This is a genomic window from Tsukamurella ocularis (assembly GCF_965138335.1).
Lineage (GTDB): Bacteria > Actinomycetota > Actinomycetes > Mycobacteriales > Mycobacteriaceae > Tsukamurella > Tsukamurella ocularis_A.
The window spans coordinates 24,096-65,761 of sequence record NZ_CBCSDV010000025.1 but is presented as its reverse complement, the minus strand read 5'-3'; the positions used below and the strand labels follow the sequence as shown (position 1 = coordinate 65,761).

Annotated in this window: 37 protein-coding genes, 1 other RNA gene and 3 pseudogenes; 19 read left to right on the top strand and 22 right to left on the bottom strand. The window is 72.0% G+C overall.

What is annotated here, in order from left to right; translation table 11 throughout:
• The 4 genes and pseudogenes from ACNAYW_RS19425 to lipB all read left to right on the top strand — a co-directional run.
• Window positions 1-96: pseudogene (locus ACNAYW_RS19425) on the top strand (E3 binding domain-containing protein); the annotation flags it as partial.
• A gap of 29 nt (window positions 97-125) precedes the next feature.
• Window positions 126-949, top strand: an 824-nt coding sequence (gene sucB / locus ACNAYW_RS19420) for a 2-oxoglutarate dehydrogenase, E2 component, dihydrolipoamide succinyltransferase (protein ID WP_415851288.1), incomplete at its 5' end; no start/stop codon positions are given.
• 22 nt (window positions 950-971) lie between these two features.
• Entirely contained in the window at window positions 972-1,880 is a 909-nt protein-coding gene (locus ACNAYW_RS19415; protein ID WP_415851287.1) for a TIGR01777 family oxidoreductase, read from the top strand.
• Between the two features lie 10 nt (window positions 1,881-1,890).
• The gene (gene lipB, locus ACNAYW_RS19410) at window positions 1,891-2,592 is read left to right on the top strand and encodes a lipoyl(octanoyl) transferase LipB (protein ID WP_415851286.1); all 702 of its coding nucleotides are present in this window, start codon (window positions 1,891-1,893) and stop codon (window positions 2,590-2,592) included.
• Here the strand turns inward: lipB and ACNAYW_RS19405 are convergent.
• Window positions 2,583-2,966, bottom strand: coding sequence for a winged helix-turn-helix transcriptional regulator (locus ACNAYW_RS19405; RefSeq protein WP_415851285.1), 384 nt, complete (start codon window positions 2,964-2,966; stop codon window positions 2,583-2,585). The two genes, lipB and ACNAYW_RS19405, sit on opposite strands and share 10 nt — an antisense overlap.
• A gap of 144 nt (window positions 2,967-3,110) precedes the next feature.
• Here ACNAYW_RS19405 and ACNAYW_RS19400 point away from each other — a divergent pair, with 144 nt between their 5' ends.
• On the top strand, window positions 3,111-6,155 hold the full coding sequence (locus tag ACNAYW_RS19400; RefSeq protein WP_415851284.1) for an MMPL family transporter: 3,045 nt from the start codon (window positions 3,111-3,113) through the stop codon (window positions 6,153-6,155).
• On the opposite strand, the gene ACNAYW_RS19395 is transcribed toward ACNAYW_RS19400, so the two are convergent.
• The gene (locus ACNAYW_RS19395; protein WP_415851283.1) at window positions 6,112-7,356 is read right to left on the bottom strand and encodes an MFS transporter; all 1,245 of its coding nucleotides are present in this window, start codon (window positions 7,354-7,356) and stop codon (window positions 6,112-6,114) included. The genes ACNAYW_RS19400 and ACNAYW_RS19395 overlap by 44 nt on opposite strands.
• Window positions 7,357-7,453: 97 nt before the next feature.
• Here ACNAYW_RS19395 and lipA point away from each other — a divergent pair, with 97 nt between their 5' ends.
• Together lipA and ACNAYW_RS19385 are read left to right on the top strand one after the other, a co-directional pair.
• Window positions 7,454-8,482 carry a lipoyl synthase gene (gene lipA / locus ACNAYW_RS19390; RefSeq protein WP_415851282.1) on the top strand — a complete coding sequence of 343 codons (1,029 nt, stop codon included), beginning with the start codon at window positions 7,454-7,456 and terminating at the stop codon, window positions 8,480-8,482.
• 18 nt (window positions 8,483-8,500) lie between these two features.
• Window positions 8,501-9,262, top strand: coding sequence for a DUF4191 domain-containing protein (locus ACNAYW_RS19385; RefSeq protein ID WP_415851281.1), 762 nt, complete (start codon window positions 8,501-8,503; stop codon window positions 9,260-9,262).
• A gap of 67 nt (window positions 9,263-9,329) precedes the next feature.
• On the opposite strand, the gene ACNAYW_RS19380 is transcribed toward ACNAYW_RS19385, so the two are convergent.
• The gene (locus ACNAYW_RS19380) at window positions 9,330-9,812 is read right to left on the bottom strand and encodes an RDD family protein (protein ID WP_415851280.1); all 483 of its coding nucleotides are present in this window, start codon (window positions 9,810-9,812) and stop codon (window positions 9,330-9,332) included.
• Between the two features lie 187 nt (window positions 9,813-9,999).
• Here ACNAYW_RS19380 and glnA point away from each other — a divergent pair, with 187 nt between their 5' ends.
• Window positions 10,000-11,433, top strand: a complete 1,434-nt coding sequence (glnA, locus tag ACNAYW_RS19375) for a type I glutamate--ammonia ligase (protein WP_415851279.1) — start codon at window positions 10,000-10,002, stop codon at window positions 11,431-11,433.
• A gap of 56 nt (window positions 11,434-11,489) precedes the next feature.
• Here glnA and ACNAYW_RS19370 read toward each other — a convergent pair whose 3' ends face one another.
• Window positions 11,490-12,062 carry a P-loop nucleotide/nucleoside kinase family protein gene (locus ACNAYW_RS19370; RefSeq protein WP_415851278.1) on the bottom strand — a complete coding sequence of 191 codons (573 nt, stop codon included), beginning with the start codon at window positions 12,060-12,062 and terminating at the stop codon, window positions 11,490-11,492.
• A gap of 39 nt (window positions 12,063-12,101) precedes the next feature.
• Here ACNAYW_RS19370 and ACNAYW_RS19365 point away from each other — a divergent pair, with 39 nt between their 5' ends.
• A complete protein-coding gene (locus tag ACNAYW_RS19365) occupies window positions 12,102-12,293 on the top strand; it encodes a hypothetical protein (RefSeq protein ID WP_415851277.1) in 192 nt (63 codons plus the stop codon).
• On the opposite strand, the gene ACNAYW_RS19360 is transcribed toward ACNAYW_RS19365, so the two are convergent.
• The gene (locus ACNAYW_RS19360) at window positions 12,290-13,603 is read right to left on the bottom strand and encodes a polysaccharide pyruvyl transferase family protein (RefSeq protein WP_415851276.1); all 1,314 of its coding nucleotides are present in this window, start codon (window positions 13,601-13,603) and stop codon (window positions 12,290-12,292) included. The two genes, ACNAYW_RS19365 and ACNAYW_RS19360, sit on opposite strands and share 4 nt — an antisense overlap.
• A 91-nt stretch (window positions 13,604-13,694) precedes the next feature.
• Between ACNAYW_RS19360 and ACNAYW_RS19355 the strand changes: the two genes are divergently transcribed.
• Window positions 13,695-14,243 (top strand): FKBP-type peptidyl-prolyl cis-trans isomerase, encoded by a 549-nt coding sequence (locus tag ACNAYW_RS19355; protein WP_415851275.1) that lies wholly within the window; start codon window positions 13,695-13,697, stop codon window positions 14,241-14,243.
• A gap of 4 nt (window positions 14,244-14,247) precedes the next feature.
• Window positions 14,248-14,901 carry a class I SAM-dependent methyltransferase gene (locus tag ACNAYW_RS19350; RefSeq protein WP_415851274.1) on the top strand — a complete coding sequence of 218 codons (654 nt, stop codon included), beginning with the start codon at window positions 14,248-14,250 and terminating at the stop codon, window positions 14,899-14,901.
• Between the two features lie 49 nt (window positions 14,902-14,950).
• Here ACNAYW_RS19350 and ACNAYW_RS19345 read toward each other — a convergent pair whose 3' ends face one another.
• Genes ACNAYW_RS19345 through ACNAYW_RS19335 form a run of 3 tightly spaced genes read right to left on the bottom strand, consistent with a single transcriptional unit; the run spans window position 14,951 to window position 20,296 of the window.
• Window positions 14,951-15,889, bottom strand: a complete 939-nt coding sequence (locus ACNAYW_RS19345; protein ID WP_415851273.1) for an endonuclease/exonuclease/phosphatase family protein — start codon at window positions 15,887-15,889, stop codon at window positions 14,951-14,953.
• A gap of 24 nt (window positions 15,890-15,913) precedes the next feature.
• Entirely contained in the window at window positions 15,914-18,943 is a 3,030-nt protein-coding gene (locus ACNAYW_RS19340) for a bifunctional [glutamine synthetase] adenylyltransferase/[glutamine synthetase]-adenylyl-L-tyrosine phosphorylase (protein WP_415851272.1), read from the bottom strand.
• 12 nt (window positions 18,944-18,955) lie between these two features.
• Window positions 18,956-20,296 (bottom strand): glutamine synthetase family protein, encoded by a 1,341-nt coding sequence (locus ACNAYW_RS19335; protein ID WP_415851271.1) that lies wholly within the window; start codon window positions 20,294-20,296, stop codon window positions 18,956-18,958.
• Window positions 20,297-20,425: 129 nt separating this feature from the next.
• Between ACNAYW_RS19335 and ACNAYW_RS19330 the strand changes: the two genes are divergently transcribed.
• The gene (locus tag ACNAYW_RS19330; RefSeq protein ID WP_415851270.1) at window positions 20,426-20,995 is read left to right on the top strand and encodes an FKBP-type peptidyl-prolyl cis-trans isomerase; all 570 of its coding nucleotides are present in this window, start codon (window positions 20,426-20,428) and stop codon (window positions 20,993-20,995) included.
• Here ACNAYW_RS19330 and ACNAYW_RS19325 read toward each other — a convergent pair whose 3' ends face one another.
• Window positions 20,996-22,606, bottom strand: a complete 1,611-nt coding sequence (locus ACNAYW_RS19325; protein ID WP_415851269.1) for an alpha/beta hydrolase — start codon at window positions 22,604-22,606, stop codon at window positions 20,996-20,998.
• A 54-nt stretch (window positions 22,607-22,660) separates the two neighbouring features.
• Here ACNAYW_RS19325 and ACNAYW_RS19320 point away from each other — a divergent pair, with 54 nt between their 5' ends.
• The 4 genes from ACNAYW_RS19320 (at window position 22,661) to ACNAYW_RS19305 (ending at window position 27,835) form a co-directional block, all read left to right on the top strand.
• Window positions 22,661-24,406 carry an NAD+ synthase gene (locus ACNAYW_RS19320; RefSeq protein WP_415851268.1) on the top strand — a complete coding sequence of 582 codons (1,746 nt, stop codon included), beginning with the start codon at window positions 22,661-22,663 and terminating at the stop codon, window positions 24,404-24,406.
• A 65-nt stretch (window positions 24,407-24,471) separates the two neighbouring features.
• Window positions 24,472-25,332 carry a 3-methyl-2-oxobutanoate hydroxymethyltransferase gene (panB, locus tag ACNAYW_RS19315; protein WP_415851267.1) on the top strand — a complete coding sequence of 287 codons (861 nt, stop codon included), beginning with the start codon at window positions 24,472-24,474 and terminating at the stop codon, window positions 25,330-25,332.
• Window positions 25,332-26,336 carry a prolyl aminopeptidase gene (gene pip / locus ACNAYW_RS19310; RefSeq protein WP_415851266.1) on the top strand — a complete coding sequence of 335 codons (1,005 nt, stop codon included), beginning with the start codon at window positions 25,332-25,334 and terminating at the stop codon, window positions 26,334-26,336. Before panB ends, pip begins: the two co-directional genes overlap by 1 nt.
• 2 nt (window positions 26,337-26,338) lie before the next feature.
• Complete coding sequence (locus ACNAYW_RS19305; RefSeq protein ID WP_415851265.1) at window positions 26,339-27,835, top strand: CYTH and CHAD domain-containing protein; 1,497 nt, start codon at window positions 26,339-26,341, stop codon at window positions 27,833-27,835.
• Between the two features lie 20 nt (window positions 27,836-27,855).
• Here ACNAYW_RS19305 and ACNAYW_RS19300 read toward each other — a convergent pair whose 3' ends face one another.
• The 10 genes and pseudogenes from ACNAYW_RS19300 to ACNAYW_RS19255 all read right to left on the bottom strand — a co-directional run bounded on the left by ACNAYW_RS19300 (window position 27,856) and on the right by ACNAYW_RS19255 (window position 36,169).
• A complete protein-coding gene (locus tag ACNAYW_RS19300) occupies window positions 27,856-28,587 on the bottom strand; it encodes a cutinase family protein (protein WP_415851264.1) in 732 nt (243 codons plus the stop codon).
• A 4-nt stretch (window positions 28,588-28,591) separates the two neighbouring features.
• Window positions 28,592-30,013, bottom strand: coding sequence for an RNB domain-containing ribonuclease (locus tag ACNAYW_RS19295; RefSeq protein WP_415851263.1), 1,422 nt, complete (start codon window positions 30,011-30,013; stop codon window positions 28,592-28,594).
• 2 nt (window positions 30,014-30,015) lie between these two features.
• The gene (locus ACNAYW_RS19290) at window positions 30,016-30,798 is read right to left on the bottom strand and encodes an acyl-[acyl-carrier-protein] thioesterase (RefSeq protein WP_415851262.1); all 783 of its coding nucleotides are present in this window, start codon (window positions 30,796-30,798) and stop codon (window positions 30,016-30,018) included.
• A 10-nt stretch (window positions 30,799-30,808) separates the two neighbouring features.
• Window positions 30,809-31,648: an ABC transporter permease gene (locus tag ACNAYW_RS19285; RefSeq protein WP_415851261.1), complete on the bottom strand. Its 840-nt coding sequence runs from the start codon at window positions 31,646-31,648 to the stop codon at window positions 30,809-30,811.
• Window positions 31,645-32,631 (bottom strand): ATP-binding cassette domain-containing protein, encoded by a 987-nt coding sequence (locus ACNAYW_RS19280; RefSeq protein WP_415851260.1) that lies wholly within the window; start codon window positions 32,629-32,631, stop codon window positions 31,645-31,647. The genes ACNAYW_RS19285 and ACNAYW_RS19280 overlap by 4 nt, the downstream gene beginning before the upstream one ends.
• 34 nt (window positions 32,632-32,665) lie before the next feature.
• The gene (locus tag ACNAYW_RS19275) at window positions 32,666-33,139 is read right to left on the bottom strand and encodes a DUF6194 family protein (protein ID WP_415851259.1); all 474 of its coding nucleotides are present in this window, start codon (window positions 33,137-33,139) and stop codon (window positions 32,666-32,668) included.
• Between the two features lie 33 nt (window positions 33,140-33,172).
• Window positions 33,173-33,579, bottom strand: an RNA gene (gene rnpB, locus ACNAYW_RS19270) — RNase P RNA component class A.
• Between the two features lie 61 nt (window positions 33,580-33,640).
• Window positions 33,641-34,267 (bottom strand): annotated as a pseudogene (locus ACNAYW_RS19265) (histidine phosphatase family protein); the annotation flags it as partial.
• Between the two features lie 17 nt (window positions 34,268-34,284).
• Complete coding sequence (locus ACNAYW_RS19260; protein ID WP_415851258.1) at window positions 34,285-35,043, bottom strand: zinc ribbon domain-containing protein; 759 nt, start codon at window positions 35,041-35,043, stop codon at window positions 34,285-34,287.
• A gap of 10 nt (window positions 35,044-35,053) precedes the next feature.
• The gene (locus ACNAYW_RS19255) at window positions 35,054-36,169 is read right to left on the bottom strand and encodes a Nif3-like dinuclear metal center hexameric protein (protein WP_415851257.1); all 1,116 of its coding nucleotides are present in this window, start codon (window positions 36,167-36,169) and stop codon (window positions 35,054-35,056) included.
• A 174-nt stretch (window positions 36,170-36,343) separates the two neighbouring features.
• On the opposite strand from ACNAYW_RS19255, the gene ACNAYW_RS19250 reads away from it, so the two are divergent.
• Entirely contained in the window at window positions 36,344-36,814 is a 471-nt protein-coding gene (locus ACNAYW_RS19250; RefSeq protein WP_415851256.1) for a low molecular weight protein-tyrosine-phosphatase, read from the top strand.
• Window positions 36,815-36,824: 10 nt separating this feature from the next.
• On the top strand, window positions 36,825-37,667 hold the full coding sequence (locus ACNAYW_RS19245; protein WP_415851255.1) for an SURF1 family cytochrome oxidase biogenesis protein: 843 nt from the start codon (window positions 36,825-36,827) through the stop codon (window positions 37,665-37,667).
• On the opposite strand, the gene ACNAYW_RS19240 is transcribed toward ACNAYW_RS19245, so the two are convergent.
• Together ACNAYW_RS19240 and ACNAYW_RS19235 are read right to left on the bottom strand one after the other, a co-directional pair.
• Entirely contained in the window at window positions 37,606-38,547 is a 942-nt protein-coding gene (locus tag ACNAYW_RS19240) for a cobalamin biosynthesis protein (protein WP_415851254.1), read from the bottom strand. The genes ACNAYW_RS19245 and ACNAYW_RS19240 overlap by 62 nt on opposite strands.
• Window positions 38,544-38,981 carry a MarR family winged helix-turn-helix transcriptional regulator gene (locus ACNAYW_RS19235; RefSeq protein WP_415851253.1) on the bottom strand — a complete coding sequence of 146 codons (438 nt, stop codon included), beginning with the start codon at window positions 38,979-38,981 and terminating at the stop codon, window positions 38,544-38,546. The genes ACNAYW_RS19240 and ACNAYW_RS19235 overlap by 4 nt, the downstream gene beginning before the upstream one ends.
• 132 nt (window positions 38,982-39,113) lie before the next feature.
• On the opposite strand from ACNAYW_RS19235, the gene ACNAYW_RS19230 reads away from it, so the two are divergent.
• A complete protein-coding gene (locus ACNAYW_RS19230; protein WP_415851252.1) occupies window positions 39,114-41,210 on the top strand; it encodes an MMPL family transporter in 2,097 nt (698 codons plus the stop codon).
• 42 nt (window positions 41,211-41,252) lie between these two features.
• On the opposite strand, the pseudogene ACNAYW_RS19225 reads toward ACNAYW_RS19230, so the two are convergent.
• A pseudogene (locus ACNAYW_RS19225) lies at window positions 41,253-41,640 on the bottom strand (VOC family protein); the annotation flags it as partial.
• Between the last annotated feature and the right edge of the window lie 26 nt (window positions 41,641-41,666).

The window sequence follows — 41,666 nt, the reverse complement described above, 5'->3', positions numbered from 1 at the left end:
TTCGACCCCGTACGTGACCCCGCTGGTGCGCAAGCTGGCCGCCGAGAACAACGTGGACCTGAATGCGGTCAAGGGCACCGGCGTCGGTGGCCGCATNGGCAAGCAGGACGTGCTCGCCGCGCTCNTGGCCGCCAAGGCCGCCGCCGCCGCTCCTGCCGCCGCCCCCGCGGCTGCCGCGCCGGCGGCCCCGTCGGCCCCGAAGGGCGCCCGTCCCGAGCTGGCGGCGCTCCGCGGCACCTCGCAGAAGACCAACCGCATCCGCCAGATCACCGCGAAGGTCACCCGGGAGTCGCTGCAGGGTTCGGCGCAGCTCACCCAGGTCTTCGAGGTCGACTTCAGCAAGATCGTGGCGCTGCGTGCGCAGGCGAAGGCGTCCTTCAAGGCCAACGAGGGCGTCAACCTCACCTACCTGCCCTTCATCGCGAAGGCGGTCATCGAGGCGCTCAAGGTGCACCCGAACGTCAACGCCTCGATCAGCGACGACTTCAAGGAGATCACCTACCACGGCGGCGTGAACCTGGGCATCGCGGTCGACACCCCGCAGGGCCTGCTCTCGCCGGTGATCAAGAACGCCGATGACCTGTCGCTGGCCGGCCTGGCCCGCGCGATCGTCGACCTCGCGGAGCGGACGCGCAACAGCGGCCTCAAGCCCGACGAGCTGTCCGGCGGTACCTTCACCATCACCAACATCGGCAGCGAGGGCGCGCTCTTCGACACCCCGATCCTGGTCCCGCCGCAGGCGGCGATGCTGGGCACGGGCGCGATCGTCAAGCGCCCGGTCGTGGTCAAGGACGCCGCGGGCACCGAGTCCATCGGCATCCACCCGATGGCCTTCCTCCCGCTGACCTACGACCACCGCCTCATCGACGGTGCCGACGCGGGCCGCTTCCTCACGACGGTCAAGCACCGTCTCGAGGAGGGCGCGTTCGAGGCGGATCTGGGCCTGTAGCCCGAAGAAACCACCCGATCCCATGGAACGACGGGTCGCCCTCGCCGGATCGTCGGGGCTCATCGGCACTGCGGTGTCACGAGCGCTGACGCGGCGGGGCGACACCGTCGTTCCGCTCGTTCGGGGCGACACCGCGCGCGGACTCCCCTGGGATCCCGCGCGCGGCGAGGTCCCCGATCTCGCCGGGTTCGACGCGGTGATCGTGCTCAACGGCTCCCCCATCGCGGGGCGCCGCTGGACCGGCGCCGTCAAACAGGACCTGCGCGACTCCCGCATCGAGGCCGCCGCCGCCCTCGCCGACGCGGCCGCCCGCGGCGGCGTGCCGGTGTTCCTGGGCGCGAGCGCGATCGGCGTCTACGGCGACGCCGGCGAGACCGAGTGCCTCGACGGCCTGGACGGCACTCCGCCCGGGCCGGGCTTCCTCGCGAGCCTCTGCGTCGAGTGGGAGGCCGCCGCCGGTCCCGCCCGCGCCGCCGGGATCACCGTCGCCCACCTGCGGTTCGGGCACGTCCTCTCCGCGGCCGGCGGGCTGCTCCCGGTGCTGCGCCGGGTGTACCGACTCGGGCTGGGCGGCCGGCTCGGCAGCGGCCACCAATGGATGTCGTGGATCTCGCGCGACGACGCCGCCCGTGCCGTGCTGCACGTGCTCGACGGTGCCCTCGCCGGCACGATCGCCGGACCGGTCAACATCGTCGCGCCGGCGCCCGTACGGCAGCAGGCCTTCAGCGAGGCGCTGGGCCGCGAGGTGCACCGCCCCGCACGGTGGGTGGTGCCGCGGATCGCACTGCGCGCCGCGGTCGGCGAGATCGCCGACGAGGGCCTGCTGACCTCGCAGCGCGCCGTGCCCCGCGTGCTGCACGACAGCGGATTCCGGTTCGCGCACACCACTCTTCCCGCGGCACTCGCCGCGGCCGTGACGGACGAGGCGTAGCGTCGAGGCCATGCCCGCACGCTCCGCCCGCGCCGATTCCGCCCCGATCGTGGTCGAGGACCTCGGCACCATCGGTTACCAGGAGGCCTTCGACCTCCAGCACGATCTCGCGAACCAGCGCGCCGACGGCGCCATCGGCGATCGCCTGCTCCTCCTCGAGCACCCGCCCACGTTCACCGCGGGCAAGCGCACGGAGCCGCAGGACCTGCCGACGGACGGCAGCGCCGTGATCGACGTCGACCGCGGGGGCAAGATCACCTGGCACGGTCCCGGGCAGCTCGTCGGCTATCCGATCGTCAAGCTCGGCTCGGCGATGGACGTGGTCGACTACGTGCGCCGGATCGAGCAGGCGCTCATCGAGGTCTGCCAGGGCCTCGGGCTCTCCGTCGGCCGGGTCGAGGGCCGCTCGGGGGTCTGGTTCCCCGCCGACGGTGCGCGCCCCGAGCGCAAGGTGGCCGCGATCGGCATCCGGGTGGCCCGCGGCGTCACCCTGCACGGCTTCGCGCTCAACTGCGACAACACGCTCGGCGGCTTCGACGCGATCATCCCCTGCGGCATCCCCGACGCCGGCGTCACGACGCTGAGCTCCGAGCTGGGCCGCGACGTCACCGTCGGCGAGGTGCGCGCCGCGGTCGTCGACGCCGTGCAGCGCGCGCTCGACGGCGACCTCCCCGTCACCGACGCGACCCTGCACACCGCCGATCAGGCCTGATCCGCCGGGCCGTCCCCGTCGCCGTCGCGGACGGCCTTCGCCCACGCCTGCGCCCACAGCTCCAGCGGGCCGAGAGCGATCAGTAGGGCCTTGCCCTGGTAGCTGAGGCGGTACGCCCCGTCGGACGTCTGCGTCACGATGTGCGCCGCCGTGAGCTCGGAGAGCCGCTGCGAGAGCGTGCTCGACGAGATGCCGTCGATCCCGGTGCGCAGGTCGGAGAACCGCGACCTTCCGAAGCGCAGCTCCCACACGATCCGCAGCGCCCACCGCCGGCCGAACAGGTCGAGCGCGGCCATCATCGGCCGTCCGGTGTCCGAACCGCGGACCGGCCGCCCGGGTAGCGGGCGGTCGACATCTCCATCACTGTGACCCATGCCACTCCCCCTGCCGCTCTGCGTCGGACCCCACACCGGGAGGCACTAGGCGCGCCTCGCCGATAGAGATACGGTTCACACCTATCAGTCCAGTTCGATTTTTGGACCACTGCCGGTCTCCTCCGGCGGACCGGAAGGTGACCCGTGATCGACGCCCATAGTAATTCCGCAGCGAAGCAGCCCTTCTTCGCGCGGCTCGGCCGGCTCTGCGTGCGCTACGCGGCCTGGATCCTGCTGTTCTGGGTCGGCCTGGCCGGCGTCCTCAACGTCGCGGTGCCGCAGCTCGAGGTCACCGTCCACAAGCACTCCGCACCGTTCATCCCCGGCGACCTCCCCGGCGTCGACGGGTTGCGCGCGATGGCGGAGGAGTTCGGCACCCCGTCGTCCACGGCGCAGGGCAACGTCATCGTCGCGGCCGAGGGGAGGATCGGCCCCGAGCAGGAGCAGTACTACCGCGCGCTCACCACCGCCCTCGAGGCCGATAAGGAGCACGTCGCCTACGTCATCGACACGTTCGGCAGGCCGGCCGCGCGCGAGGTCGGCCTGAGCCCCGACGGCAAGGCGATCAACCTGCTCGTCGCCGAGGTCGGCGACATCGGCTCCACCCGGGCGCAGTCGAGCACCGAGGCCATCCGGGAGACGATCCGGTCGATCCCCGCGCCGCCGGGCACCACCGTCGAGTTCACGGGCACCGCGCCCACGCTGTCCGACCTGTTCACCGCGATCGACGCGTCGCTCCTGGTGATCACCGCCGTCTCCGTGGTGCTCATCATGGCGCTCCTGCTCGTCACGTACCGCTCGATCGGCGCGGCCATGGTGCCGCTGCTGACCATCGGCCTCTCTCTCGCCGTGGCGCGGCCCATCGTCTCGCTGCTCGGCGAGCACGAGGTGATCCCCGTGTCCAACTTCTCCATCGCGATCATGACCGCGATGGTGCTGGGCGCGGCCACCGACTACGCGATCTTCGCCGTCGCCGGGTACCACGAGGCGCGTCGCGCCGGTGTGCCGTCCGACGGGGCCGCGGTCGCCGCATCGACGCGCGTCGGCCGCATCATCGTGGCGTCCGCCCTCACGATCGCCGTGGCGAGCGGCGCCATGATCTTCTGCAAGGTCGGCATCTTCGTCACCGCGGGCCTGCCCACCACGATCTCGATCATCGTGACGTGCCTGATCGCACTCACCCTGCCGCCGGCGCTGCTGCGCTACCTGGGCGCGCGGGGCTGGGTGGAGCCCCGGCCGGGCACGGAGAAGCGATGGCGCCGCACCGGCGCGCGGGTGATGCGCCGGGCGGTGCCGCTGTCGGCCGCCGCGCTGGTGGTGCTGCTCGCCGCCGCGGCGGTGCTGCCGAGCATGGTCATCGGGTTCGACGAGAACCGGATGCAGCTGCGGGCCACCGATTCCCGCAACGGCTACGAGACGGTGCAGGAGCACTGGGGAGTCAACGAGGCCGTGCCCGAGTTCCTGCTCATCCGCGCCGACCACGACATGCGCAACACGCACGACCTCGCGGCGCTCGAGTCCATCGCGATCGGGGTCTCGAACCTGCCGCAGGTGGCGTACGTCCGGTCGATCACCCGGCCCGACGGCAAGCCCATCCCCGAGTCGGCCGTCGGCTATCAGACGCAGCAGGTGGCGAACGGGCTCGGCGATGCGAACCGGCAGCTCAAGGAGGCATCGCCGCAGCTCAAGGCGCTCGCCTCCGGGGTGGACCAGCTCAACGCGGGCGCGGGCGAGGCGTCGCGCCGGGTGCCGGAGCTCGTCGCCGGCACCCAGCGGGTCACCGGGCTGGCGTCCGGCGTGCTCGACGCGCTGACCTCGGCCCAGCAGGCGCTCGCCACCGCGAGCGGCGGCACCGTCGACGTGAACGCCGCGACCGCCCTGCTCCGCAGCGCCGTCGCCACCCTGACCACCGCGGCCGACGCCGTCCGGACCGCGCAACGGCAGAACGCCGGGATCGGCGACGTGTTTGGCCCCCTGGTGGGCCCGGCCTCCCCCGCCTGCACCGCCGACGCGAACTGCATCGCGGCGCGTCGCGCCTTCGCCGAGCTCGACCGCGCCACCTCCGGGCGGGCGTCGACGGCGGTGCGGGCGGCCACCGTCGTGCTGCCCGCGGGCACGACGGACCGCGCGGCGACGGCCCTCGCCCAGGCCGACGACGCGCTGGCCCGGCTGCAGGGGCTCCTCAAGGGCCTCGGCGGCCTCAGCCCCGAGCAGGTCAAGGCGCAGCTCGCTGAGCTCAACGCCGGCGTCTCCCAGCTCTCCACCGGCCTCACCCAGCTCAGCACGGGCCTCGGACAGGTCAAGACGGGCACCGACCAGGTGGTGGAGATGACGGGCCGCCTCCAGGAGGGGCTGGGCACCGCCACGGACTACCTCACCGGGCTCAGTGCCGGCACCACCGACGGCCCCGGCCGCGGCTTCTACCTGCCCGCCCAGGGACTGCAGTCGGACCGCTTCGTCGACGGCTCCCGGGTGCTCATGTCGCCCGACGGCCGGTCCGCCCGCATGCTCGTGGTGTGGGGCATCAACCCGTACTCGGACGAGGCCCTCAACACGGCAGCGTCGATCCCCGACGCCGCGCGGGCCGCGGCGCAGGGGACCGTCCTCGAGTCCGCGACGATGGACGGCTTCGGCCTCGCCTCGATCTCGGCGCAGATGCGCGAGCAGGTGCTGCGCGACTTCCTGCTCTTCGGGCTGGTCGCGGTGATCGGCGTCTTCCTGGTCCTGTTGGTACTGCTCCGGGCGGTGATCGCTGCGGCGCTCATGGTCGCGACGGTGGTGCTGTCCTTCGCGGCCGCCGCGGGCGCGTCGGTGCTGCTCTGGCAGCACGGCCTGGGCATCCCGGTCGACTGGTCGGTGCTGCCGATCGCCTTCATGGCGCTGGTCGCGGTGGGCGCCGACTACAGCATGCTGTTCGCCGACCGCATCCGCGAGGAGGCCGCCGGGGATTCGACGGTGCGCGGGGTGCTCCGCGCGTTCGGCACCACGGGCAGCGTGATCACGACCGCCGGACTGGTCTTCGCGATCACCATGTTCGCGCTCATGAGCGGCAGCGTGATCAACCTGCTGCAGATCGGCTCGACCATCGGCATCGGCCTGCTGATCGACATCGTGGTGGTGCGCACCGTCTTCGTGCCCGCGGCGATCACCGCCCTCGGCGACCGGGTGTGGTGGCCCTCGAAGCCGTGACGGCCACGTCCCGGGTCCGCAGGGCCCGGGACGGCGCGGCGCCGAGGCGGACGGAGGCGAAGCACAGCAGTGATGCGGCCAGGGCGAACCCGGTGGCCGCGGCGGCGAACAACGGGCCGCCCACGGCGACCGCGCCCAGCACCGAGGTGCCCGCCGCGATACCGGCGTTGGTGCACGCGTTGTTCCAGCCGAGCACGGCGGCGCGGTTGTCGGGATCGACGGTGGACAGGTAGGTCTGCTGCGCGGAGAAGAACGCGCCGCCGCCCGCGCACCACACCGCGATCGCCGCGATGGCGATCGCCGGGATCGTCGCGGTCGTGGCGACCGCGACCCCCGCGGCCACGACGAGTGCCGCTCCCGCCGGCACCCACGCGGGGTGCGCGCCGCGGCGGGCCAGGCGGTCGACGAGCGCGCCCGTCGCCACCGATCCCGTCATCGAGCCGATGCCCACCACGAGCCCCACCAGGCCCAACGCGGTGAGGCCGTAGCCGAATCGCTGCGACAGCAGAACGCCGACGTAGGTGTAGGCGCCGAGCCGTCCGGCCTGGAGCAGGAGCGACGAGGCGAAGGCCAGCGCGATCCGGCGCTCGCGCCAGGGGGCGAACAGGCCGCCCCGGTCGGCCCGGGGCGCGGTCGGGCCCGCGGACGGCAGGCGCAGGGCCGTCACCGCGGCCACCACGAGCATCGGGACCCCGATCAGCAGGTACGGGGCGCGCCACCCCAGCCCGGTCGCGAGCAGCGCGCCCAGCGGCACGCCGAGGACCTGGCCGCCGGCGTACGCGGCCGCGCCCAGGGAGACGGCCCGCCCGCGCTGCGCCGGCGCGGCGTACTCGGCGAGGTACGCCCAGATCGACGGTGCGCCGAGTGCGGCACCGAGCCCCGACAGCGCCCGCGCCGCGACGAGCAGCCCCAACGACGGCGCGACGTAGCTCAGGACGTCGGCCACGGCGAAGACCGCCATTCCCGCGGCGATCGCGTGCCGTCGCGCGAGACGGTCGGAGAGCCGGCCAAACAGCGGCCCGGTCACGGCGTAGCAGAGGACGTAGGCGGTCACGACGTTGCCCGCGGCACCCGTCGACGCGTCGAAGGTGCGGGCGATGTCCGGCAGCAGCGGCGCGACCAGGTTCATCTCGGCGCCCATGAGGAAGAAGACCAGGTAGAGCACGCCGAAGGTGCCCCACGGGGTCCGCCCCTGCGTCATCGCCGTACCTCCTGCCGGAGCCAGGTTAGATGATCGAAGGACCGCGGTCGACCGGGCGTGACCCGCGCCACCGTCGAGCCGCGGGACCGGGCGTAGCATGGACCGAGTGAGTACCCCGGAGAACCCCCGCAAGCTACTCCGCCTCGAGGTCCGTAACGCACAGACCCCGATCGAGCGCAAGCCGAACTGGATCCGCACGCGCGCGAAGATGGGCCCTGAATTCACCGAACTCAAGGGCCTCGTCAAGCGTGAGGGCCTCCACACGGTGTGCGAGGAGGCGGGCTGCCCCAACATCTACGAATGCTGGGAGGACCGCGAGGCCACCTTCCTCATCGGCGGCGAGCAGTGCACCCGCCGCTGCGACTTCTGCCAGATCGACACGGGCAAGCCCGCGGAACTGGATCGGGACGAGCCGCGCCGCGTCGCCGAGTCGGTGCAGGCGATGGGCCTGCGCTACTCCACGATCACGGGCGTCGCCCGTGACGATCTCCCCGACGAGGGGGTCTGGCTGTACGCCGAGACCGTGCGCCAGATCCACAAGCTGAACCCGAACACGGGCGTCGAGAACCTGATCCCCGACTTCCACGCCAAGCCGGAGCTGCTCGCCGAGGTCTTCGAGTCGCGCCCCGAGGTGCTCGCCCACAACCTGGAGACGGTGCCGCGCATCTTCAAGCGCATCCGTCCCGCCTTCCGGTACGAGCGCTCGCTCGACGTGATCCGCCAGGCCCGCGCCTTCGGCCTGGTCACCAAGTCGAACCTGATCCTCGGCATGGGCGAGACCCCCGAGGAAGTCACCGAGGCGATGCGGGACCTGCACGACGCGGGCTGCGACATCATCACCATCACCCAGTACCTGCGCCCCTCGCCGCGGCACCACCCCGTCGAGCGGTGGGTCAAGCCCGAGGAGTTCGTCGAGCACACGCAGGCCGCCGAGGAGATGGGCTTCGCCGGCGTGATGGCCGGTCCGCTGGTGCGCTCGTCGTACCGCGCGGGCAAGCTCTACGCGAAGGCCATGGCGCACCACGGTCGCCCGATCCCGGAGAACATGGCGCACCTCACCACCGAGGGCGACGCCGCGCAGGAGGCGACATCGGTGCTGAGCCGCATGGCCGCCGCCGCGAAGTAGAACATTAAGCTGGGAGACATGGCACAGGACAAGGCAGCGGCCGACAAGCTCAAGGCGCAGAAGGCCGAGGCGAAGCGCGTACGGAAGGCCGCTTCGAAGGAACGCCGCAAGCAGATGTGGCAGGCGTTCCAGATGCAGCGCAAGGAAGACAAGGCGCTGGTACCGATCATGGTCGGCGTCTTCGTCGCGGCCGTGGTGCTCTCGCTGGTCATCGGCTACTTCGCCGGGACGTGGTGGATGTTCCTCATCCTCGGCGTGCTGTTGGGTGCGCTGGGCGCGTTCATCGTCTTCACCCGCCGGCTCGAGCGCAGCGTGTACACGAAGAACGAGGGCCAGGTCGGCGCCGCCGGCTGGGCGCTCGACAACATGCGCGGCTCGTGGCGCGTGACGCAGGCCGTCGCCCGCACCACCCACGCCGACGCCGTGCACCGCGTCATCGGCAAGCCCGGCGTGATCCTCGTGGCCGAGGGCAACGAGGGCCGCATCAAGGGCCTGCTCGCGCAGGAGAAGAAGAAGACCGCGCGCGTCGTGGGACAGACCCCGATCTACGAGTTCACGGTGGGCAACGAGGAGGGGCAGGTCCCGCTGCGGAAGCTGCAGCGCTCCCTGAACAAGCTCCCGTCGAACATCAACGGCAAGAAGATCGACGAGCTGGAGGGCCGTCTCGCGGCCCTGTCCACGCGCACCGGCGGCGCGCAGATGCCGCGCGGCCCGCTGCCGCAGGGCGCCAAGATGCGGAGCGTGCAGCGCACCGTCCGGCGCAAGACCGGATCGAACTGAACCGATCAACGAACTCGGGGCCCGCTACGGCGGGCCCCGAGTCGTTCCGGCCGATACGGCGCTATTCTCAGCGCGCCTTGACCAGGACCGTTCCGGTGGCGCGGTCGTGCATGCCGCGGCCGTCGACGTCCTGGATCAGCGGCGGCACGATGAAGACGATGAGCAGGTTGCGGGCCAGCGCGCGCACGAGGCCCACTCGCATCTGCGGGTTCTCGATCCGGGCGACGCGCAGGCCGGCGAAGTACTGGCCCGGCGTGAACCCGAACAGGGTCACCGAGAGCACGCCCACGGCGAACCAGATGCCCAGCGCGAGCGTGTCGAAGGCGGTGGGCTCCCCCGCGAACACGCGGCTCGGCCCCACGATCGCCACCGCGATCAGGGCGGACGGCACCCAGTCCAGGAACAGGCCGAGTACGCGGCGGCCCGATCCGGCGGCGGACCCGGCACCGTCGCGCGGGAGCCCCAGGGCCTGCCCGCGGTACTCCCCGTGGGAGCCCTCCGGCAGTGCCGCGGAGGCTCCGGACAGCCATGATCCCGTTTCTCGACGCATGCTCCCAGGGTACGTGGAGGCCGATTCGACGGCTTCGCGGACGGCCCCGGATGTGTAACACCGTTGAAACATTGCGTTAGTTCTCGGGCAACACCTCGTCCATAACGTTCATTCTCGTAACCTCGGTGATGGCGCGAACGGTACGACCGTGGACGTCATCGCCGGACGACGAAGGAGCCAGTAACAGGTGTTCACTACCAAAGAGGAACTTCTCGACTACCTGAAGAAGGAGAACGTCGAGTACGTCGACATCCGCTTCTGCGATCTGCCCGGCACGATGCAGCACTTCAGCATCCCCGCCGAGGCCTTCGACGAGAGCGTCTTCGAGGACGGCCTGGCGTTCGACGGCTCGTCGATCCGCGGCTTCCAGTCCATCGACGAGTCCGACATGATGCTGCTGCCCGACGTCACCACGGCGCGCATCGACCCCTTCCGTGCCGCGAAGACCATGAACATCTCGTTCTTCGTCCACGACCCCTTCACCCGCGAGGCGTACACCCGCGACCCGCGCAACATCGCGCGCAAGGCCGAGGAGTACCTGCTCAGCACCGGCATCGCCGACACCTGCTTCTTCGGCGCCGAGGCCGAGTTCTACATCTTCGACTCGGTCTCCTACGACTCGAGCATCAACGGCTCGTTCTACGAGGTCGACTCGATCTCCGGCTCCTGGAACACCGGCCGCCCCATCGAGGAGGACGGCTCCCCGAACCGCGGCTACAAGGTCCGCAACAAGGGCGGCTACTTCCCCGTCGCGCCGTACGACCACTACGTGGACCTGCGCGACAAGATCTCCACGAACCTCAAGAACGCCGGCTTCACGCTCGAGCGCGGCCACCACGAGGTCGGCACCGGCGGCCAGGCCGAGATCAACTACAAGTTCGACACGCTGCTGCACGCGGCCGACGACGTCCAGCTGTTCAAGTACATCGTCAAGAACACCGCGTGGCAGGAGGGCAAGACCGTCACGTTCATGCCGAAGCCGCTGTTCGGTGACAACGGCTCGGGCATGCACGCCCACCAGTCGCTGTGGAAGGACGGCAAGCCGCTGTTCTACGACGAGGCCGGCTACGGCGGCCTGTCGGACATCGCGCGCTACTACATCGGCGGCATCCTGCACCACGCCCCGTCGCTGCTCGCCTTCACCAACCCGACGATCAACTCGTACAAGCGCCTGGTGCCGGGCTACGAGGCCCCGATCAACCTGGTGTACAGCCAGCGCAACCGTTCGGCCTGTGTGCGCATCCCGATCACGGGCAACAACCCGAAGGCCAAGCGCATCGAGTTCCGGTGCCCCGATTCCTCGGGCAACCCGTACCTGGCCTTCGCCGCCATGATGATGGCCGGCCTGGACGGCGTGAAGAACAAGATCGAGCCGCACGCCCCCGTCGACAAGGACCTCTACGAGCTGCCGCCCGAGGAGGCCAAGGGCATTCCCCAGGCCCCGACCTCGCTGCCGGCCGTCATCGACCGGCTCGAGGAGGATCACGAGTACCTCACCGCCGGTGGCGTCTTCACCGAGGACCTCATCGAGGAGTGGATCACGTACAAGCGCGAGAACGAGATCGCTCCGGTGAACCTCCGCCCGCACCCGTACGAGTTCGAGCTCTACTACGACGTGTGATTCGTAGCACCGCAATCTGATTCGGCCCCGCACCTGCTCTCTGGTGCGGGGCCGTTTCACGTCCCCCCGGCCCGACGGTGCGTTCCCCCGTCGGGCAGCGCGTCGCGCACCCGGCCGACAGTGACGGGCAACGAACCCGACGCGTCGATCCAGACGGCGTTCGGCCGTGCCACGTGCAGCGGTTCCAGCGACGCCACCAACGCATCAGCGTCCGTTGCCCCCACGAGGCGATTGTTGACCGCGTGCTCGGGGCGGTCGGGCGCCGCGATCCGTGCCTCCAGCCGGGCCGCGAGTTCCTCGGCGCCCAGCTCGAGGACGAACTCCGCGAAGCGTGCACCGCATCGGTGCGCGAGTAGCTCCAGTGCCTCGATGAACGCGGTCCGCGCGAGGTACTGCCCCAGCACCACGTCGAGGCCCGCTCGCAGCTGCACCTCAGCGGCGTCGAGGGCCTGCTCCCGGGCGCGGATTCCCGACTCGATCGGAACGCGGTCCCAAGCGGGCAGGGCGTGCTTGAGCCGGTCGACGTCGAGGGCGACCATCGCCGGGTCGTCGTGGGCGAGAGCAGCGGCGATCGACGACTTGCCCGAGCCGGGTGCGCCGTTGATCAGAATCAGCCGAGTCGAATGCACCTCGCCGAGCGTATCGTCGGTGGAGAACAGGAGGCGACGATGTTCGAGACGAAGCTCAAGGGAAACGACGTGGTGGACCGGTCCGGCGCGGGGTCCGGCGGCCCGGCGCGGCCGCAGGTGAGCACGACGCTCCCCGACGGCGAGGTGCTCGTCATCCCCACCGCGGACATGAGCCGGCAGCACGACGCGAAGGACCTCGGCCGCAGCTCCGCGCGCCCGTATCCGTCCTAGTCTCGCCCGCCTCGCGGGTACAGCCGCTCCGCCAGCGCGGCCTTCCGCGCGACATTGGCCCGACGGTCCGCTGCCGGGAAGCCTCCGGCAACCGGCCGGGCGGGGATCGCTGAGGTGTCGTCGACGACGGTCCACCGCGACCCGGCATCGACGAGCGAGCCGTGCTTGATGTCGTAGTACTCCCGCTTGGGCACCACCGCGACGCCGCTGTCCCCCGCCGCGGCGGCGAGCAGGTGCGGATGGAACCGGGAGCTGATCCACGTCCGGCCCTCGCCGACGGGCAGGCCCGCGCGCCAGACATCCAGGAAGGGGATGATCCGCGCACCGTCGATCCTGTCACCCAACAGTTTCGGGACGGTGTAGTCGTGGCCGGGGATGCCCTCCACGACGGTGACCCGCTCGCCCGGAACGTCCCACGCGTCGAGCACGTCGCGGGCGAGGGCGGCGAGTGCCGGGGCGCCGGTCAGGCCGTCCCGGGCGAAACCCTCGGCCAGGTCCTCCTGCATGCACAGCACCACTTCGCCGGGCTGCGCGGGAATCGACGGGGCCCGGCCGAAGCCGATGCCGGAACCGCGGCGGCCGGCGGCGGTGCCGAGTCCGAGCCACACGTCGTCGCCGGTGAGCGAAGAGCCCGGCACGCCCCGCAGGGCGTCGTAGGACGGGCGATCCCGCACGTCGAAGACCGCGAACGCCGCCGCGTCGTCGAGGAACCGGTCGAGGTCGGCACCGTCGGGCAGCGGGAGCAGCCCGAGCCCCGAGGCGTACGCGGGCACACCCGTGCGCCGCGCCACCGCGGCGACCGCGGAGATCACCGGGAACCACTGGGGCCATTGCCGGTTCACGTACCCGCCGCCGATGACGTGGATGCTGGACGCGCGCAGCAGGTGGTCGACGCCCTCCGCCAGCCCCGGAGCGATCCGCATGTCGGTCGCCGCACCGGCGACCCAGTCCTGCGCGGCGGTCCCCTCCTGCAGATCCGGGTTCTCGTCGGCCGCGCGGGCGAGCCGCCACACCGTGTCCACGAAGACGGCGCGGGGATGGTCGCCGGCGAAGAGCAACGCGGCCTCCCCCACGTGCGCGACGTCCACCACGACGGTGGCGGTCGGCCGGACCCGCGCGAGATGTCGGAGCCAGATCCGCAGCACCAGTTCGTCGCCGAGGTTGGGATGCCCGGCGACCCCGATGAGGTAGAGGATCTCCCCGCGCCCGACCCCGCTGAGCAGCCGCTCCGCGGCGCCCACCGCGCGCCGTGCGGCACTGTCGAGACGGGCGATCCGCGCCAGCGCCGCCACTGTCCCCCGCGTTCCCACGGCCACACGCTACCGAAGCGCGGCCCCCGATCCGTTCGGTCGAGCCTGGGACCTTGCTGTGAACCTCCGGCGGGACGGTAGGTTCGAGGCCATGCGCGCCTCTCGCTCGACTCTCGCCGCCGTCGTCGCCGTCCTCGCGGCGGGGGCGCTCACCGCCTGTAGCACGCCCGAGGCCTCCGCGGCCTGCCCCACGGGCGCGCCCAGCACCGCGAACTCGCCCGACTGGACCTACCAGGGGCAGACGGGTTCCATCGTGGTCACCGGCCCCACGGACACCGCGTCGCCGCAGATCACCGTCGAGAAGCCCTTCTCGGTGGCGCAGACCCATGTCCAGGCCTTCAATCCGCCCGGCGACGGTGCCGTGGTCGGCGAGACGGCGACGGTCTCGGTCTGCTACCTCGGCGTGAACGGCCGCACCGGTGAACGCTTCGACAGCACCTACGACCGCGGCAAGCCCGCGTCCTTCTCGCTGGACGGCGTGATTCCTGGCTTCAAGAAGGCCATCGCCGGGCAGAAGGTGGGTACCTCGGTGGGCGTGGCGATCGCGCCCGCGGACGGGTACGTGACCGGGCAGCCCGCGGCCGGGATCCAGGCCGGCGACACCCTGATCTTCGCGATCAAGATCCTGTCGGCGAACTAGCCGGGTGGACGTCCGCACGTGGCGCCCGCTCGGGTGGCCGATCCGTGCGCTCAACCGGTTCAACGCCCGGCATCCCTTCAGCCACAACGACTACTTCCACGACTGGATCCTCCGCGATCTGCCCGCACACCGCGGACGCGCGCTCGACGTCGGCTGCGGCGAGGGCCTGCTCGCCGCGCGGCTGGCGGAACGATTCCATGCGGTCGACGCCGCCGACGCCGATGCCGCGATGCGCGCGGTCACCGCGGCTCGGCGCATGCCGAACGTCCGGATCCTCGACGGTTTCGACGCCGCCGACGGGCCGTACGACCTGGTGACGATGATCGCCACGCTGCACCACCTGGACCTCGAGCCGGCCCTCGCGCGGTGCCGGGACCTGCTCGCTCCGGGCGGTCGACTGTCGGTGGTCGGGCTGTCGCGGCCGGAGACGCTCGCGGACGCGCTGTGGGTGAGCAGGTCCGCACTGATCAACCCCGTGATGGGCCTTCTCCGGCACCCCGCTCCCGCCACGGGACCGGCCCCGCCACCCGCGTTCCCGGTCCGCGACCCGCGGGAGACCTTCGACGAGATCGCGGCCGCCGCGGCCGCGATCCTGCCGGGCGCGGTCCTGCGCCGACGAGTGCCCTTCCGGTACACGCTCGCCTGGCAGGCCCCCTGACGGCTCTCGAATTCACCGGCGGCACCGGACGCGCGACCGGAACAACCCGTCAGCCCAGCCGCGCGAGCACGGCGCGGTGGTCCGCGCCGGGGATCTCGTGCCCGGAGACGGAGGCGGCGCCGAGCCCGCGCAGCAGGACGTGATCGATCCCCACCACCGGCGGGTAGAGCTTGTCCGTCGGGTAGGTCGGCAGCCATCCGGCGCCCGCGACCTGTCCCGCGTCGCGGTACCCGCCCGTGAGCAGGCTCCGGAAGCGCACGTGGTCGTACGTGGCGTTGTAGTCGCCCAGGGCGATGACCGGCCTTCCCTCGGGCACGCCCTGCAGCAGGGTTCCGATGCGGCGCAACTCGGAGTCCCAGGTGCTCGCGTCCAGGGGCGGCATCGGGTGCAGCGCGAACAGCTGCACGTCGCCGCGGCCGGGAACGGTGGCGACGGCGGTCAGCGCGTTCATGACGAAGCCGGGGACGGTACCGGTGCTCTTGAGCGGGTGGCGGCTGTAGAGGGCCGTTCCGTCGGCGAGGGCGGCGGGCCGCACCAGTGCGTGCGGCAGGTCGGTGGCGATGCTCGACGCGGCGATCCGCTGCGCCGCCTCGGCCGTGACCTCGAGGACGGCGAGCACGTCGACGCGGTTGTCGCGCACCAGCTTCGCGAGCGCGTCGGCGTCTCCCGCCCCTACCTGGATGTTCGCACTGAGGACGGTGAGCGACGGCCCCGTGGGCGCCGGTTCGCCGCGCCACAACGGGGCCTGCACCCAGATCCCCGCCGCGGCCACCGCCACGGTCAGCACCAGGCGCAGCAGCGCGCGGACGTACAGCAGGCACACCCCGGCGAGGGCGATGCACGCCGCCCAGAGGACCGGCGAGACCGCGGCGGCCGCCACCGTCACCCTGTCCGTCCCGGGCCAGAAGTGCAGCACGAGCGCCAGGATCGCGCCCAGCAGCGCCGCGGTGCCGACGATGCTCGCCGCCGTCCGGAAGAAGAACCTCATGCGGACATCCTGCCCGCTGCGGCGCTATTCGCCCCAGAAGACCCGGTCGACCACGGCGCGTCCGCGGCGCGTGGTACGCAGGTAGTCGTCGAGGTAGTCCAGCGAACTGCCGCGCCAGCCCGCCACGTACGCCACGTTGGAGAGCACCGCGCCGGGCCCGGGCAGCTGGTCGACAGGCTTGCCGCGCACCAGGAACAGCGCATTGCGGGCGCGGGTGGCGGTGAGCCAGGCCGCCCGCAGCAGCTCGACGTCCGCCGCCGGGAGCAACTCGTTCTCCTCGATCGCGTCGAGCGATTCGAGCGTGGACGTGTTGCGCAGCGCGGGAACCGCACTGGCGTGGCGCAGCTGTTCGAGCTGCACCGTCCACTCCACGTCGGAGAGGCCGCCGCGGCCGAGTTTGGTGTGCGTCGCCGGGTCCGCACCCCGCGGCAGCCGCTCGGAGTCGACGCGGGCCTTGATGCGGCGCAGCTCGTTGACCGTCGCGGGCGAGACGCCCCCTTCGGGGTACCGCGTCTCATCGACGAGGTGCAGGAACTCGCGGGCGATGTCCTCGTCGCCGGCCACGTGCGTCGCGCGCAGGAGCGCCTGCACCTCCCACGGCTGCGCCCACTGCTGGTAGTACGCCCGGTAGGCGGCCAGCGTCCGCACGACGGGGCCGTTGCGGCCCTCGGGGCGCAGCCCGGTATCGACCTCCAGGCCCGGGTCCACCGACGGTGCGCCGAGCCGGGTCCGCACCGCGTCGGCCACCTGGTTGGCCCAGCGCACCGCATCGGAGTCCTCGTAGCCCTCGTTCGGCGCACAGACGAAGAGGACGTCGGCATCGGAGCCGTAGCCGATCTCGTGACCGCCGAGCCGGCCCATGCCGATGACGGAGATCCGCGCGGGCGCGCCCGGCGGGTAGACGCTGCGGCTCGATTCGCGCTCGACCACCGACGTCGCGATCTCGGAGACGAGCGCGGCGTCGAGGGCGGCGCCCCACACCGAGGACAGAGCGGCGCAGACCTCGGGCACCGTCATCATGCCGAGGATGTCGGCGGACGCGACGCGCGCGATCTCGCTGCGCCGCATGGCCCGGGCCACCGCGATCGCCCGGTCCCGGTGGTGGGCCCGGCTGACCGCGGCGAGCATCCCGTTGTACACCTCACGCGGCGAGGGCTCGATGAGCTTGGGTCCCGTGGCCCCGTCGGAGTACAGCCGGATCACCTCGGGCGAGCGGGCCAGCAGCTCGGCCACGAAGGTCGAGGAGCCGAGCACGGTCATCAGCCGCTGCGCGACCACGGACTCGTCGCGCAGCACCCGCAGGTACCACTCCACGTCGCGCAGATCCTCGGAGAGCTTGCGGTAGTTCAGCAGCCCGGCGTCGGGATTCGGGGTCTCGCTGAGCCATTCGAGCAGTGTGGGCAGCAGGATCGTCTGGATCCGGCCGCGCCGCGAGGAGTCGGCCATCGCCTTGAGATGGGCCAGGGCGTGCTGCGGCTGGAGGAAGCCGAGGGCGGCCAGTCGCGCGACGATCGCGTCGTCGCTCAGGCTCACCGCGTCGGCGTCGAGGTTCGCGATCGAGTCGAGTAGCGGCCGGTAGAAGAGCTTGGTGTGCAGCCGGCGCACCCGCGCCGACTGCCGCTTGAGCTCGGCCCGCAGGACGCCGGCGGCGTCGCGGTCACCGTCGGGCCGGACGTGGGCGGCGCGGGCGAGCCAGCGCCACGCCTCCTCGTGGTCGGGCGGCGGCAGCAGGTGGGTGCGCTCCATGCGGCGCAACTGCAGCCGGTGCTCGAGGGTGCGGAGGAACTCGTACGAGGCGGTGAAGTTCGCGCCGTCCTCGCGGCCCACGTAGCCGCCCACCGTGAGCGCCTCGAGGGCGTCGACGGTGCTGCGCTCCCGCAGCGTCTCGTCGGTGCGGCCGTGCACGAGTTGCAGGAGCTGGACGGCGAACTCGACGTCGCGGAGGCCGCCGCGCCCCAGCTTGAGTTCGCGCTCGCGGAGGTCGGGGGCGATGTTCTCCTCGACCCGGCGGCGCATCTCCTGCACGTCCTGCACGAAGTCCTCGCGCTCGGCGGCCTCCCACACCATGGGGCTCACGGCGCCGAGGTACTCGTGGCCGAGCTCCAGGTCGCCGGTCTGCGGCCGGGCCTTGAGCAGCGCCTGGAACTCCCAGGTCTTGGCCCACCGCTTGTAGTACGCCACATGCGATTCCAGCGTCCGGGTGAGACTGCCGGCCTTACCCTCCGGGCGGAGCGCGGCGTCCACGTCGAAGAACGCGGCGGAGCCGATCCGCATCATCTCGCCGGCGAGGCGCGCCGAGACGCCGTCCGCCGGCTCGGCCACGAAGATCACGTCGACATCGGAGACGTAGTTCAGTTCGCGCGCACCGCACTTGCCCATGGCGACCACGGCGAGGCGGCCCTGCGGGTCGCCGTCGGGGTGCACGGTCGCGACGGCGACGGCGAGGGCGGCGGTGAGCGCCGCGTCGGCGAGGTCGGCGAGGTGCGCGCCCACCACCGAGAAGGGCAGCGTGGGCTCGTTCTCGACCAGCTCGGCGAGGTCGCGGGCGGCCAGCATCATCACCAGGTCGCGGTAGCCGTCCCGGAGGGCGGCGATCGCGGCGCCGCCGGTCACCGCAGCGCGGTAGAGGAGGTCGTCATCACGACGCCCCGGCACCTTCACGGCGTCGACGGTGGCGAGCATCGCGGCGATCAGGTCGTCGCGCGAGCGCAGCGGCGCGGTGTCGCGCAGGAGCCGCCACGACGCCGGGTGGCTGATGAGGTGGTCGCCGAGCGCGTCGGAGGCACCGAGCAGCCCGAAGAGCCGGCCGCGGAACGTGGTGTCGCCGCGGATCAGGCCGTCGATCTCCGCCCAGTCGCCCCCCGCGGACTCCCGCAGCCGCACGAGGGCGCGCAGAGTCCAGTCCGGATCGGCGGCGCGGGAGAGGGCCCACAGGACGTCGGCGCTCTCGGCGTCCGCCCACCCCAGGGATTCGAGGTTCGATTCGGCGTTGGGGTCCAGCAGGCCCAAGCGGCCCGCGCTCGGGCGGCGGACCTCACGGTTCGTCGGCGGCACCGTCGGACCGTCCTACAGCGAGAGGAAGCGGTCGAGCTCGAACGGGGTGACCACCGCGCGGTAGTCGTTCCACTCCGACCACTTGTTGCGGAGGAAGTACTCGAAGACGTGCTCCCCCAGCGTCTCCGCGACCAGCTCGCTCTTCTCCATGAGCACCAGCGCGTCGTCGAGGCTGGCGGGCAGGTCCTTGAAGCCCATGGAACGGCGCTCGCGGGCCGTCATCTGCCGCACGTCGTCCTCGGCGGCCTCGGGCAGCTCGTAGCCGCCCTTGATGCCCTCGAGCCCGGCCGCGCAGAGCACCGCGAACGCCAGGTACGGGTTGCAGGCGGAATCGGGCGAGCGCACCTCGACGCGGCGGCTACTCGCCTTGTTCGGCGTGTACAGCGGAACACGGACCATCGCGGAGCGGTTCGCGGCGCCCCACGTCGCGGCCGTGGGTGCCTCGTCGCCCGTCACCAGGCGCTTGTAGGAGTTCACCCACTGGTTGGTGACGGCGGAGATCTCGGGCGCGTGGTGCAGGATGCCGGCGATGAAGGCCTTCCCCGTGGAGGAGAGCTGCAGCTCGTCGTCGGGGTCGTGGAAGGCGTTGGAGTCGCCCTCGAACAGGCTCATGTGGGTGTGCATGCCCGAGCCGGGGTGGGTCGTGAAGGGCTTCGGCATGAACGACGCCTTCACGCCCTCGGTCATCGCGACTTCCTTGACCAGGTAGCGGAAGGTCATCACGTTGTCGGCCATCGAGAGGGCGTCCGCGTAGCGGAGGTCGATCTCCTGCTGGCCTGGGCCCGCCTCGTGGTGGCTGAACTCGACCGAGATCCCCATCGCCTCAAGGGCCTCGATCGCCTTGCGCCGGAAGTTCGGCGCCGACTCGTGCACCGCCTGGTCGAAGTAGCCGCCGTTGTCGGCGGGGATCGGCATGCCGTGCGGTCCGGTCTCCTTCTTGAGGAGGTAGAACTCGATCTCCGGGTGCACGTAGCAGGAGAAGCCGAGGTCCGCGGCGCGGTTGAGCTGGCGCCGCAGCACGTGCCGGCTGTCGCCCCAGGACGGCGTCCCGTCGGGCATCGCGATGTCGCAGAACATCCGGACGGAGTGCATCTCCCCGTCGCCACCGGCCCAGGGCAGTACCTGGAAGGTCGACGGATCGGGCTTGGCGACGGTGTCGGCCTCCGAGACGCGCGAGAAGCCCTCGATCGAGCTGCCGTCGAAGCCGATCCCCTCCGTGAACGCACCCTCCAGCTCCGCGGGGGCGATCGCCACGGACTTGAGGAAACCGAGCACGTCGGTGAACCACAGCCGCACGAAGCGGATGTCCCGTTCCTCGATGGTGCGAAGCACGAACTCCTGCTGCCGGTCCATGGGGTCGACCCTAAGCGAGGAGGTGTTAACGGCGTGTTACAACCGGCGAAGGTCGTGGACCGCCGAACGCCCGCCGCGGGTTCCGGCCGATTCGCACCGGCGAAGGGGATTCCGAGTAGCGTGCCGGGCGTGGATGCTCCGTTCGCACGCCTCGCCGTCGCCGCGATGGCCTGCGCCCTGCCCCTCGCGGGGTGCGGCGGGCAGACAGAGGCGCCCGCCCCCGCCAGCGCGACCGGCACCATCGATGCGTGTCCCAGCGCTGCGCCGGCGGCGGACGCGAAGGCGATCAGGCTGAACGGCGTGACGGGCAGCGCGTCGGTCGTCGCGCCCACGGCGCATGCAGCGCCCCGGATCACCGTCGCGGCGCCCTATCGGGTGGACCGGTCGCAGGCCGTCGTCGCCGAGCCCGGCTCCGGTGCGACGCTCACGGAGAAGTCGGTGGTCACGGTCTGCTACCAGGGGGTGAACGGACGCACCGGCGCGGTCTTCGACGACGCCTTCTCCCGGGCGACGTCGGCGGAGCTCGCCCTGCCCGACGTGGTCACCGGGTTCCGGGCGGCGCTCGTCGGGCAGCGCTCCGGGACCACGGTCGTCACGGCGGTCACCGCGGCCGACGGCTACCCCAAGGGGGAGCCGCGTGCGGGCGTCGAACCGGGCGACACCCTGATCTTCGCGATCCGCGTCCTGGCCGCGAACTGATCACGCGGTGCAGCGCAGGTCCGCCGGGGGCGTCGTGAGGTCCCGCAGATAGGCGGTCACGGCGCCGTCGACGCACGCATTGCCCTCCAGTGACACGGTGTGCTGGCTGCCCTCGTAGCTGATGAGGGAGGCACCGAGCTGCTCGGCCAGGTTCACGCCGTTCTCGTACGGGGTCGCCGGGTCGTGCGTCGTCGAGACGACGACGAGTTTCGGGGCGCCGACGGCGTTGGCCTGGTGCGGCTTGAGCGTGGGCGCGGCGGCCCAGAACGCGCACGTCCCCTTCGCCGCCCGCCCGGTGCCGCGGCCGTCGTCGAGGAACGGCGCGGCCTTGCGGATCTCGGTGTCGAGCCGGGCCAGGTCGGCGGGTTCGGTGACGGCCGGGCCGTCGACGCAGTTGATGGCGGTGTTCGCGTCCATCATCGGCGAGTACCGCCCCAGTTCGTCGCGGTTGAGGTAGAGATCCGCGATGCGCTGGAGCAGTGAGCCGTCGCCCTTCTGCAGGTTGGTCAGGCCCCGGCGCAGCGGCTCCCACAGTTGCTGCGCGTACATGGCCTGGATCGTCGCGGTGGTGGCGTCGTTGTAGCTGAGCTGCCGGCCGCCCTCACCGCGGACCGTCTTGTCGATGAGCGGCCGCGTCAGCTGCTGATACCGCTCGGTGGCCCGCGACGGGTCGGTGCCGACCGGGCAGGTCGGGTACTTCGCGCAGTCCTTCGCCCAATCCTCGAAGACGGTCTGGAAGCCCGCCATCTGCTGCACGCTCGAGGTGATCGAGTCCAGCGCGGGGTCCACGGCACCGTCGAGCACCATCGCCCGGACGCGCTCCGGGAAGGTCTCCGCGTACACGGCACCGATGAGCGTGCCGTAGCTGTACCCGAGGTAGGTGAGCTTGGCGTCGCCGAGGACGGCGCGCAGCACGTCGAGGTCGCGGACCGTGTCGGCGGTACCGACCTTGGCGAGGAAGGTCCTGCCCATCTTCTCGGCACAGAGGTCCGCCTGAGACTTGTTGAACGCCTCCTGCTTCGCGATGCCCGCGGGCGAGTTGTCGAAGGCGAGGACGGAGAGGCGGTTCTGGTCGCGCTGCTTGTCGCTGAAGCACTTCACGGCGGGCGAGCTGGCGCCCACGCCGCGCGGGTCCCAGCCCACCAGGTCGAAGCTGCCGGCGATCTCGAACTTGCCGGCCTCCATCGACTTGCCCGCCACCTGCTGCACACCGGAGCCGCCGGGGCCGCCCGGGTTCATCAGGAGCGAGCCCCGACGCTGTCCCGTCGCGCGGACCCGCGCCACGGCGAGCTTCGTCTCCCCCGCCGACGGGGCGTCGTAGTCGATCGGCACCGTCAGGTGGCCGCACTCGAGCTTCGTCTTGTCGTACTCGGCGATGTCGTCGGCCTTGGCCATAGCGGCGCACGAGCCCCACTCGATCGTCTGCCCGTAGTACTTGTGCAGCGCAGCCGGGACACCCGTCTCGGGCGCCCGCACGGACGTGGTGGCGGTACCGGGCGCGGCAGGTCCGCTCGCCGGTTCCGCGGTCCCGCCGATCTGGACCGAACATCCCGCGAGCATCGCCGCGGAGAGGACCGCGAGCGCGGTCAGGAGGGGCTTGCCTGCCTTCATCCTTCCGATCCTGCCACGCGGCGCTCCGGGTTCCGGGGACGCTAGGGTTGAGCCATGACGCCCCTTCGTGTCGCGGCGTGCCAGATCAACCCCGTCGTGGGTGACCTGGACGCGAATGTCACCCGGATCACCGCCGCCGCCCGGGACGCCGCGCAGCGCGGCGCGCAGGTCGCCGTCTTCGGCGAGATGGCCCTCACCGGCTATCCGGTGGAGGACCTGCTGCTGCGCCGGTCCTTCGCCGTCGACTCCCGCGAGGCGGTGCACGAGCTGGCCCGTTCCCTGGACGCCGCCGGCTGCGGGGACCTCGTCGTGGTGGTCGGCTTCCTCGACCGCGACCCAGACGCCCCCGAGACCAGCACGAACCCGACGGGCGGGGCGCGCAACGCCGCGGGCGTGCTGCACGGCGGCGAGCTCGTCGCCCGATACGACAAGCACTTCCTGCCGAACTACGGCGTCTTCGACGAGAAGCGCTGGTTCACGCCCGGCGACCGGCTGGTGGTGCTCGACGTCGACGGGGTGCGGCTCGGCCTCGCGATCTGCGAGGACGTCTGGTGGCCCGACGGTCCCGTGGCCGGCCTGGGCGACCTCGGCGTCGACGCGGTCCTGTGCCTCAACGCGAGCCCCTTCGAGGCCGGCAAGCCCGCGGTGCGGCGCGAGGTGGCCGCGGCGCGCGTCGCCGAGGGCGGCGCACCGATGATCTACGTCAACCTGGTCGGCGGCCAGGACGAGCTCGTCTTCGACGGTGACTCCTTCGTCCTCGACGCCGACGGCGCCCCCGCGGTGGGCCCGCAGTTCGTGGAGTTCACGCAGTTCGCCGACATCGCCCCGCTCGGGCGCGACCGGGCGGCCGCCGTCGACGGATGGCAGGTCGAGGAGATCTCCCTGCCCGCACGTCCCACCGATCTGGTGCCGATCGTCACCGGGTGGACCGATCTCGACGAGCTCGCCCAGATCTGGGCCGCGCTCGTCACCGGCACGCGCGACTACGTCCACAAGGTGGGCGGCCGCACCGTCGGCCTGGGGATGTCCGGCGGCATCGACTCGGCCCTGGTGGCGGTGATCGCCGCCGACGCGGTGGGGGCGGAGAACGTGTACGGCGTCGGGATGCCGTCGAAGTACAGCTCCGACCATTCGAAGGACGACGCCGCGGATCAGGCGCAGCGCATGGGGATCCAGTTCCGGTTCGAGCCGATCGAGCACATGGTCGCCGCCTTCGTCGATCAGCTGCAGTTGACCGGCCTGGCCGAGGAGAACATCCAGGCCCGGTGCCGCGGCATGACGCTGATGTCGCTGTCGAACCTCGACGGCCACCTGGTGCTGGCCACCGGCAACAAGAGCGAACTGGCCGTGGGCTATTCGACGATCTACGGCGATGCGGTGGGCGCCTACGCGCCGATCCGCGACGTGGAGAAGTCGCTCGTCTGGGAGTTGGCGCGCTGGCGCAACAAGGTCGCCGTCGAGCGCGGCGAGACGCCGCCGATCCCGGAGAACTCGATCACCAAGGAACCGTCGGCGGAGCTCCGGCCCGGCCAGAAGGACAGCGATTCCCTGCCCGATTACGAGATCCTCGACGACATCCTGCGCCGCTACGTCGAGCAGGACCAGGGCGTCGCCGAGATCGCGGCGGACGGGAACAACGGCGCAGGGTACGACCCCGACCTGATCCGGAAAGTCGCGCGCCTCGTGGACCGCGCCGAGTACAAGCGCCGCCAGTACCCGCTGGGGCCCAAGATCACGCCGAAGGCCTTCGGCCGCGACCGACGGATGCCGATCACGAACCGCTGGCACGACCCGGCCTGACGCCGGGACTGAAGACTGCCCGGACCGGAGAGACCGGCTGGGACTGTTGAAGATGGAGTGACGAGATGAGCGAGACCCCGTTGTACGGAAGCGGATCCGCCGCGGACGGCGAGACCGCCGCGAAGCCCCCGCGCAAGAAGGTGCGCATCCACCACTTGGCCGAGCTCAAGGAGCGCGGCGAGAAGTGGGCGATGCTCACCAGTTACGACTACATGACCGCGTCGATCTTCGACGAGGCCGGCGTCACCGCCCTGCTGATCGGCGACAGCGCAGCGAACACCGTGTACGGGTTCGACTCCACGCTGCCGATGGAGCTGGATGTGATGGCGGCGATGGTCGCGGCGGTGCGCCGCGGCACGAAGTACGCGCTCGTGGTGGCGGACATGCCCTTCGCGAGTTACGAGGAGTCGCCCGAGCAGGCGTACCGCAGCGCCGCGAAGCTGATGAAGGCCGGCGCGGAAGCGGTCAAGCTCGAGGGTGGCGAGCACATGGCGCCCACCATCGAATTCCTGCAGCGGCGAGGGATCCCGGTGATGGCGCACATCGGATTCACCCCGCAGTCGGTGAACTCGTTGGGCGGCAACCGGGTCCAGGGGCGCGGCGACGACGCGGCCCACAAGATCCGCCTCGACGCGAAGGCCGTCGACGCGGCGGGCGCCTTCTCGGTGGTGCTGGAGATGGTGCCTTCGGACGTGGCCGCGCAGGTCACCAAGGAGATCGCGATCCCCACGATCGGGATCGGCGCGGGCAAGGAGTGCGACGGTCAGGTACTGGTGTGGCAGGACTTCTCCGGCCTCAATCGCGGCCGCACGGCGCGCTTCGTCAAGAAGTACGCGAACATCGGCGACGAGCTGCTGCGCGGCGCCCAGGAGTACGTGGCGGAGGTCGCCTCGGGCGAGTTCCCCGGACCGGAGCACGGATTCTGATGCGTGAGTTCTATCCCCCTATCGAGGCCTACAGCACCGAGCTGCTGGACGTGGGCGACGGACAACTGCTGTACGTCGAGCAGAGCGGCAACCCCGCGGGCAAGCCGGTGGTGTTCATCCACGGCGGCCCCGGCGGCGGCACCTCCCCCGACTGCCGGCGCTTCTTCGACCCCGCCGCCTACCGGATCGTCGTCTTCGACCAGCGCGGCTGCGGGCAGTCCAAGCCGCACATCGCCGATGCTCCGTCTGATTCGAGCGCGAGCGCGGCGCAGTCGCTCGCGGACCGGCTCGCGGTGAACACCACGGCGCACCTCATCGCCGACATCGAACGGATCCGGGAGCACCTCGGCATCGATCGGTGGCAGGTGTTCGGCGGCTCGTGGGGCTCCACACTGGGCCTGGCCTACGCGCAGACCCACCCGGAGCGGGTGACCGAGCTGGTGCTGCGCGGCATCTTCCTGCTGCGCCGCAGCGAGCTGGACTGGTACTACAACGAGGGCGCCTCCCACATCTACCCGGACAACTGGGAGGACTACCTGGCCCCACTCGGCGAGGCGGACCGGGCACCGTCGGCCGACAAGATCGCGGCCTACCACCGACTCCTGCACGCGGATGACCGCGAGGTGGCGCTCACCGCCGCGAAGGCCTGGTCCAAATGGGAGCGCAGCACCAGCCACCTCATCAACACCGCCGAGAGCTCGGCCGACGCGGACGATCCGCGGTTCGCGATCCCGTTCGCGCAGATCGAGAACCACTACTTCGTCAACGGCGGCTTCCTCGACGAGGGGCAACTGTTGCGGGACATCGGCCGCATCGCCGGCATCCCCGGCGTGATCGTGCAGGGCCGGTACGACGTGGTGTGCCCCGCCCGCAGCGCCTGGGACCTGCACCGCGCCTGGCCCACCGCCGATCTGGTGATGGTGCCGGACGCCGGGCACTCGGCGTTCGAGCCTGGCATCCGATCGGCCCTGATCGAGGCCACCGACCGCTTCGCGAAGGACTGAGCATGGCCGAGCAGCGTGAGATCGAGACGAAGTACGAGGTCGGACCGGAGACGGCGGCGCCGTCGCTGGCCGCCGTGCCCGGCGTCGACCACGTCTCGACCGACGAGGTCTTCCACCTGGTGGCGGTGTACTACGACACCGACGCCCTGGACCTCGCCGCCCACCGGATCACGCTGCGCCGCCGCACCGGCGGCAAGGACGACGGGTGGCACCTCAAGCTGCCCGACGGTGCCGATCGCCGCGAGGTGACGGTGCCGCTGCACGGCGAGCAGGACGCGCCCGAGGGCGCGGCCGCCGAGGTGCCCGAGGAACTGGTGGAGCGCGTCCGCGCCGTCGTGCGCGGGCGCGCCCTCGCCCCCATCGCGATCGTCGAGAACGAACGGCTCACGACGTACTGCCACGCCGTCGACGGGGAGCTGCTCGGCGAGTTCGTCGACGATCACGTGCATTCCGTCTCACTGCTGCCCGAGGGCCCCGAGAAGCAGTGGCGCGAGTGGGAGTTCGAGGTACCGGACACTCCCCTGGGCCGGAAGACCGCGATCGCCGTCGACAAGGCGCTGCGGGCGGCCGGCGGCGCCGAACCGGACGCCGCCTCGAAGCTGGCGCGGGCGATCGACGCCGAGGTGGCGCGCGGCGCCGTCGATCTACCGAAGAAGATCACGCACGCGACCGCAGGACAGCTGCTCACCGCCGCGCTCGCCGCGTACCGCGACAAGCTGCTCCGCGAGGATCCGCGGGTACGGGCGCGCGGCGAGGACTCCGTGCACCAGATGCGGGTCGCCACCCGGCAGCTGCGCAGCGTGCTCACCGAGTTCTCCGGCTTCTTCGAGGGCCCCGCCCGAGCCGCGCTGAGCTCGGAGCTCAAACTGCTGGCCTCGATTCTGGGCGCCGTGCGCGACGCCGAGGTGCTGGCCCAGCGGTTCGCGGACTTCGACGCGAACGGCGAGCTCGGCGGGGCCGGCGCCGCGCTCGCCCAGCGGCAGCACGCCGCCGAGGCGCGCGGCTGGGCCCGCGTGGACCTCGCCCTGAACTCGGACCGGTACTTCGTGCTGCTGGATGCGATCGACGCCTTCATCGCCGACCCGCCGCTGCGGGAGCGGGCGGATCGCGCGGCACTCAAGAGCCTGGCCCCGTTGCTGGACAAGCGGATCCGCTCCTTCGCCCGCCAGTCCGTGGTGCTGCTCGCCGATCCGGCGTGCACTGATCACGACGTGCACGCCATTCGCAAGCACGCGAAGCGGTTGCGGTACGCCTCCGCCGTGGTCGATCCCGTGGTACGGGGCGACCTGCGGTCGGAAGTGAAGGCGCTGTCGAAGGTGCAGACGCGGCTGGGTGAGTTCCAGGACGCGACGATCGCCCGCGACGCGGTGGCCGACCTGGCCGCGGAGACGACCGATCCGGCGATCGCCTTCCGCCTCGGGCGCCTGGACGCGGTCGAGGAACTGCGCGCCGCGCAGGCGCGCGCGAGCCTACCGGGGATGCTCCGCGGGCTGCGATGACCCGACGGCCTCGCCGCTCGTCAGAGGCCGGCGATACCCGCCAGCCGGCCGCCGATGTCGGAGCCCGAGTAGGAGTCGTGCGAGTTCGGCACGGCCTTGGCGAGGTCACCGGTCCAGTGGCACACCGGGTCGCCCGACGTGCAGATGTTCAGGGTGCGCCCACCCACGCGCGGGCTCAGCGGGGCGGCGTTGGCGCCGCTGATCATCGCCGAGGCCTGCGCCATGCCCTGCGATCGCGGTGCGGAGCCGAGGTAGCGGGTGGTGTCGTTCGGGATCCGGTCGGGATCGGCGATGAGCGCCGCGGCGGTGATCTGCTTGCGGTCGCCCAGCCGCTGCAGCGCGCGGTGCACCGCGGCGGCGCCCTGCGAGTACCCCGCGAGCACGATCTTCGTCGACGGGCAGGCCTTGAGCACGATCTCGACGTCGCCCTGGGTGTTCGCGGCACCGGTGTTCATGCTCGCGAGGAAGCCGCCGAACTGATCCACGCGGGTGGGCACGGCCGCCGCCGGATAGTAGATCGGGCGGATCGCCACCGTCTTCCCCGCCGCCCGGGCGCGCCCGGCGAAGGCCTGTGCGGCGGCGTTCACGGTGCTGCCGAGGCCCCCGGCTGAGTGCCCTTCACCGGATCCCGCGGCGCCGATGAACGTGTAGTCGGCGCAGGCGGGTGCCGCGGCAACGGGCGCCGCGACGGCCGGGACGAGAGGAGCGAACAGGGCTGCGAGGGCCGGAACGAGGACCAGGCGACGGCTCATGGCCTCACGCTAGCGCCTTCTCATACGCGAAGGACACCTTTCGAGCGGTCGCATCGGCGGTCTCGAGGCGCACCGTCACGCGGCTGCCCTCGGGCGGTCCGCCCGTGCAGGGCGCGATCACGGCGGGTTCGTCGAGGAGCACTTGGTCGGCGCGCATCGTGACGGCGGAGAACTCCTCCCCCACCCGGTCCGCGAGGATCACGGCCTCGGTGAGGTCGATGCACGCCCGGTCCACCTTGTTCGCCAAGGTATTGGTGCGGATCATCGTCTCCGCGACGTCGTCGAGCGCGTCCCGGGCCCAGGCCGGGATCGGTGTGCCCGCGCAGGCGGCCAGGCACACCTCGGTGGCGTACCGGTCGGCCAGGCGGCGCAGCGGGGCGGTGACGTGGGCGTACGGCGCACCGACGCCGGCGTGGCCGCGGTCGGCGGGCGGCTCCGCCGCGGCGGCGGTGCCGAAGGCGGCGTAGCCCGAGCCCCGCAGCAGCCGCGCGGCGTCGGTCATCACGGCCAGCCCCGGCGGCGTGGTGACGTCGAGCCCGGCGAGGAAATCGCCGACGGTGACCTCGCTCGGCCAGTCCTGCCCGAGCGCGGCCGCGGTGCGCCGGAGATCGGCGACCGCGTCCTCGGGGGCGGCGGGCAGGGTGCGCAGCAGCCCGACCCCGGCACGCAGCATGATGTCGGCGGCGCACATGCCCGTGAGCAGGGAGATCTGCGCGTTGTGGGCGTCGAAGTCGGTGCGCGGTTCGATCCGGACGGTCCATCCGTCGGGGCCCTCGACGGCCTCCTGCGCGGGCAGCCGCAGGTCGATCGCGCCGTGCGCGCGACCCCACGCCGACCGCAGCGTCCCCACCTCGGGCAGCAGCGTGATGGCGGGGTGAACGCGGCCCGCGTCGAAGTCGGCCTGGACACCCGCGTAGTCGAACTGCGCCCGTGAGCGGACCAGAGCGCGACGCACGGTGGCGGAGGTGACCTCGCCGGCGGCGTCGAGATGGATCTCCCACAGCGCCGCCGCCCGATCCTGCTCCGGCAGGAGCGATCCGGCGCCCTCGGAGAGGGGTCGCGGGTGCAGCGGCACCGAGCCGTCGGGCAGGTACATCGTCTGCCCGCGGCGACGCGTCTCCGTCTCGAGCGGGCCGCCGGGCGTGACCAGCGCGCCGACGTCGGCGATCGCGTAGTGCACGAGGTAACCGTCCCCCTCGGCAGCGATGTGCACCGCCTGATCGAGGTCCTTGGCACCGGGCGGATCGATGGTCACGAACTCGATGTCGCGACGGTCCTCGCGGCCCTCCGGAAACCGGTCGAGGCTCGCCTGCGCCTCGGCCAGCACGTCGGCCGGAAAGTCCTCCACGAGCTCGAACTCGGCGCGGACGGCCCCGAAGTCGACCGCGCTCGACGGGACGGGGCCGCGCATCGGGATCCCGGTCATGCCTACTCCGCCAGCGCCTCGACGCTCATGGCGGCGGCGGTGCGGTCGCCCGCCACCAGCCAGGCGTGCACGACGTCGCCGTCGCGGTGCGCCAGCAGCCGGGGCTCGTCCTCGATCTGCAGCGCCGAGTTGTGCTCGACGATGCCGCGCAGGGGCAGCCGCTCCCGCAGGTCCGGGTAGGTGGAGAGCACCTCCTCCAACGCAGTCCAGTACACGGCGTTGTTGACGTGCTGGATGATGTCGAGATCGGCGGCGCGCAGCAGGAAGGGCACCTCGACCGCGTCCGGGTGCGGCGTCGGATCGAGCCACTGCTTCCAGCGCAGGACGCCCGGCTCGGCGGCCGCCCCGAACGTGCTGAGGAAGGTCTCGCTCAGCGCCGACGGGGTGAGGGTGTCGATGTTGAAGTTGATCCAGAAGGCCTCGGTCTCGATCCGAGTGCCCTTCTGTCCGTCGATGCCGATGCGCACGTTGCACCAGCGCGAGCCCATCTTGGAACCCCAGCGCTCGACGGTGAGGATGTCGGGCTGTTCGCCGCCCTCGAGGATCTCGATGACGGTGCGCCGCACCACCCAGTACGGGTGGACGTCCTCGTAGTCGACGTGGCGCAGATGGTCCTGCCCCGTGTCCTGCAGGTAGCGGGCGACCCCGTCGAACTTGAGACGGCGGTCGGGGCTGACGGCGTCGCCCCGCACGGACCGCTGTGCGGTGTAGATGGCGCCGCTGTCCAGCAACTCGCGACGACGCTCGGGCTCGGTGATGCGCGGGGGCAGGGGGTCTCCGATCACCCGCCCGAGCCTAGTCGACGGTGCGCTTGTTGAAGGCGCGCACGGCCAGGGGTGCGAACACGGCCGTCAGCGCGATCGACCACAGCACGGTCGCGAGAACGGGGTGCTGCAGCGACCAGGGCGCCCCCTCGCGCAGCGGCAGATCGTTGCCCCACAGCTCCCGCATGGCCTGGACCAGCGACGAGACCGGATTCCATTCGGCGATCGCCCGCAGCCACGGCGCCATTCCCGCGGTCGGGACGAACGCGTTCGAGAGGAACGTGATCGGGAACATGGTGGCGAACATGAAGCCGTTCACCGCCTCGATGGACTGCATCATGCAGCCGACGAGAATGCCGAACCAGATCATGGCGAACCCGAAGACCAGCAGCACGACGAAACCGAGCACCGCGTCCACCGGATTCGTCCGGATCCGCCAGCCGATGGCGAGGCCCGTGAGGCACATGACGACGATGCCGATCGACGAGTGCAACAGGCTGGCGATGCTGCGCCCGATGAGCACCGAGGCGCGGCTGATCGGCAACGACCGGAACCGGTCGATGACGCCCTTCTCGAGGTCGGTGGTGAGGCCGCCGGCCACCACGAAGCAGGTGAAGACCATCGTCTGGCCGAGGATGCCCGGCAGGAGGTATTCGCGGTAGGAGACGCCCTCGGTGGGGATCGCGGAGCCGAAGACGAAGGCGAACAGCACCGTGAACATGATCGGCTGAATCGTCACGTCGGACAGCATCTCGGGCATCCGCTTGGTGTGGATCATGCTGCGGCGAACCATGATCCAGGACTGCTGCCACAGGCTGGTCTGGCGCGTCTCGATGCCGCCCACCCCGGCGGCCTTCGTGGCGGCGGTCATGCGGAGGCCTCCTCGGTGGCGGTGTCGTCGGCCTCGGTGCGATGCCCGGTCAGGGAGAGGAAGACGTCGTCGAGGCTCGGGCGGGAGAGGCCGAGATCGTCGACCTTGATGCCGCTCTCCCCGAGCAGCGCCCCGGCCCGGTTCAGGTCGTCGAGGCCGTTGGCCGGGCTGCTCACCTGGCGCGCCCCCTCGTCGACGAAAACCTCGCTGCCGAGCTGCGCGAGGATGTCGCGGGCGCGCGGCAGGTCGGCCGCGTCGGAGACCGTCAACACCAGGCTGGCGGCCCCGGCGCGTTCCTTGAGCTGGAGGGGCGTGCCCTGCGCGATGATCCGCCCCTTGTCGATGACGATGATCTCGTCGGCCAGCTGGTCGGCCTCTTCGAGGTACTGCGTGGTGAGCAGGAGGGTGGTGCCGCTCCCCACGAGTGTGCGCAACACGTCCCACAGCTCGGAGCGGGCACGCGGATCGAGGCCCGTGGTGGGCTCGTCGAGGAACAGCACGGGCGGGGCGGTGAGCAGGCTGACGGCCAGATCGAGCCGGCGGCGCATGCCGCCCGAATAGGCCTTGACCTGTTTATCGGCCGCCGCGGTGAGCGAGAACTGCTCGAGCAGGTCCGCACTGCGTCGCTTGAGCGCGGCGCGGGGGATGCCGTACAGGCCGCCGATCATCGCGAGGTTCTCGCGGCCGGTGAGGATCTCGTCCACCGTGGCCGCCTGGCCCGTGAGCCCCATGTTCCGGCGCACCTCGATGGGGTGCTCGCGCACGTCGTACCCCGCGATCCGCGCCGTGCCCTCGGTGGGCGGCGACAGCGTGGTCATCATGCGCACCGTGGTCGTCTTGCCCGCGCCGTTGGGCCCCAGTAGGCCGAGCACGGACCCGCGCGGGACCTGGAAGCTGACCCCGTCCACCGCCGTGAAGTCGCCGAACCGTTTCACCAGGCCGATGGCTTCGATCGCCCAGTCACCGCTCTCACCGTGTGTCATGGTTCACACGGTAACGGGGCCCTCCGACAACTTTCTACGGGTTTTGCACGTGGGCGCGGGCACGCTCGAGGAGCGCGACGACCTCCGGTCCGGTGCCGGGATTCACCACTGACACCCACCCCAGCTTGGCGTACAGCGGATGCGGGATCACCGCGCCGTCGGCGGCGTAGTCCCACTCACCCGCGCGGGCCGCGTGCTCGGCCGGCGGATAGCCGATCAGATCGGTGAAGGCCTCGCGGCCGACGTTCGCGTTGAGCCGGAAGGCGCCGGGCCGGTCCAGGTCGGACTGCGCGTCGTCGGGGTAGTTCTTGGTGACGATCGTGAGGTACGGCATGACGCCGGGCTCACCGTTCGGCGTGGAGTAGACGAAGGTGTCGCCCCACGCGATCTCGGGCACGGGGGTCTTCCCGTCCGCGGCGACGGCGCCGGGCGCGATGGTGTCGACAGTGGAGTCCGGGAGGTTCCGGAGTAGTGCGATGACGGCCTCGCGGGCGTTCGAATCGGTCACGTCCGCACGCTACCGCGCGGCGCGGCTATGAGGCGGACGAGCTGACGTGTAAGCCGGATCCTGTCCCGGGTCCGAAGGCCCGGGGGCGACCATCCATCTGGACACACCGTTGCCGGGTGCCTCGAGCGGTCCACCCGCGCGCTCGGGCGAGCAGCCCTCGTACACGCGCGCAGCGCCACCGTGCGGTGGCGCCTTCGACCTTGCTCCGGGTGGGGTTTACCGAGCCACGACGGTCACCCGCCGCGCTGGTGCGCTCTTACCGCACCGTTTCACCCTTACCCGGGCCGGAGCCCGGGCGGTCTGTTCTCTGTGGCACTGTCCCGCGGGTCACCCCGGGTTGCCGTTAGCAACCACCCTGCCCTGTGGAGTCCGGACTTTCCTCGACCCGGGCGTACTGGTCACCCAGCCGTTCCCGACGCCGCGGCCGCCCGGTCAGCTCGTCCGCGCGGTACAGAGTACCCGGCTCCGGGAGCGAGGCGTGCGGGCCGAGCCCAATGCCGCCTACAGTCCGGCCGTGCGATTGACCTGGCGCACGGAGGCGCCCCCGTCCGGGTAGAAGTCGGCGATCGAGATCGAGGCCAGGTCCAGGTGCAGCCGGTAGAGCAGCTGCGGGCCGACGTCGAGGGCGATGCGCAGTGCGGTCTTGATCGGGGTGACGTGCGAGACCAGCAGCACGGCGCGGCCGGCGTGCTCGGCGGTGACCCGCTCCAACAGCGCCGCGACGCGGGCGTGCACGTCATCGAAGCTCTCCCCACCGGGCGCGGCCACCGCGGTGTCGCCGAGCCAGCGAGCGTGCAGCTCGGGGTCGCGCTCGCGGGCCTCGCCGAACGAGAGCCCCTCCCAGTCGCCGAAGTCCGTCTCGACCAGGTCGTCCTCGATCTCGACGGTGAGCCCGCGGCCCGCGGCCACGGCGTCGGCGGTCCGGCGGGCGCGGTCCAGCGGCGAGGAGAGGATCGCGTCGATCGGCGTGAGCCGCAGCAGCGCCGCGGCCGCGGCCGCCTGCTCCCGGCCGAGATCGGTCAGCGACGGGTTGCCGCGGCCCGAGTACAGCCGCTGCACGGATGCCGGCGTCTGGCCGTGGCGCAGCAGGATCACCCGGGTGGGCTCGTGCGCGGAGGTGGTCCACCCCCCGCGCTGCGCTCCCGTCACTCCTCGGGCTTCGGCTGGGGCAGGCCGGACTCGTTGGTCCGCACCAGGATCGCGCCGCACTCGTCGCAGTGGACCACGAGATCGGCGGGCTTGCGGTTCACGGAGTCGAGGAAGCCCCGGTCGAGCTCCAGGCGGCAGGCACCGCACCGTCGGGCCTGCAGGAGCCCCGCCCCGGTACCCGAACTCTTCCGGCAGCGCTCGTACTCGGCGTACAGGTCCGCCGGGACCTTCCCGACGACCTCCTCGCGGGTGGTGGTCGTGCGGTTGCGCGCGACCTCGATGTCCTTGACGGTCTCCTCGCGGCGGCGCGCCACCGCGGCGATCTCGTCGTTGGTCGCGTTCACAGTGGCCTCGGCGCGCTGCTGGTCGAGCTCGACCGCCTCGCGCTTCTCCATGAGCTCGAGCTCCTCGTCCTCCAGCACGGACTGGCGCCGCTCGAGGCCGCGCAGCTCGTGCTCGATCTCGGTGAGCTGTTTGGCCGGCACGCTGCCCGAGGCCAGCAGTTCGCGGTCCTTCCGCTCGCGGAGGCGGGTCTGCTCGACCTCCTTCTCGAGCTTGCTGATGTCGCGGTCCAGGTCCTCGACCAGGATCGACACGCGCACCGACTCGTCCCGCTCCGTGGTCGCGCGCTTCTCGAGCTCCGCGATCTCGGCGTCCTCGGGCAGATGGGTGGCGCGGTGGGCCAGGCGGGAGATCTCCGCGTCGACCTCGGCGAGGTCCAGCAGGGTGCGTTGGGCGGCCGGATCAGCGTTCATCTGCGCCACTCTACGCATCGGGTGCGGGCGCGGCCCGCATCGTGAACGGATCCGTCGGGGCGTCGTGCACGGCGACGTCGAGGTAGGGCCACAGCCGCTCGGCCACGGAAGCGCACCACGGGAACTCGGTGCCCCAGTGCCCGGCGTCGATGACCGCGGGGCCGCCGGCGCGCAGGTGCTCGTCGACGGGGTGGTGCCGCAGATCGCCGGTGACGTAGGCGTCGACGCCGAGCCGGGCGACGGTGCCGAGCAGCGAGTCGCCCGCTCCCCCGCACACCGCGACGGTACGGATCGGGGCAGCGGGGTCGCCCGCGGCCCGGGCAGGCGCGCCGAGCGCGGTCGCGACGTGGGAGGTGAACGCCGCCAGGGACATCGGCTCGGGCAGCACGCCGACGCGGCCGAGCCCCCACTCCCGCTCGTCGCCGACGAGCTCGACGACGTCGTGCGCCGGCTCCTCGTACGGGTGGGCGCCGCGCAGCGCCGCCAGGACGTCGGCGCGGCGGCCGCGGGCGGCCACCAGCTCGACCCGGGTCTCGGCGACCGTCGTCAGTTCGCCGTTCGCGCCGATCGCCGGGCTCGCCGACGCGCCGGGCCGGAACTGGCCGACACCCTCGACCCGCCAGGCGCACTCCGAGTACTCCCCGACCTCGCCCGCCCCGGCCTCGAACATCGCGGCGAGCACCTCATCGGCCCGGGCGGCCGGCACCATGACGCCCCAGCGGTCCAGGCCCGGGGGCGCGTCGAGATGTTCGACGGGGCCGGTGACCTCGAGGCCGAGGGCCGCGGCGAGGGCGTCGTTGACGCCGCCCCGGGCGCGGTCGGCGTTGGTGTGCGCGGTGAACAGCGCGCACCCGCCGCGGATGAGGCGGTGGATCAGCGCGCCCTTGGGCGTGCCGGCCGCGACGGTGTCGACGCCGCGCAGCAGGAGCGGATGGTGCGCGATGACGAGCTGCGCGCCGCGGGCGAGCGCGGCGTCCACCACGTCGGCGGTGACGTCCACGCAGACCAGGACGTGCGTGACCTCGGATTCCGGGTCGCCGCACACCAGCCCGACGCTGTCCCAGCCCTCCGCGAGCCGGGGCGGGTACGCCTGATCGAGCATCTCGATGACCTCTGCCAGCTTCATGGCTGCCAGCGTAGATCCGCCGGCACCGACTGCGGCCGAAGCCACCCGCTCACGCGCTATGACATCGTGACCGCGAGTGACACGATTTCACAGTCGGACGCGGACGCCCCGTGCTCCGTCGCCGTCGGCCGGGTACGCCAGGGTGGTCCTCACCGTTTCAGGCAAGATGGAGTGGTGAGTACTCCGCTGCATGTCACCTTCGTGTGCACCGGCAACATCTGCCGATCGCCGATCGCCAAGGTCGTCTTCGAGCAGGCGGTGGCCGACGCCGGGCTGGCCGAGGCGGTGCGGGTCACCAGCGCCGGCACCGACGGCTGGCACGAGGGCGGGGCCGCCGACCGGCGCGCGCGGGACGTGCTCGCCGAGGCGGGGTACCCCACGGCGCACACCGCCGCGGAGCTCACGGATGACCACCTGGCCGCCGACCTCGTGGTCGCGCTGCACCGCTCCCACGTCGCGCCGCTGCTGCGGCGCGGCGTCTCCGCCGACCGGATCCGCCTGCTCCGCAGCTTCGACCCGGACGCGGCGCACGAGAGCGTGCCGGACCCGTATTACGGCGATCACGACGACTTCCGCGCGACGCTGGCGCAGGTCGAGGGCGCCATGCCGGGCCTCATCGAGTGGACGCGAGCGAGCCTTGCCTAGTTGGGTGCGGGTGATCTTCCAACCGCGATGGATCGCCCTCGCGATCGCGGCCATCGCCTTCACTGCGCTGTGCTGGTCGGTGCTCGCCCCGTGGCAGCTGGGGAAGAACTCCTCGACCAGCCATCGCAACCAGCAGATCGCCGACTCCGTGAGCGCGGCCCCCGTGCCCGCCGCGCAGCTGCTCGGCGGGCGCACCGACGTGCCCAAGGAGGCCGAATGGCGGCGCGTCGTGCTCACCGGGCAGTACCTCGCCGAGAAGCAGTCGCTCGCCCGCCTGCGGAATCAGGACGGCAAACCCGCCTACGAGGTGCTTATACCCTTCGCCGCGGACGACGGCGCGACCTACCTCGTGGACCGCGGGTTCGTGCAGACCCCGACCGGCGGCGTGGTGCCGGAGTTCGCGCCACCACCGTCGGGCACCGTGACGATCGAGGCCCGCGTGCGCGCCCCGGAGAAGACCGACCCGGCCCGCGGCCCCCGCACGGAGGCCGGCTACCTGCAGGTCTTCGCCATCGACCCGGCGGCGATCGGACCGGCCCAGGGCGTCGCGTTCGCCCCCGGCTACCTCAACCTCGACGAGGGCCAGCCCGGCGGCCTCGATCCGATCCCCCTGCCGATGCTCGACGCCGGCCCCTACCTCTCGTACGGCCTGCAGTGGCTCGCCTTCGGCATCATGGCGCCGCTGGCGATCGGCTACTTCGTGTGGGCCGAGGTGAAGCGCCGCCGCGAGGACCGCGAGGTCTACGAGGCCGGCACCGCCGAGCCCGAAGCGCCCGACGCGCCGGAGGAGGTCACGCCCGAGGCCGCGCGCGCCGCGCGGCTCGCCGACCGGTACGGACGCAAAGGGCAGTAGCGGCAAGGGCACCCAGCTCGACCGCGAGCGAGAGGCGCGACGCCCGCGCCAGGTCGCGCGGCTCGGGGGCGCGACCGTCGCCCAGGGTGGGTCGCAGCTCCACACCGTGCGCGTACTGCGTGCGGCCGCCCAGCTGCAGGCCCAGCGCCCCCGCCGCGGTCGCCTCCGCGACCCCGGCGTTGGGACTGGGGTGCTTCGCCGCGTCCCGCCGCCACGCCCGCAGGGCGGTCGACGGCGCCCCGCCCACCGTGGGTGCCAGGGCGACGGTGACCGCGCCCGCGAGGCGGGCGGGGACGTAGTTGAGCACGTCGTCGAGACGCGCGGAGGCCCAGCCGAAGTCGCCGTAGCGCTCGTTGCGGTAGCCGACCATCGCGTCGAGGGTGTTGGCCGCCCGGTAGGCGAGGAGGCCGGGCAGGCCCGCGACCGCGCCCCAGAACAGGGGCGCGACCGCCGCGTCGGAGGTGTTCTCCGCGACGGACTCGGTGGCCGCACGGGCGAGGCCGGCGGTGTCGAGGACCGACGGATCGCGCCCGCACAGGCTCGGCAGCAGAGTGCGCGCACCGTCGATGTCACCGCGCTCCAGGTCGGCGCCCAGCGTGGAGCCGACCCGGCGCAGGCCCGCTCCCCCGACCACGGCCCAGGTGCCGACGGCGGTCGCGCCCGGCACGTTCCGGGCCGCGTAGCCCAGCGCCGCGGCGCCGCCCACGAGGATCGCGGTGTAGGCGGCGCCCCGCAGCCTCGACGGTGCGTAGATCCGGCGCTCGAGTGCGGCGGCCACGGTGCCGAAACCCGCGACCGGGTGGTAGCGGCGGGGGTCGCCGAACACCTCGTCGGCGAGGACGCCGAGCGTGAGCTCGGCGGAGCGGTTCGCGCTTCTCACCGGTCGCCCGCACCCCGCTGGGTGCCGATGAGCTCGAGGAGGAGGCCCCGCAACACCGACTCGGAGTCGCCGAGCGCGGCGATGAGCGAAGGGTCGGTGCGCTCCCGCTCGACGAGTTCGCGGTAGACCCTGATCCCGGCGTCGGTGGCGGTCACCACCTTCCGGCGCTCGTCGGCCGGATCGGGCTCGCGGGTGACGTATCCACTGCGCTCGAGTCGTTCGACGGTGCGGCTCGCGGTCTGGTCCGTCACCCGGGCGACGCGGGCGATCTCGCGCTGCGACGCGGGACCGGTGGAGACGACGTGCAGCACGACCAGGCCGGCGCTCGAGATGTCGTACTCGCGCAGCACGCCCTCCCAGGTGTGCTCGACGAGCCTGGCCGCCATCGACAGCAGCCGGCCCGTCGGCCACTGCGCGATCCCCTCGTCCACCACCGCACCTCGCTCCCTGCACTTGCGATCACTCAGCCTACTGAGCTTTAATCAGCAGGCTGAACGTTTCGGGCGCATCCCGAACGTCCGCCGCCCACGTTATGCCCCGCACTCCCACAGAGACGAGCCGCCGTGATGACGACGCCGCGCACCACCGATCGCCCCGTCGCCCGATGGCGCCGGCTCCTCCCGGCCCTGCTCATCCTCGGATGGCTCGTCCTGGGCGCCGCGGGCGGCCCGTTCGCCGGAAAGCTGGGCGCGGTCCAGTCGAACGACAACACCTCGTTCCTCCCCGCCTCCGCCGAGGCCACCGAGGTATCGAAGCTCGAGGCGTCCTTCGTGGACAGCAGCTCGATCCCCGCGATCGTCGCCGTCGAGCGCACGTCCGGCATCACGGACGCCGACACCGCGTTCATCACCGGGGCGATCGACCGGGCCGCGGGGTCCGACGGGATCGCGCCCGCGGTCGCGCCCCCGGTGCGCGCCCAGGACGGCCGCGCGTTGCAGGTGGTGGTCCCGATCGACTCCGGCGGGGAGGTCGCCGACAGCGTCACGTCGCTGCGCGGGGCGCTCGCCAGCGGCACGCCCGACGGACTCACCGTCTACGTCACCGGCCCCGCGGGCACCGCCGCCGACCTCACCGAGGCCTTCGGCGGCATCGACGGGATGCTGTTGCTGGTCGCCGGATCCGTCGTGATCGCCATCCTGATCGTGGTGTACCGCAGCCCGATCCTGCCGTTCGTCGTGATCGTCTCCGCGATCCTGGCGCTGTCGCTCGCGAGCGTCGTGATCTACGCACTCGCGGCCAACGGGGTCATCACCCTCAACGGGCAGAGCCAGGGCATCCTGTTCATCCTCGTCTTCGGCGCGGCCACGGACTACGCGCTGCTCCTCGTCGCGCGCTACCGCGAGGAACTCGGCACCACCGCCGACCGCTACACCGCCATGCGCGCCGCGTGGCGGGCCACGCTCGAACCGGTCGCCGCGTCGGCCGGCACCGTCATCGCCGGCGTGCTGTGCCTGCTGCTCTCGGATCTCAATTCCAACCGCGGTCTGGGACCGGTGGCCGCGATCGGGATCGCCGCCTCCTTCCTGGCGTCGATGACCTTCCTGCCGGCGGCACTGGCCCTCCTGGGGCGCGGCGCCTTCTGGCCGCGCCGCCCGGCGGTGGCGGAGGCCGGCGAGGAGTCGCCCGAGCAGACGCACCGGTTCTGGGCCGGACTGGCGCAGCGCATCGGCCGGCAACCGCGCCGGTTCTGGGTCGCGACCACTCTGCTCCTGGTGGTGGGTGCGGCCCTCGCGCCGCAGTTCCGGGCCGACGGCGTCGCGCAGTCCGACACCTTCCTGGTGACCGTCGATTCGCAGCTCGGCCAGGACGTCCTGTCCACTCACTTCGACACGGACCCGGGCTCCCCCGCGATGATCATCGCCGACGCCGCCGCGCTCGAGGCCGTGCGGACCGCGGCCGCCGGGACCGAGGGCGTCGGTGCGGTCGCGCCGGTCGTGGGACCCGACGGTGCGCCGAAGAACGTCGACGGGCGCGTCGCCCTCCGTGCGGCGCTGCGCGACCCCGCGGACTCCCTCGCGGCGGAGGACACCGTCGTCCGGCTGCGCCGGGCGGTGCGATCCGTCGCCGGGGCGGACGCGCTCGTCGGCGGGCCGACCGCCGTCGATCTCGACACCAAGACGACCGCGTTGCACGATCGCAACCTGATCATCCCGGTGGTGACCGTCGTGGTGCTGCTGATCCTGTGCCTGCTGCTGCGGGCGATCCTCGCACCGATCCTGTTGATGGCCACCGTGATCCTGTCCTTCGCGGCCACCCTCGGGGTGTCGTCGATCGTCTTCAACGACCTGTTGGGCTTCCCCGGCGCGGATCCGGTGGTCCCGCTGTTCGCGTTCGTCTTCCTCGTGGCACTCGGGATCGACTACAACATCTTCCTGATGACCCGTGCCCGCGAGGAGGCCCTGTCGGTGGGGACGCGCACGGGCGTTCTGCGGGCACTGACCGTCACCGGCGGCGTGATCACCTCCGCCGGTGTGGTCCTCGCCGCGACCTTCTCCGCACTGGCGGTGATCCCCCTGATCTTCCTCGCGCAGATCGCCTTCATCGTGGCCTTCGGCGTCCTGCTCGACGCGCTCATCGTGCGCACCCTGCTCGTGCCCGCCCTCGTCCACGACATCGGGCGCACGGTGTGGTGGCCGAGCAGACTCCGCCTCGGCGAGCAATGACCCTCCACCGGTGGCAGCGGAACACCGTCGTCCCGAGGGACGTCATCGCCAGACGAAACCGTCGGGGTCGGTGAGAGCGCCGAGGGCACCGTCGATGCGGAGGCGGTGCGCGCCGCTCCCCTCCGCCGGCACGCCGGCGTCCTTGGCCGCCGCCCTGCGGCCGTACAGCGCGAGCTTCACCGCGCCGGGCGCCGCGTCGAACTCGACGTACTTGCGGCCGAAGCTCTTCGCGACGGCGAGGCCGCGCTCGGCGTAGAACGCCTTGGTGGCGGCGACGTCGTCGACGCCGAGGAGCAGGACCACGTCGTCGACGACGCGCAGCGGCGCGCCGGTGTTCTTCTTCGACGACGAGGCGATCTTCCAGACGGTGCCGTCGGGCGCGCGGAAGACGGCGCCGTACCCCCAGAAGGACTTCCGCGCGGGCTTGATCNCCGTCGCGCCCGCCGCGAGNGCGGG

Excerpts from the sequence above, each read along its gene's own strand:
- ACNAYW_RS19415 (WP_415851287.1), top strand. The coding sequence starts at position 972 with ATGGAACGACGGGTCGCCCTCGCCGGATCGTCGGGGCTCATCGGCACT.
- lipB (WP_415851286.1), top strand. The coding sequence starts at position 1,891 with ATGCCCGCACGCTCCGCCCGCGCCGATTCCGCCCCGATCGTGGTCGAG.
- ACNAYW_RS19405 (WP_415851285.1), bottom strand. The coding sequence starts at position 2,966 with ATGGGTCACAGTGATGGAGATGTCGACCGCCCGCTACCCGGGCGGCCG.
- ACNAYW_RS19395 (WP_415851283.1), bottom strand. The coding sequence starts at position 7,356 with ATGACGCAGGGGCGGACCCCGTGGGGCACCTTCGGCGTGCTCTACCTG.
- lipA (WP_415851282.1), top strand. The coding sequence starts at position 7,454 with ATGGACCGAGTGAGTACCCCGGAGAACCCCCGCAAGCTACTCCGCCTC.
- ACNAYW_RS19385 (WP_415851281.1), top strand. The coding sequence starts at position 8,501 with ATGGCACAGGACAAGGCAGCGGCCGACAAGCTCAAGGCGCAGAAGGCC.
- ACNAYW_RS19380 (WP_415851280.1), bottom strand. The coding sequence starts at position 9,812 with ATGCGTCGAGAAACGGGATCATGGCTGTCCGGAGCCTCCGCGGCACTG.
- ACNAYW_RS19365 (WP_415851277.1), top strand. The coding sequence starts at position 12,102 with ATGTTCGAGACGAAGCTCAAGGGAAACGACGTGGTGGACCGGTCCGGC.
- ACNAYW_RS19355 (WP_415851275.1), top strand. The coding sequence starts at position 13,695 with ATGCGCGCCTCTCGCTCGACTCTCGCCGCCGTCGTCGCCGTCCTCGCG.
- ACNAYW_RS19345 (WP_415851273.1), bottom strand. The coding sequence starts at position 15,889 with ATGAGGTTCTTCTTCCGGACGGCGGCGAGCATCGTCGGCACCGCGGCG.
- ACNAYW_RS19335 (WP_415851271.1), bottom strand. The coding sequence starts at position 20,296 with ATGGACCGGCAGCAGGAGTTCGTGCTTCGCACCATCGAGGAACGGGAC.
- ACNAYW_RS19325 (WP_415851269.1), bottom strand. The coding sequence starts at position 22,606 with ATGAAGGCAGGCAAGCCCCTCCTGACCGCGCTCGCGGTCCTCTCCGCG.
- ACNAYW_RS19320 (WP_415851268.1), top strand. The coding sequence starts at position 22,661 with ATGACGCCCCTTCGTGTCGCGGCGTGCCAGATCAACCCCGTCGTGGGT.
- panB (WP_415851267.1), top strand. The coding sequence starts at position 24,472 with ATGAGCGAGACCCCGTTGTACGGAAGCGGATCCGCCGCGGACGGCGAG.
- pip (WP_415851266.1), top strand. The coding sequence starts at position 25,332 with ATGCGTGAGTTCTATCCCCCTATCGAGGCCTACAGCACCGAGCTGCTG.
- ACNAYW_RS19305 (WP_415851265.1), top strand. The coding sequence starts at position 26,339 with ATGGCCGAGCAGCGTGAGATCGAGACGAAGTACGAGGTCGGACCGGAG.
- ACNAYW_RS19300 (WP_415851264.1), bottom strand. The coding sequence starts at position 28,587 with ATGAGCCGTCGCCTGGTCCTCGTTCCGGCCCTCGCAGCCCTGTTCGCT.
- ACNAYW_RS19295 (WP_415851263.1), bottom strand. The coding sequence starts at position 30,013 with ATGACCGGGATCCCGATGCGCGGCCCCGTCCCGTCGAGCGCGGTCGAC.
- ACNAYW_RS19285 (WP_415851261.1), bottom strand. The coding sequence starts at position 31,648 with ATGACCGCCGCCACGAAGGCCGCCGGGGTGGGCGGCATCGAGACGCGC.
- ACNAYW_RS19280 (WP_415851260.1), bottom strand. The coding sequence starts at position 32,631 with ATGACACACGGTGAGAGCGGTGACTGGGCGATCGAAGCCATCGGCCTG.
- ACNAYW_RS19260 (WP_415851258.1), bottom strand. The coding sequence starts at position 35,043 with ATGAACGCTGATCCGGCCGCCCAACGCACCCTGCTGGACCTCGCCGAG.
- ACNAYW_RS19255 (WP_415851257.1), bottom strand. The coding sequence starts at position 36,169 with ATGAAGCTGGCAGAGGTCATCGAGATGCTCGATCAGGCGTACCCGCCC.
- ACNAYW_RS19230 (WP_415851252.1), top strand. The coding sequence starts at position 39,114 with ATGACGACGCCGCGCACCACCGATCGCCCCGTCGCCCGATGGCGCCGG.